Source organism: Anaeromyxobacter soli (assembly GCF_022808855.1).
Lineage (GTDB): Bacteria > Myxococcota > Myxococcia > Myxococcales > Anaeromyxobacteraceae > Anaeromyxobacter > Anaeromyxobacter soli.
Genome location: NZ_JAKZLF010000036.1, coordinates 1 through 51,260, shown reverse-complemented (window position 1 = coordinate 51,260; position 51,260 = coordinate 1). Strand labels below are relative to the sequence as shown.

The window sequence follows — 51,260 nt, the reverse complement described above, 5'->3', positions numbered from 1 at the left end:
CGTCGCTTCGCGACGGGGCCCCTCCCTGCTGGCGCGGTCGTTCCAGTGGCGGGTGAAGTGATTAGCGGGGGGCTGGCGAGCCGTCGAGCGGTAGGGCAGTGCACTCGCCTCCTCGCCTCCTGCGCTCGTGGCTCGCTCGGCCGCTCGGTCCAGCCCGCTCCACCTGGCGCTGGCGCGGGCCTTCCTCGGCTGCGCAGCTTGAGAGACACGAGCGCCGCGGGCGTGAGGGGGGAGCATGCGAGACCGGATCGCGTGGCCGGAGCTGCCGCTGTCGCGCTGGAGCGACACGCGCGCGACGCTGCACATGTGGACGCAGGTCATCGGCAAGGTGCGCCTCGCGTCCACGCCGCTCGTGAACCACTGGTGGAACGTGCCGCTCTATCCGACGGCGCGCGGGCTCACGACCTCGCTCATGTTCCACGGCGCGACCGGCTTCGAGATCTCGCTCGATCTCCTCGACCACCAGCTCGAGGTCGCGACGAGCGACGGGACCTTCGGCGCGATGCCGCTCGTGGCGCAGCCGGTGTCGCGCTTCCACGCGCGGCTCATGGGGATGCTCCGCGACCTCGCCATCGACGTGCCCATCCGCACGATGCCGGTGGAGGTGCCCGACCCCGTCCCGTTCGACAAGGACGACCTCCACGCCTCGTACGATCCGGAGTTTGCGCAGCGCTTCTGGCGCGTGCTCCTCGCGACGACCCGGGTCCTGTGCGACTTCCGGGCGCGCTTCCTCGGCAAGGCGAGCCCGGTGCACTTCTTCTGGGGGAGCTTCGACCTCGCGGTCACGCTCTTCTCCGGCCGGCGCGCGCCGGAGCGTCCCGGCGCGGACTGGATCACGCGCGAGGCCTACTCGCACGAGGTGATGTCGTTCGGCTTCTGGCCGGGCGGTGGCGGGTTCGAGGACGCGGCGTTCTACGCGTACGCGGCGCCGGAGCCGCCGGGCTTCGCCTCCGCGCCCGTCCGTCCGCGCGAGGCCCGCTACGACCAGGGGCTGCACGAGTTCCTGCTGCCCTACGCGGCGGTCTGCGCCGACGCCGATCCGGACGCGCGGCTCCGGGAATTCCTCGAGACCACCTACGAGGCAGGGGCGGAGCTCGGAGGCTGGGATCGCGCCGCGCTCGAGCGCGGCGCGCCCGCGGAGGCGGCCGCGCCGGCTTACGGCGAGACCTCCGGCGCCCCGCCGCCGGTCCACTGACCCCCCGGCGGGCGTTGAGGCCTGCTCGCCCGCCGGCAATGGGAGTGCCCGGATCGCGGACCGGCACGTGGAGGAGCCATGAAAGAGACGCACACCTGGAACGACCGGCTCGAGGTCGGGCACGAGGCGATGGATCACGACCACCACCTGCAGATCGGGCTGGTGAGCGCGTTCGTGGACTCCCTCGAGCAGGGCCGCCCGTGGATGGCGCGGCGCCTCGCCGATCAGCTCCTCGCTTACAGCGTGGCGCACTTCGGCAGCGAGGAGCTGCTCATGGAGGGCAGCGCGTTTCCCGAGCGCGACGCCCACGCGGGCGAGCACGGCGCGTTCCTCGAGCAGATGCGCGAGCTGCAGCGCGCGTTCGCGAGCGGGGACGAGCAGCTCGCCACGACCGCGGCGCTCGACCTCCGGACCGCCCTCGCGGCGCACATGAACGACGCCGATCGGCGGCTCGCGGCGCACGTCGCGCCGCACACGCACGGCTGACGGACCTCCGTCGCGTCCCAGCGCGGCGAGCGCTCGCCCGTCTCCCCGTGGCCCGGAAGCGTCGTTCTCGACGCAAGGAATTGCGGCTGTGCGCCGGCGGTTCGACACCTCGGTCTCTCCGGAGGTGTTCGTGGCCACGTTCCTCGCCGTGCTGATCGCCGTCTCGCTCGCCGTGCTGGTCGCTGCACTCGCCAAGCTGACCCGCCCGTCCGGGCCGGCACGGCTGCCCGCGCGCGTGACGGTGCCTGCCCGCGCCGGCCGTCTGCGCCGCCGTCGCTGACGGCGAGCCCAGCCGACGGTGCGCGCGCGACCCTCTCCCGGTCGGCGCCGCTCCGGTGAACGCGCATTCATGTCGTGGCGCGTGGTCGCTTCGCGCGCCCCGTCGCCTCTCCCGCCAGCGCGCGTCCCTCGACCGTGGGATGCCGCGGGCCCTCGGTTCACTCCCCGTCCTGTGCGCGGCGAGACCCAGGCCACCCACGTGAACGGGTTCGCAGCGGGTCCGGGGCGAACGGGGTAGACACCGTAGGTGAAGGGTGGGGCGGTGCGTCCGGCGGCGAGGCGGTGAGCCGTCCGCGCGCACGGGCGCGAGCCGCGGCATTTGGCGCGCGAGCGCTCGCCAGGCTCGGGCGGCGGCTCCGCGCGGGCGGGACGTCCGCCCTCCCGCCGCGTCTCCGTCGCGCCCATCGTTCGGCGAGGGGGACGCCACCATGACGCGTCGAGAGTTCCTGGAGCTGTCCGCGGCCATGACCCTCGCGCCGCTCGCCGCGTGCGGCGGTCGGTCGGCACAGGGCGGGACGCATGACGCCGTCCCGGCGGCCGGCGGGTCGCCGCTCCCGCAGCGGAAGCTCGGGCGCACGGGCGTGGCGGTCTCGCTCGTCGGGCTGGGCGGCTTCCACATGGGGATGCAGGCGACGGAGGAGGAGAGCCTCCGCATCGTCCGCACCGCGGTGGACGGCGGCATCACCTTCCTCGACAACTGCTGGGACTACAACGACGGCGAGAGCGAGCGGCGGATGGGGAAGGCGCTGCAGAACGGTTACCGCGAGAAGGTCTTCCTCATGTCGAAGATCGACGGCCGCGACGCGGCGACGGCGGCGCGGCAGATCGACGAGTCGCTCCAGCGCCTGCGCACGGACCACCTGGACCTCATGCAGATCCACGAGGTCATCCGCCCCACCGATCCCGCGCGCTGCTTCGCGGCGGGTGGCGCCATCGAGGCGCTCGTCGCCGCCCGGCAGGCCGGCAAGCTCCGCTACATCGGCTTCACCGGGCACAAGTCGCCTCGCTGGCACCTCGAGATGCTGCGCGAGGCGGACGCGCACGGCTTCCGGTTCGACACGGTGCAGCTGCCCCTCAACGTCCTCGACGCGCACCACGACAGCTTCGAGAAGAACGTCCTCCCGGTGCTCGTCGAGAAGGAGATCGGCGTCATCGGCATGAAGCCGCTGGCGGACGCCCGCATCGTGAAGCAGGGGATCGCCTCGCCGGAGGAGTGCCTCGGCTACGCGATGAGTCTCCCCGTGAGCGTGGTCGTCACCGGCTGCGATACCATCGAGCGTGTCGAGCAGGCGCTGCGCGTCGCGCGGGGCTTCCAGCCGCTCGCCGAGGATCGCGTGAACGCGCTGCTCGCCCGCACCGCCGCGGCGGGGCAGGACGGCGCGAACGAGCTCTACAAGACGACCGAGGAGTACGACGGGACGACTCAGAACCCGCAGTGGCTCGGGTAGGGCGACCCTCACCTCCGCCCGGCGCGAGCCTCCCGCGCGAGCGCGATCCGATCGAGCAGCGCCGCGAGCCGCACCCCGGCCTTCTGGAGCTGCGCCTCCGCCCGCGCCCGCTGCCGGTCCGGGTACGCGTCCGGCAGCACGAGGCTGCGGCCCTCTCGTGGGAGCGGCTCGAGCTCCGCGTACAGCGCCCGCGCGAGCGCGTGCGACTCGTTCGCCCACGCGGCGGGCGACGGCTCGGCCGCCGCGGGCGCCGCCTCCGGGCCGCGGACCTCGCGCGCGAGGGCGCGCCCCGCCGCCACCGCGCCGCGGCGGTACAGGATGGGTCGGAGCACGTCCTCGTCCCACACCCGGTGCAGGCTGCGCGGCCTCTTCCCGCCGCGCGTGCGGGTCTCGAGCTCGGTGCCGCCGCGATCGCGACCGTCCGCGTGCAACGGCTGGTGCACGTCCGCCGCGAGGTGGACGAGCCAGCGGAACGCGTCCGCCCTCCGGACGGCCGAGTCTCCGTCGCGGAGCTCTGCGACGGCGCGCTCCATCGCGGCGACGATGCAGGCGTCCCCCGGACAGTCGCGCTCGCGCACGTAGCCGGCGGCGCCGGGAGGGATGTTCACGTAGTGCCAGGGCCGCGTGGCGGGCTCGCGCTGGGCGTCGGCCCATCCGGCGACGCGCGCGTCGGACATGGGCGTCGCGCCGAGGAGCTCTCGCACGAGCCGCCGCGCCGCGGGCGTGAGCCGCTCCTCCGCGACCGCCGCCGCGACGCGGTGGCCCTGCGTGGACCAGGCCGCGGCCGGCGACGGCCCGGCGGCGAGCGCGGCGGCGAGGGCGAGGAGCGGGAGCGTGGCGGGGGAGCGGGTCATCTGGCCTCGGCGTCTAGGGGAGAACCTCGAGCCTACCGCTCCCCGCCGACGCGGACCTCGGCTCGCACCGGGTTCGGGGCTTCACACGCGCCCCGCAGGCGATACTAGCGCCGCGCGGAGTCGTTGGAACCGAGTGGAACCCGGCGCCGGAGGCGACGAGCGGTCCGGGCCGACCGGACCGCGCCTGCGGTATCGTGCGCGCGATGGATCGCGAGCGCGTGGCGCTGTACGTCGGGACGGTGGCGGCCTACTCGGACATGTACGTGACCCAGCCGATCCTCCCGCTGCTCTCGCGGGAGTTCGGCGTGGGTCCGGCGCGCGCGGGGCTCACCGTCTCGGCGGTCGTCCTCGCCGTCGCCGCCGCCTCGAGCGTGTACGGTCCGCTCTCCGACGCGCTCGGGCGGCGGCGCGTCATGGCGAGCGCGACGGCGCTCCTCTCCCTCGCGACCCTCGCCTGCGCCGCGGCGCCGTCGTTCGGCGCGCTCGTCGGCCTGCGCGCGCTGCAGGGCGCGTTCGTGCCGGGCATGACCGCGGTCGCGGTGGCCTACGCGGGCGACCGGTTCTCCCCCGCGGAGCTCGGACGGGTCGTCGGCGGCATCATCGCCGCGTCGGTCGTGGGCGGGCTCGTCGGGCGCGTCGGGTCGGGCGCCATCGCCGCCCACCTCGGCTGGCGCGCCGCGTTCGTGGCGTTCGCGGCGCTCACCCTCGCCGCCGCGGCGGTGCTCGCTCGCGGGCTCGTGCCGGGAGCGCGCGTCGCCGGGCGCGGGATCGTCGCGGCGTACGCCGGGATGCTGCGGCACGTCCGCGATCCGCGCCTCGTCGGGGCCTACCTCGTCGGCCTCTCGCTCTTCTTCGGCTGGATGGGGATCTTCACCTACCTGCCGTACCACCTGTCCGCCCCGCCGTACGGGCTCTCCACCGCGGCGGTCTCGAGCGTGTACGTCGTGTACGCCGCGGGCGTCGTCGCGTCGCCGCTCGCGGGCAGGCTCTCCGGCCGCGTGCCGCCCCGGCGCCTCATCGGCCTCGGCCTGGCGGGCGAGGCGCTCGGGATGGTGCTCGTGCTCGCGGGGCCCCTGCCGCTCGTGGTGATGGGGCTCGTGGTGCTCGTGCTCGGGACGTTCACCGCCCAGGCGGTCGTGCCCGCGTTCGTGAACGCCTCGGCGCGGACCGCCAAGGGCGGCGCCAGCGCGCTCTACCTCGCCTTCTACTACGCGGGCGGGACGCTCGGCTCGGCGCTCCCCGGGTTCGCCTGGCAGGCCGGGGGCTGGGGCGCGGTGGTGGCGGTCTGCGCCGCCTCGGTCGGCGTCGGGATCGCCGCGAACGCGGCGCTGTGCGGGCGCGCGCCCGCCTGATCCGCACGCCCCCGCGCCGCGCTACTTCAGTAGCTTCACGAAGCCGAGGGCGCGGGACTGGCGCCGCGGGGCGAGGGCCCATCCCCGCCAGCTGCGCGCGACGCTCCGCTCGACGAGCTCGTGGGTCGAGAAGCGACCGGGGCCGGCGGTGAGCAGCGCGGCGGCGATCCCCATGAGCGCGAGGTTGAACTCGAACCCGCCGTTCACGTTGGAGAAGCCCTTCGGCGCGTGCACCTTCGCGACGGCGACCGCCTGCGTGGCGAGGATCGCGAGCGCGCCGAGGCGGGTGCCGATCCCGAGGATCGCGGTCGCGCCGCCGAACACCTCCGCGACGCCGGTGAGCGTCGCCCAGGTGACCCCCGGCTTGATCCCGAGCCCCTCGAACATCTCCCCGGTCTGCTTCGGACCCTCACCTCGCAGCTTCTGCAGGCCGTGGTACAGCATCGTCGCGCCGAGCGTGGCGCGCACCGGGACGAACGCAGCGTCCTTCGCGACAGCGGTCATCGAGCTCACGAGATCTCCCCCCGGGGAAATCTGGTGCCCTGAGCCGGCGCGACAAGGAGCGCGCCGCCTCACGAGCGCCGCCACGCACGGCGGCGCGGCGAGGGCGCGCGGGGCGAGCGCTGGAGGGGCAACGTCACCGGGGCCGGTAGGTCCCGACGCGGACGGCCGCGCGGACTCGCACCGGCTCCGGCAGCGCGGCGATCCGGGCGGCGAGCGCGGCGGCGTCGGCGTGCCACGCGCTCGGGCCCATGCCGACGAGCGTCCGCACCTCCGCATGCTCGAGGGCGAGCTCGCGCGAGGCGAGCACCTCGCCCTGGAGCACGAAGCGCTCCCCCAGGCTCGCCTCGACGCGCTCGGCCTTCTCGGGGTCCACCGCGAGGAGCCCGAGCGCGTCCACGAGCGCGGCGAGGTGCTCGGGCGCGGGCGTGACGACGACGAGCGCGCCGCCCTCGCCGAGCACGCGCCGGAACTCGGGACCGTTGCGCGGCGCGAAGACGTCGAGGACGAGCCGCGCCGCGCCGTCCGCGACGGGCAAACCGCGCCACGTGTCGCACAGCGCGGCCGCGGCCCGGGGGTGGGCGCGCGCCGCGCGGCGGAGCGCCGGCTTCGAGACGTCGAGCGCGAGCCCCGCGGCCTCGGGGAGGGCGTCGAGCACCGCCGCGAGGTGGTGCCCGGTGCCCGCGCCCGCGTCCACCACGAGCCGCGCGGGCCCGGCGCCGCCGGACCACGCCTCGCGCGCCGCCGCGACGAGCGCGTCCGTCACGAACGCGTAGTGTCCCGCGGCGAGGAACGCCGCGCGGGCGGCGATCATCTCGCCCGAGTCGCCTGCGTGCGGGCGGCTGCCGGTGTCGAGGCTCACGTAGCCCTGCCGGGCGAGGTCGAAGCTGTGCCCGGCGGGGCAGCGCAGCGCGCGGCCGCTCCCGGCGGCGACCTCGGCGAGCGGCCCCGCGCAGAGCGGGCAGCGCAGGGCGTTCAGGATCTCGGGGAGCATCGGAGCCCGGCTTAGCACGAACCGGGACCGCGGGTGCCCCGACTCGCCAGCAGGCACGCATCGCGCCGGCCCGCGCGAGCGAGCGACGCCCTCACCCCCCGAGCTCCTCGACCAGGCGCCGGACGAGCTCGCGCGCGGGCAGCGCGCGCGCCCGCGCGACGCCCTGCCCGGCCCAGAGCGACAGGTGCTCCGGGTCGCCCTGCTGCGCCGCCGCGGCGCGCATCGGACGGGTGAGGGCGTTCTGGAGCGGGTAGGGGAGGATCGCGCCCGGCTCTGCGTCGACGAGGCGCATGAAGGCGTTCTCGAGCCCGCGCGCCGGCCGCCCCGAGAACGCGCGCGTGAGCGCGGTGGTGTCGGCGCGCGCGGCGAGGATCGCCCGCTTGTAGGCGGCCGACGCGCCGCACTCCGGCGTCACGAGGAACGCGGTGCCGAGCTGCGCCGCGGCGGCGCCGAGGCGCAGCATCGCCGCGACGTCGCGCCCGTCCATGAGGCCCCCCGAGGCGATCACCGGGACGCGCACGGCGGAGACGCTCTCGGCCACGAGCCGCGCGGTGGGGACGAGCGCCGCCTCGAACGGCCCGGCGAAGGTGCCCCGATGGCCGCCGGCCTCGGCCCCCTGCGCGACGACGGCGTCCACGCCGGCCCGCTCGAGCAGCCGCGCCTCCTCCACCGTGGTGGCGGTCCCCATGGTGAAGACGTCGCGCTCCCGGAGACGCCCGAGGACCTCCGCGGACGGGACGCCGAACGTGAAGCTGAACGCCGCGGGGCGCGCGTCGAGCACCACCGCGAGCTGCGCCTCGAACGCGTCCGCGGCGAGCGTGGGGACCGTGGGCGGCGGGAGGCCGAGGCGCTCGTGGACGCCCGCGAGGAGCTCGAGCATCCGCCGCGCGTCGCCCCCGGCGCTCGCGTCCCACCCGCCGGCGAACAGGTTCACCGCGAAGGGCGTGGACGTCCGCGAGCGAATCTCGCCGATCGCGTCCTCGAGCTGCTCCGGAGAGAGGTACGCCGCGCCGAGGCTCCCGAGCGCGCCGGCCTCCGAGACCTCCGCCACGAGGGTGGTCGTGGGGATGCCTCCGAGCGGCGCCTGGATGATGGGGTGCTCGAAGCCGAGCCGCGCGAGGAGCGCGTTCGCCTGGGCTGCCATGCGGTCTCTCCCTTGCCGAGCGGCGGCCGCCCCTCCGGGCGCGAGCCGAGGTCTCGGGAGGCTCTAGGCCGGAGGAGACGCCGCGGCACAGGCGCGAGGGGGGCGCCCCCGGCGGAGAGTCCGCCATTCATCGAAGCCCAAGTACTCGCGGGACGAGCGGTGGGTGTTTCGACCGACGTCTTCGCGCGCATGGCGGATTCAGGCATCGACGAAGTCGGCGCACGCGCTCTGAGCGGCGACCCGATGAAGGCGGCGAAGGCGGCGAGCCAGGCGGACGTCTCGTCGTGGGCGTGGAACCGGCTGGGCTCGGCGCAGGCGTGAATTCGCGCGAGCGCATGCGAACGACGCGCATCCACAGCTCGCGCCTGCGCACGGACCCGAGCGTCGCGAAAGGTCGCCGCGGTTCACCTTAAGTAACAGCTGTCGCCAGCGATAGTTCGCTACGTCGGGCAATTCGCTCGCCCAGAGCGCGGGCGTCCCAGTTGCGGTGGGTGAAACATTTCCCATTGACGCCCTCTCGCCACGAGCGCGCTCGAGCATACGGGCCGGCGCGAAAATGCCGCTCTCGCGCACGCGCCTCGCGCGTGTCACGCGTGGCGATCGCCGAAAGGCATCGACGAGGATGCGCCGAAGAACGCCGCGCAGGCGCGAGCCTGGAGCGTCTCCGGAGCTCCGAAAATCGCGTGCTACGAAGGGTGTACTGGAGGTGCACCTCATGTCTGCGCTCGCCCCTGCTTCACTCGACTCTAACGTCCTCGCCCTCCGCCTGCGCGAGCTCGCCGGAGAGGAACGAAACGTCCAGGTCGACTTCCTCCTGCACCTCGACGAATTCGATCGGCGCCGAGCCTTCGTCGCGGCGGGTCATGCGTCCCTGTGGGCCTACTGTTTGGAGGCCCTCCACCTGCGCGAGGGCGCCGCCGGCCGGCGTATCCAGGCGATGCGCGTGCTGCGCCGCTTCCCGAATCTCGAGGCTCCGCTGCGCGATGGGCGCCTGTGCTTGTCCACCGTGGCGCTCCTCGGCCAGGTGCTCACCGAGGAGAACGTGGGCGACCTCCTAGCTCGCGCCGCCTTCCGGACCCGGGCCGAGGTCGAGCAACTCGTCGTCTCCATCCAGGCGCGCACCGCGCCGCGCGCAGGCCTCCGCAAGCTGGCCGAGCGCGCGCCCGCCGCGGTGAGCGCCCCGCTGCAGCTCCCAGAAGCCGAGCTGGCCGAGACGGCGACCGCGCCCGGCCCTGCGAAGCCGACCCTCGATTCGCCCCTCGACACCGGTCCGCTCCCGGCGCCCTCACCCACTTTCGTGAAGCCGAAGCGAAGGGCCGAGACGCTCGCCGTGTCGGAGAGCCACTGGTCGCTCCGCGTCACGCTCGATCGCGCCTGCAAGGAGGACCTCGAGACGCTCCGATCGCTCCTGTCGCACAAGGTCCCGGACGGCGATCTCGCTGCGGTGCTCCACGAGGCGATCCGCTGCGCCATCGAGAAGCACGGCAAGAGGAAGGGCGCGGTCGCGCCCGAGCGCAAGACGAAGGACGAGGCCAAGGGCGCGAAGGAGCATGCGGCGAAGCCGCCGACGGCGAGGTCCACGATCCCGGCGATAGTGCGCCGCGCGGTGTGGAAGCGCGACGGCGGGCGGTGCGCCTGGGTGGGCTCGGACGGCTGCCGCTGCAACAGTCGCTGGAAGCTCGAGCTCGACCACATCCAACCCGCCGCCCTCGGTGGGCCGACGACGATCGATAATCTTCGGCTCGCCTGCCGACCCCATAATCTTCTTCACGCAGAGAACACCTTCGGGCGCGAGCACATGGATCGCTTCCGCCGCGACGCAAACGCACGGCCGACGCCGCTCTCGCGCGCTGGCGTGGCATCGCTGTATCCAGGGATGCAACTGGCCATGTGGGCGCCGTGATTCTGCGGCGGGCCACGGAGCTAGCCGAACTTCCGGCGACGGAGGACGGGTTCGCATGGTCGCGCGAACTCGACGGCGGCTCGCCGCGGTACCTTCCCCTTCCGAACCCGACCCACGTCGGTCCGTGACGGTCACCGCTCTTGCCGCCCGAGTGCTCCGAACGGAGCGTTCTCGGACCGCGCCGGGCCGACCCGTCGATGCCCAACCGGATCGCGCGGTGCGCCGCTGGTCCGTCGAGTGGCTCCGCCGGTCAGCTGCCGAAAATGTGACGAATCCCCGTTGCGGAGAGCGCGGGACCCTCGTCACGAGACACCTCGCGTGCGGGGAGAGGTAGGGCCGCGCACGCGCGCCCACCTCACAGGTCGATCCGCCGGAGCCGATAGACCGCCGCCGCGATGGGCAGGACGATCCACGCGAGGACCGAGGCGCAGAGGAGGAGCGCCGCGCCCACCGGTCCGCCGGTGAGCCGCAGGAGCGCGAGGGACGCTGCGCCGAACGCGGCGGTGCCCTGGACGGCGAGGAGCGATCCGACCCGGATCGCGCTCGCGGGGTTCACGACGACCGAGGCCACGAGGAGGCGCGACGCGGCCGTGGAGCGGAGCAGCGTCGCGACGCCGAGCGCGGCCACGTCGACGAGCACCGTCGCGGCGAACCAGACCACGAGGGCGAGCGCGAGCGCCCGCGTCCGCTTGCGCCCCACCGCGCCGGCGCCGACGAGCGCCGCGATCGCGAGGAAGACCGCGGTGAGCAGGACGGCCCCGAGCACGAGGAGGAAGTACGCGCCCGCGCCCTCCTCCCCGGCGTTCAGGAACACGACGAGCCCCGCCGCGCCGAACCCGATGAGCTCGGCGGCCGAGAGGGCGACGAAGAGGCCCGCGAGCTGCCCGAGCAGGACGACGCCGCGCCCGATGGGCTGCGAGAAGAGGAGCTCGGCGGTGCCGCGCTCCGGCGCGACGGCGAGCACGCCCATCACGAGCGCCGCGAGCGGCACCACCAGGACGACGAGCTGGACGAGCGACACGCTGGTGCGCGCGAAGTCCTCGAAGCCGCTGCCGCCCGAGAGGACGTAGCCGCTCGCCGCCACGCCCACGGCGAGCAGCGCGAACACGCCCGCGAAGATCGCCGTCCAGCGCGAGCGGACCGCGAGCGCGATCTCCTGGCGCGCGACGAGGGAGAGGGCGGCCAGCCGGGTCGGTGCGCTCATTTGCCGTCCGGTGGCCCCGCGGGGCCGAAGATCTCCGCGGCGGTCGCCGGGACGCCGCCGCGCGCGGCGGGATCCGCGTCGCGGGAGGCGGCGTCCGCGTGCGCGACGAGGTGCGAGCCCATCGGCGTCTCGAGCCTGGGATTCCGCGTGTACGTGGCGCGCGCGGTCCGGACCCACTCGCCGGTCCGGTGATCGGCGACCCAGGCCACCGCGCCCGCGTGAGGGCGGGACGCGGCCAGGTGGCGGGCGAGGCAGCCGAGGTCGTCGAAGAACAGCGGCTCCTCGCCCGGCGCCACGAGCTGCGCGGCGAAGTGGCGGTCCGAGACGGCCATCCGGCAGAACGCGCAGGCGTCGTTCCGGGTGTCGAGGGGCGCCGGCGCGGGCGACCGGGTCCGGCAGGCGAGCGCGGCGAGGAGCGCCAGCGCGCCGAGCGCGCGCGATAGGGAAGACGTCATGCCCGCACCTCCGTTCCGGAGCGCCCGGCGGCGCCGACGAGCTCGTCGTAGAGGAGGTCGAGCCGCCCCTCCTCCGAGGAGAGGCCGCGCAGCTCGGCGCCGCTCGCGCGCACCGCCTCCAGCGCGGCGGCGCGGACCGCGGCGGGCCCGATCACCACGATCTCCTCTCCGTGGAGCTCGGCGCCGGGCGCCAGCCGCTCGAGCTCGGCCGGGAGCGCGGCCGGCGCGCGCGCGACGCGCAGGCGCAGGACCCCGCGCCGGGCGAGGCGCTCCGCGAGCTCGGCGCGATCGAGGTTCCCGACGAGCGCCCCGTCCACGAGCACGGCGACGCGGTCCGCGAGACGCTCGACGTCGGCGAGCTGGTGCGTGCTGAAGAGCACCGCGCGTCCCTCGCTGCGGCCGCGATCGGCGAGCGCGTGGGCGGCGGCGAGGCCGGCCCGGTCGAGGGAGGAGGTGGGCTCGTCGAGCAGGAGGATGGGCGCGTCGGCCAGCGCCACCACGGCGAGCCCGAGCCGCTGGACCATGCCGCCCGAGTAGGTCCCGACCGGACGGTCCGCCGCGCCCTCGAGCGCGGCCAGCCCGAGCGCGGCCTCGGTGCGCCCGCGGGCGGCGCCCCGCAGCCGGCGGTAGAACTCGACCACCTCGCGCCCGGTGAGCGCCTCGGGGAACGCCACCTTCTGCGGCAGGAACGAGACGCCCCGCCGGGCCTCGGGCAGCGCCGCGGAGCGGAGCGGCTCGCCGATCTCCACGCGGCCGTCGCTCGGCCGGACGAGCCCCGCCGCGGCCTTGAGGCACGTGCTCTTCCCGGAGCCGTTCGGGCCGAGGAGCGCCACGACCTCGCCGCGGGTCACCGCGAGGTCGACGCGCGAGACCGCGCGCTGCCGGCCGTAGCGCTTGCCGAAGGCGTCGAAGCGGATCACGGCGCCTCCGCGTGCCGCCGAGGTCGCGCGCCGGCGAGCAGCGCCCCGCCGGCGGCGAGCGCCGCGAGCGAGCCCGCGAGCCCGAGCGGATCGGGCCTCCGCGGGCGCGGCGAGGGGCGGGGTACGGCGGGGAGCGAAGGCGGGCGCGCGAGGGGCCGCCGGTCGGCGACCTCGGACGGCGCGAGCACGGGGAACGCCCGCTCGGCGACCCCCAGCGCCGCGGCGGCGAGGCTCTGGGCGAGCAGATCGGCGGCGGTGAGGTTGCCGCGCAGGTGATCGAACAGGCTCCCGAGCACGAACGGCCGATCGGAGACACCGTCGCCGTCGAGGTCGGGCTCGTCGTTGTCCGACCAGTAGTTGCCGTCGAGGACCGTGTCCGTCCGGCGGCCCACGAGCGTGAGGGAGGTCAGGTTCGCGATGAACGCGTTCCCCTCGATCCGGTTCTCGCCGCACGAGTCGTACACCACGAGGGCGGTGTCCGACTCGGCGACGACGTTCCTGCGCAGGAGGTTGCGGTAGGAGCCCTCGAGGAAGACGCCGCGCGCGTTGTCCGCGAGCAGGTTGTCCTCGGCGAGCGAGTCGTCGCAGGCCTTCAGGAGGAGGCCGACCGAGGCGAAGCCGCGATTGTGGAGGAAGCGGTTCCGCCGGAAGACGAGCCGCCGCGAGTACATGAGCACGCCGCCGGCGTCCGAGCGCTCGAAGAGGTTGTCCTCGAAGACGTTGTCGTCCGAGTACATGAAGTGGATCGCGTAGCGCAGGTCGCGGACGGAGTTGCGGAGGATCGTGCCGTGCGGCGAGGACTGGATGTAGAGCCCGTCGCGGCAGTCGGCGATGTCGTTCCCCGCGAGCGTGAACCCGTCCGTGTTCCAGACGTGGATGCCCGAGCCCTTCTCGCCCGGATCCTTCCCGCGGATGCCGCGCACCACGTTCGCCTCGACGCGCGCGCCGGGCGCCTCCCGCAGGTACACGCCGAAGAGCGCGTTCGCGATCCGGTTGTCGCGCACCACGGCTCCCGGCGCGGAGACGTGCACGCCGGAGCTGTCGCGGCCGAGGTCGCCGCCGCCGCGCCCGTCCACGTCGAACCCGGCCACCGTCACGCCGGCCGCCCGGATCCGGACCACGCTCCCCTTGCCGGAGCCGCGCAGGAGCGGCCGCCCGCGCCCGACGAGCCGCAGCGGGCGGTCGATGACGAGGTCGCCGTCGTACGTCCCCGGCCCGACCTCGACGGTCGCGCCCGCGGGCGCTGCGTCGACGCGCGCCTGGAGCGGCGAGGCCTCGCCGGGGGGCGGCCGGCCCTCGAGCTGCCCCGGCGCGACGCTCGGCATGTCGCCCCCGGCCTGCGCCGCGATGAGGGCGGCGAGGAGCCCGGCCGCGGTCATGCGGGCTCGGCGGCGAGCTCGCGCCGCGCGCCCCGGACGGCGACGGCGAGCGCGACCGCCATCGCGACCGCGGCGACGATGATCGCCCAGGTCCCGACGCCGGGGTACGAGTACACCTCGAAGTTCGCGAGCTGCTTCGAGCCGAACACCGGCGGCATGAACGGCGGGACCTTCACGGGCGCGGTCGGCGCGAGCTCGTGGCCGTACGCCCACATCGTCTTCGCGAACGACCACAGGGAGAACGCGCCGACGTACATGGACAGGACCGTCACGTCGAGCACGTTCCCGACGGTCCCGAACACGGCGGCGCGGAGGAGCAGGAGCGCGAGGGCGCCGAAGACGAACGGCATCCACAGGAACTCCTTGAAGCTCTCCTGCGCGAGGTCGTGCATGCCGATGTAGTGGTTGAGGAGGTTGATCTCCTTCAGGTCCTGGCCGCCGTTGCCACCCACGAGCTGCGAGGCGTAGATGTGCAGCCGCAGGCCGTCCTGGTACTGCGGCGCGAACATCGTCATGTCCCACAGCGGCTGCGTGAGCGCCACGACGAGCAGCACCGCCGCGAGCACGAGGAGCGCCCGCGGCGCAGCGCTGATCGGCGAGTCCAGCACCCGGTGGCTCCTCACGATGTAGCCGCGCAGCCGCCCGGCCGGCGGCGACATCGCCCGTTCCGATCGCATCACGCGCCCTCCGCCGTCAGTCGTGGCCGTTGTCGCGCTTGCGGCCCTTCTCGTCGCCGCCCGCGCGTGGCTTCACGATGAGATAACCCTGCATCTCCTGGTGGAGCGCGGAGCAGAAGTTCGTGCAGTAGTAGGGGAACACGCCCGGCTTGTCGGCCTTGATGGTGACCGTCTTCGTCTCGCCGGGATCGAGGACGAGGTTGCGGTTGTACCCGAGCAGCCCGAACCCGTGCAGCTCGTCCGTCGTCTGCTCGATGTTGGTGATGGCGAAGGTGACGGTGTCGCCCTGGTTCACCTCCACGCTCGTCGGCGTGATGGTGGAGCGGACCACCACGGTGCGCACGATCACCTTGTCGCCCTCGCGCTTCAGGCCCGCCTCCTTCACGTCCCAGGTCGCGAGGGGGTGGTGGTTCTCCTCCTTCGGGTAGACCTCGATCGGCTTCACCTTGTCCGCCTTGATGATCTGCGCGTAGTGCGGCTCGGGCTCGGTGAAGGCGTCGTAGAGCAGCTTCATCTTCTCCTCGGTGATGTCGATGAGCTGCGACGACTCGGGCTGCGACGGCCCGAGCGACAGGTGCCGCCCGTGGGAGAGCTTGTTCAGGGACACGACGTACTTGCCGTCCGGGCTCACCGTGTCGCCCTCGGCGGCCGCGAGGTGGCCGACCGAGTACGAGACCGGGATCTTGTCGACGACCTCCCAGGTCCCGAGCTTCCACTTCGCGATCGCGCTGTCGACGAACAGCGAGGTGTACGCGTAGCCGTCCGTGCCGAACTGGGTGTGCAGCGGGCCGAGTCCCACCGGCACCTCCGCGTCCTTGATCGACTCGTACTTGAGCACCGGGATCCCGTCCTCGTCGCCGGCGAAGTCCTTGTTCCGGATCGCGGTCTGCACCTTCTCGAAGTTGAACGCGGTGGTGACGCCCTGGAGCTTGCCCGAGCCGACGATCCACTTGCCGTCGGGAGAGACGTCCACGCCGTGCGGCGACTTCCCGCAGGGCATGAGGTAGATGAGGCCGGGGATCTCGCGCGGGTCGAGCACGCGCACGCCGCCGATCATCTTGCCCTTGCCTGCGGCGACGGACTTCTCGGCGAGCCGCCAGTCCACCGCGGCGATGTAGTCGCGGTCGCGCTGCGAGGCGGTCACCTCGAGCTTCCCCGTCGCGCGCTCCGAGTTGTAGCAGGTGAAGAACATCCACCCGTCGGACACGCCCTTGCCGGCGTCACCCAGGTCCCAGTCGAACGGCGGGGTCACGATCTCCCACCCGAGCGACATCTCGCCCGACTTGGGATCGATCTTCACGCCGACGACGACGCCCTTGTAGTCGGTGGCGTACTTCTCGATGGGCGCGTAGGTGCCGAGCGGGATCGGCACCGAGAAGCGCGAGGACATCATCGCGTACTCGGTGTTCGGCGTGACGAACGACGAGCCGTGGTTGCCCGAGACGTTCGGGATGGGGCCGAGGATCTGCTTCGTCTTGAAGTCGCGCAGGTCGATGCGCGCGACCCGCCCGTTCATGTCGTTGATGAAGAGCCAGCGGCCGTCGTAGTCGCCCTTCGTCTCCGAGAGGCCCGGGTGGTGAGCGTCACCCCAGGTGTACTCGCCGAGCATCTTCCGCGTGTCGTCGTCGAACCCGTAGCCCGTGCCGGGGTAGGGCGTGAACACGGGGATCGTGCCGAGGTGCCGCATCGAGGGCAGCCCGTACACGAACACCTGGCCGGAGTGACCGCCCGACGAGAACATGTAGTACTCGTCGAGATCGCCCGGGGCGATGTACGTCTTCTGCGCGGCCACCGCCGTGTCCGACGCGGCCGCCGGGGCGCGGCGTCCCCCCTTCGGCTTCGACGGCGCGCAGCCCGCGATCGAGATCATCGCCAGCGCGGCCGCCGCCATCGCGAAGCGCCTGTTTCCTTGCACCGTCATGGCGTCCTCCTGATGTTCGCGGGCTCGCCGCCCGGCTCCGTGGGCTTCGCGGCGGGCTCCGCGGCCTTCGCGCGCTCCTTCTGCCAGGCGGCGAACGCCTCGCGGAGCTTCGCGATCGCGACCTTCTTCTCCTCCGGCGTGAGGATGATCTGCCGGGAGAGCACCACCGCCATCGTGCCGGTCGGCGCCGCGAGGAAGTCGTCGAGGGTGCGGCCGAAGCGCTTCTGCACGTCCTCGACGGCGATCGACAGGTCCGGCCCGATCTGCGCGGGGCTCTTCACGCCGAGCGAGGAGATGCTGTGGCAGACGAAGCATCCGGTCTTCACGAACCAGGCGCCCGGCCCGGTGCGCATCCGCTCCTCCTCCGCCACCTCCTGCTGCGTCTGCGGCTCGCTCCGCGGCGCGCCCGGGGCGAAGGACGTCGGCAGCGACGTGCGCTGCCAGGAGGTGACGAGCATGGCGAGCGCCTGCACCTCGCGGGTCGAGAACCCGAAGTTCGGCATCACCGTCTCCGGGACGATCGCCTTCGGCTCCTTCAGGTGCGCGACGTGCCAGGCGAACGCCGTCTTCTGGCCGAGGAGGCGCGAGTAGTCGTACTGCTCGGGCGCCTTGTCCCCGACGTAGGTCAGGTCGGGGCCGATGGTGCCGCCGCGGCCGTTCACGACGTGGCATGCCCGGCAGCCCTTGTCGCGCACGAGCTTCTTCGCGAGGTTCACCGCGTCGGCCCCCTTCGTCTCGCGCTCGAAGCGGTGGCACAGGTTGCAGTTGATCTGGATGAGCGCGCCCTTGTCCTCCCAGGCGAGCGAGTACGCCTCGCCGAGGTACGGCCCGAGCACCGGCTCCTCCCAGTGCGGCGCAGGGCCGTGCGCCTCGTCGGCGTCGATCGAGTACCCCTGGCCGCCGTGGCAGGCGGTGCAGCCGAACCGCTCGACCGGGTGGGTCCGGAGGATCTCCGGCGGGTGCGTGCGGAACGGCTCCTCCGCGGCCTCGAACCCCTTCCACGGCCCGGCCTGGTGGCAGGTGATGCAGCGATCCGCGCGGCGCAGCTCGGGCACCCAGATCTGCACGAGGCCGTCGTGCACCCCTCGCGCCTTCTCCTCGCCGAACTTCTCGGCGACGCGCCCGCGGAACTCGGCCTGGTACCAGCGCCAGTCCTTCGCGCGGTCGCTCCACACGAACAGGATCGTCGAGACGACGAGCAGGACGCCGACGATCGCGAACAGGAGCCGGTCACGGGATGCGAACGGCGATGGCGTCACGGGTTCCATGGTCAGAACCGGGTCGGCATCTCGGGCCAGGCCTGCCACGGCCAGTAGAGGTGCCAGTAGGGGCCGCGAGAGAACGTGCCGACGATGGTGAGGAGGAGGACGATGGCGACGATCACGAGGAACACGGCGTTCTGGGTGCGGCGGCTCCGGGGGAACCACCGCCCCGCCGCCGCGGCCGGGCTGCGATCGAGCCACGGCCAGACGACGAGGAGCGCGACGAGCAGGCCGGGCAGGATGACGCCGCCGACGAGCGCCCCGTTCACGGTGAAGGAGCCGATGCGGATCGTCGTGTCGGTGACGATCTCCTGCAGCCAGAGGAAGTACCAGGGGGCCTTCGCAGGGTTGGGCGTCACGAGGGGGTTCGCCGGCTCCTCGAGCGGCGACGGGACGAACACCGCCAGGATCGAGATCACCGCGACGGTGCCGAGCATGACGAGGGCGACGCGGCGGGTGAGCTCCGGGACCGAGCTGACCGTGGTCTCCGGCCGCTCGACGGACGAGGCGCGGATGAGCGGTCCCTGCCCGCGCGCGACGCCGAGGAGCGAGTACGTCTTGGTCCGGGTGCGCTCCGCCGGCACCTCGGCGGGGGCGGGCAGCCGCGTCGCGTGATCGGCGCGCGCGAGCCCGCCGTCCTTGCGGATGCGCCACATGTGGTAGGCGAACAGCACCCCGAGCACGCCGGGGAGCACGATCACGTGCAGGACGTGGAAGCGCGTGAGCGTCGGCTGGTCGATGGCGCGGCCGCCGAGGAGCAGCTCTCGCATCTGCGCCCCGACGAGCGGCACCGCCGAGGCGATGTTGGTGCCGACCGTGACCGCCCAGTAGGCGAGCTGGTCCCACGGGAGCAGGTACCCCGTGAACGACAGGAACAGCGTCACGAGGAACATCACGACGCCGATGACCCAGTTCCACTCACGGTTCTGGCCGCGGCCGACCCCGTTCTTGTAGGCGCCGGTGAGGAAGACCCGCACGAGGTGCAGGAAGACGGTCGCCACCATGAGGTGCGCGCCGAGCCGGTGCACCGCGCGCATCCACGAGCCGAACGTGACGACGTTCTCGATGTCCTTCACGGACCCGTAGGCCCGCTCGACGGACGGGATGTGCAGGAACAGGAGCGGGATCCCGGACGCGACGAGGAGGGCGAGGAGCGCGGTCGAGATGGTCCCGAGCCAGAGCGAGTAGCGCCACTCCATCGACTCCTTGAGCGAGCGCGCCGGGAACCAGTGGAGGATGAAGTTCGCGACGATCGCGTCGCCCGCCTCGCGATCGGAGGCGGGGCGCACGCTCCACAGGCGGCGGAGGTGGACGCCCGGCGCGGTGCGGGGCGCTTCCGGCGGGACGGTCGGCAGGACGGCCATGGCGCCTCCTCAGGCGGTCGTGAGGCGGAAGCTGCGCTCCACCGGCTTCGCGAGGTCCACGACGAGCTGCCCGTCGTCGGGCGCGATCGAGAGCGCCCACCACTCGAGCGGCCGCGGCGCCGGTCCGGCGACGTTCTGGCCGTCGCCCGTGTACTGCGAGCCGTGGCACGGGCAGAGGAACCGGTGCGTGAGGCGGAGCTCGGTGCCGCCGACCTTCTTCACCACCGGGGAGGAGAGCGCCTCCGCGCGGACGGTGCAGCCGAGGTGGGTGCACACGGCCGAGATCGCGTGGAAGACATTGCCCTCGCGGAACACGAACAGCCGCTGCTCCGGCAGGAACTTCATCCCCTCCGGGAACTCGGCGGGGATCCCGAGCTTCACGACCGTGGGCGCGTCGTAGGAGACGTTCGGGACGAGCGAGCGGAGCGACGCGAGCCCCTGACCGGCGACGGAGGCGAGCCCCACGCCGATCCCGAGCTTCTTCAGGAACTCCCTGCGATCCGAGGTCATGGCGTCCCCTCCGGCGCGGCCGCCGCGGTCCAGCGCTCCGTGAAGGTGAAGCGCTCCATCGTCATCGCGTCCGTCGGGCAGCGGATGGCGCAGAGCCCGCAGCGGATGCAGGCGGTGTCGTCCTTCAGCATGGCGGAGAGCGGCAGCCCGCCGGCCGTGGCGCGCGCCACCACCTCGGCGCGCTCCGCCTCGGGCAGCTCCACCTCGTCGAGCGGCACGAGCGCGAGGCAGTACTCGGGGCAGACGTCCACGCAGCGGTTGCAGAGGACGCACTTCTCCGGGTCGTAGATGGTCTGGACGTGGCAGACGAGGCAGCGCGCCCCTTGCTGCCGAGCCTGGAGCTCCGAGAACCCGACCTCGACCTCGGCGATCCCGGTGCGCCGGTCCACCGGCAGCGTGGGGGGCGGCATCCGATCGAGCAGCTCGAACCCGGCGATCATGCGGTAGTCGCGGGTCGGGATCTTCTCGACGTCGAGCCGCGTCTCGAGCCGGGCGCGCTCCCCGGCGAGGTACCGGTGGATGGACCGCGCGGCGCGCTTGCCGTTCGCGATGCCCTCGATGAGGTTCCGCGGCCCGAACGCGACGTCGCCGCCGGCGAACACCCCCGGCGCGGACGTGGCGAGCGTGCCGGGGTCCACGCGGATCGTGCCGCCCGGCGTGAGCTCGACGCCGTCCTCCGGGTGGAGGAACGAGAGGTCCGCGCGCTGCCCGATGGCGAGGATGCAGCCGTCGGCCGGGAGGGTCGTCGTGTCCGCGTCGTCGTAGCGCGGCGCGAACCGTCCCGCCTCGTCGAACACCGACAGGACCTTGCGCAGCTCGACCGCGCGCAGCTTGCCGCCCTCGCCGAGGAATTGCCTGGGGCCGCGCCGCGGCAGGAAGCGGACGCCTTCGCGCTGCGCCTCCTCGAACTCCTCGTGGCCCTGCGTGGTGCGCAGGACGGGCATCTCCTCGAACGCCTCGAGGGAGACGATCGTGACCTCCGTCGCGCCGCCGCGCAGCGCCTCGCGCGCGGAGTCGAGCGCCTCCTTGAGGCGCGCGTCCGCCTCGCCGCCGGCCTCGTCCGAGAGGGCCTTCAGCTCCTCCTCGCGGCTCACGCGCAGCGCGGTGCGGGCGGCGTCGAACGCCACGAACCCGCCGCCGATCACGACCACCCGGCGGCCCAGGTCGAGCCGGTATCCCTGGTTGGCGTTGAGGAGGTAGTCGATGGCCTTCACGACCCCGTCGAGCTCCACGCCCGGCAGCTGGAGCTCGCGCCCCTTCTGCACGCCGACCGCGAGGAAGACGGCCTCGAACCCCTCGGCGCGGAGCGCCGCGAGGCCGCGCTCCGGCGTGAGCGGCGTCTCCAGCCGGAGCGTGACGCCGAGCGAGAGGATCGCGTCGATCTCCGCCTGGATCAGGCTGCGCGGGAGCCGGTACTCCGGGATCCCGTAGCGCATCATCCCGCCCGGCTCGGGCGACGCCTCGTAGACCGTGACCTCGTAGTCGAGCAGGGCGAGGTCGTGCGCTGCGGACAGCCCCGCCGCGCCCGCACCGATCACCGCGACCTTCGGCCGCCGCCGGGCCGGCGGGGCCTCGACGCGCTCGACCGGCAGGTGCCCGGCGTAGCGATTCCCCTCCCGCATCGGCTCGGTCCGGAGGCGGTTCTGCGTCTCGGGGTGCATCGACTCGACGCCGTGACGCTCGCAGACGGTCCGCTTGAGCGCGCGGATGGTGATCGGCGCGTCCACGCTCCCGCGCCGGCAGGCCTCCTCGCACGGCGCGGCGCAGACGCGGCCGCACACGGAGGCGAACGGATTCGGGGCGCGCGCGACGAGGTAACCCTCCTCGTAACGTCCCTCGGCGACGAGCTGGACGTAGCGCCCTGCGTCCGTGGCGACGGGGCAGCCCGCCTGGCACTTCACCTGCTCCTGCCAGTCGCGCAGCCCGGGTATCCGCGCAGTGATCCCCATCGGTGGGAAATTCTCCGCGCGACCCCGTGCCGGGCGGCTCATCCTGCTGGGCACTCCCCATCGTAGACGTCAGGACGCCCGGTCACTCCGGCTGGGCTCGTCGGCTCGGGTGTGGCACGACGCCGCGCAGCGCGCACTCTCGGAGCGGCACGCCGGCGTCGGCCGCCGAGGGGCCGTGCCGGGCGAGAGCGCCGCGGCGTGGGGCCGGACGGCCCCCGGCCCGATGCCAGCCGCGCCTCACGTGCCGAAGTTCGAGTCTTCCAGGAGGTCACACATGCGCGCGGTGGTGTGGAAGGGACCGGGGAAGGTGTCCGTCGAGCAGGTGGAGGATCCGCGGATCGAGAGCGCGACGGACGTGCTCGTGCGGATCAGCACCGCCGGGATCTGCGGCAGCGACCTGCACATGTACGAGGGGCGCACGGCCGCCGAGCCGGGCGTGGTGATGGGCCACGAGAACATGGGGGTCATCGAGGAGGTGGGGACCGCCGTGCAGCAGCTCCAGAAGGGCGATCGGGTGGTCCTGCCCTTCAACATCGCCTGCGGCACCTGCTTCAACTGCTCGCGCGGCTACACGAGCGCGTGCCTCGTGACGAACGACGAGGCGGCCGGGGCCGCCTACGGCTACGTGGGGATGGGCCCGTACAAGGGCGGTCAGGCGGAGCTCTTGCGCGTGCCGTGGGGCGAGGCGAACTGCATCAAGCTGCCGGGCAAGCCGGGCGACGAGCTCGAGGACGACTTCCTGCTCCTCTCGGACATCTTCCCGACCGGCTACCACGCGGCGGAGATGGCGCGGGTGCAGCCCGGCTCCACCGTCGCGATCTTCGGGGCGGGGCCGGTGGGCCTACTCGCCGCGTACAGCTCCATGCTGCGCGGCGCCGCCGAGGTGTACGTCGTGGACGCGATCCCCGAGCGGCTCGAGAAGGCGCAAAAGATCGGCGCCATCGCCATCGACTTCCGCAAGGGGCCGCCCGCCGAGCAGATCCGCAGCATGCGGCTCGCGAACCCGCTCGTGCGCGGGGCGATGCGCCGCGGCGAGGAGAAGATGGCGGGCGTGATGTGCGGCATCGACGCCGTGGGCTACCAGGCGAAGGACTTCGAGGATCCGAGCAAGGAGCACCCGACGTCGCTCACCGAGCAGCTCGTCGAGGTCGTGAACCCCACCGGCGCGCTCGGCATCATCGGCGTGTTCCTGCCCGAGGATCCCGGCGGCAAGGACAAGGCGGCGAAGCAGGGCGCCTACACGCTGCCGTGGGGCAAGCTGTGGGAGAAGGGGATCCAGCTCGGCATGGGACAGACGCCGGTGAAGAACTACAGCCTCGTGCTGCGCGATCTCATCATCGCCGGCCGGGCGAAGCCGAGCTTCATCGTGTCGCGGCGCATCCCGCTCAGCGAGGCGCCGGACGCGTACCGGAAGTTCGATCGGCGCGAGCCCGGCTACACCAAGGTCCTCATCAAGCCGGGCCAGGAGGCAGCGGCGCGCTGAACGCCACCGATCGAGGCGCGCGATCCGAAGACGCTTCGCGCGCCGTGCCCTCCGCCCGGAGGGCGGGAATCGGCGAGCCCGCGGGGCGCAGGAGCGGCGAGCCCCTCGCGCGGAGTCGTCGCGCGCGAGGGCTCCGGGCACGAACCGCCTCGAACGCCGACGACCCGGCGGATGGCCGGGTCGTCGGGGTACCGCGGGCGCTGGGCCGGGCTACGGCTTCGTCGCGGGCGGCGCCGGCGCCGGGGCAGGAGCCGGAGCAGGCGCAGCGGGGGCGGGCGCAGGCTCCGTCTCGATCCGCTCCTGCGCGGCCTTGGCCTTCTCCTCGCCCTTGGCCTTGGCCTCCGCAGCGGTCGCCTCGCCCTTCGCCTTGCCGGTCTTGGCCTTGGAGACGCCCTTGGCCTTGCCGGTCTTCGCCTTGGCCTTGGCGGTGGTGGCCGTCTCGTGGCCCTTGGCCTTCGCCTCTCCGGCCTTCTCGCCGGCCACCGCGCTCGTCTCGGCGGCCTTCTCGGTCTTCGCCGCGGCGGCCTCGCCCTTCTCCTCGGCCTTGTTCGCGGCGGCCTCGCTCTGCGCGTCGGCCTTCTTCGCGGCCGTGTCGGCCTTCTTGGCAGCGGCGTCGGCGTGCGCTGCGGCGGCGTTGGCGCGCGCCGCGGCGGCGTCGGCCTTCGCCTTGCCGGTCTCCTGGGCGCGAGCCGGGGCAGCGAAGCCGACCAGCGCTGCGAACGCGAGCGTGACTGCGATCCTCTTCGTCATCGTCTGTGTCCTCTCCGAGTGCGGGAGCGTCATCGCTCCCTGGGTGAACCAAGCACGACCGCCAGGGCGGCCCAGGTGGGGCCAAAGAGACCGCGAGTAAACCACCCTCAATCGCCTGCGCTGGATCCCGGAAAGGGCCATCCGGGGCCAGACGGATCGTCGCAGGTCGGAAGGCCTCGGGCTCCGAGAACAGACGCGCCCGTCCTTCGTCTATTCACGCGGCGCCCGGAGACCGGTGAGACGGCTCGTTCACCGCTGCGCGATCCCCTGCGGCCCAGCGTCGAGAGCGAGCGCCGATTACACCCGGTCCTGCGCTCGCCGAGCCTGCGGCTCGCTGGTGACACCGGGCACGCGCGCCGATCGGAGGAGGGGATGTATCGCCAAGGGACCGAAATGGGGCGCCTCCATCCACTCACCGCGCGCCTCTGCCTCGCGGCCCTGGCGGCGGCCGGCCTGGCGGCAGCCCTCCCCGCGCGCGCCTGCTCCGTGTGCGCCTGCGGAGATCCGCTGCTCACGTCGAGCGATCCGGCCGCCATCACCGGCCTTTTCCGGTTGCAGCTCGACTCCGAGTACCTCCGGGTCGACGCCGGCAACGAGGCAGATCCCGCCCTCACCGACGAGCTCACCCAGTGGTCCTTCCGGCTCAACGCGGTGTACCGGCCGACGGACCGCCTCTCGCTGACCGGCACGCTCCCGCTCGTCCACAAGGCCATCGAGGCGGTGGGCCGCGGCGCGTCCACGGCCACCTCCGACGCGACGGGCCTCGGCGACGCGGAGCTCGCGGCGCGCTATGCAGCCTTTCGGAGCGTGAACCTCGGCGTCGGGCGGGTGCAGGAGGTGGCGCTCACCGCGGGGACCTCGATGCCCACCGGGCCGAACCGCCTGCGCTCGGGCGGCGAGCGCATCGACGAGCACGGCCAGCCCGGCACCGGCGCCTGGGGGCCCTTCGCCGGCGCGAGCTACCGGTTCGAGCAGGGGAGCTGGCTCGCCTTCGGGAGCCTCTCCGGCCGGCTCCGCACCGAGAACGGCGCCGGCTACCGCTACGGCCGGGCGCTGCTCTGGAGCTTTCACGGTCAGTACTTTCCGGCGAGGCGGCTCGCGCTCGATCTCGGCCTCGACGGCCGCCACGCCGCGGCGGACGAGGCCGGCGGGGAGGCCGTCGTGAACACGGGCGGCACCGTGCTGTCGGCGTCGCCCGGCGTCTACCTGAAGGTGCTCGGCGAGGCCTGGCTGTTCGTGCGAGGCCAGCTCCCGTTCCTGAAGCGCTTCCGCGGGGAGCAGAACCAGCTCCCCTCGGTGGTCACCGGCGTCCAGTACCAGCTCCTCTGAGCCGCGCGGCGAGGGCTCTCGCGCGGGTTCGCCGGCGCGAGGACGCCTACGAGAGCCGGATCACGCCGAGGCTGCTCAGGAGGATGAGCAGGATGAGCCCCGGCGCGACGAACCGGATGAACGCGTAGAACGTCCGGTCGTACCAGCTCGCCGCCGAGTGGCCCTTGTTCAGCTCCTCCACGAAGGCGCTCCGCGAGACGAGCCACCCTCCCACGATCGCGATGGCGAGGCCGCCCACCGGGAGGAGCACGTTCGAGGAGAGGAAGTCGAACAGATCGAAGAAGGTCTTGCCGAAGAGCTTCACGTCCCCGAGGACGGGCCCCTGCGAGAGCGTCGCGAGGACGCCGAGCGCGAACATCGTGCCGCCGGTGATCGCGGCGGCGGCCGGGCGGCGCACGTGGCCCTTCTCGACGAAGAAGGCCACCGGGACCTCCATGAGGCTCACCATCGCGCCGATCGTGGCGATCGCCGCGAGGACGAAGAAGAGCGCCGTGAAGAGCCCGCCGAGCGGCATCCGGGCGAAGACGAGCGGGATGGTGTTGAAGAGGAGCCCGGGGCCTCCGGCCGGCGTGCCGCCGAAGGCGAACACCGCGGGGAAGATGGCGAGCCCCGCGAGCAGCGACACGAGCGTGTCGGCGAGGGCCACGCGGGTCGCGTTCGGCACGATGCGGGTCTGGTCGGGCATGTAGGACCCGTAGGTCGTCATGGTGCCCATGCCGAGCGACAGCTTGAAGAAGGCGAGGCCGAGGGCGGAGAGCAGGACGCTCGCCGTGATCTTCGAGGGGTCGGGGCTGAACAGGTAGGAGACGCCGGCGAAGGCGCCCGGGAGCGTGAGGGCGCGCAGGTCGCAGACGAGGAGGAGGCCGAAGAGGAGGGGCATGAGGGTCTTCGTGACCTTCTCGATGCCCTGCGAGACGCCGGCGGCGATGATGGCGGTCGTGACCACGAGGACGACCGCCTGCCAGGCGATGGGCTCCCAGGTCCCGCTCGCGAGTGCACCGAAGGTCTCCGGGGTGAGCGGCCTGCCGGAGACGAACGCACCCGCCGACTTGAAGACGTAGGCGAACACCCAGCCCGCGACGTCCGTGTAGAACGCCATGATGAGCAGGGCCGAGGCGAGGCCCGCCCAGCCGATCGCCGCCCAGAACCGCTGGCCGGGGACCACCCGGCCATAGGCCCGCACGGCGTCGAGCCGCATCCTCCGGCCGATGACGTGCTCCACGGCCATCACCGGGATCCCGACGAGCGCGACCGCGAGCAGGTAGGTGAGCACGAAGGCGGCGCCGCCGTTCGAGCCGGTGAGGTAGGGGAACTTCCAGATGTTGCCGAGCCCGATCGCGGAGCCCACGGTGGCGGCGAAGGCGCCGAGGGTCGAGGCGAAAGCGTCGCGGCTGGCGGTCTTCGGTGCGGACATGCGGCTCCTCGGCGGGGATGGGCCGGGCTTCGGCCCGCCCATCTAACACCGCCGGGACCCGTCGATCTTGAGCGAGGACACGGCGCAGGGCGGCGCGCGAGGAAATCGACGACGGCGCTGCTCTGCCCGGAGGACGCCCGTCGCCGCGAGCTCGAGGCCGAGGCAGGGAAGAGCGCGGCGGCGCGTGAGCCCGCCCGCGGCCGCGCCGCTCACGGCCACGTGTTCGCGTCGTCCCCGAGCGGCCCGCGCTGCGGGCGGCAGACGCAGAAGCGCTGCCCGGTGGGCGCCTCCATCACCCACCAGGTCCGGACCTGCGCGACCCGCTTCGCCCCGAGCCCCTCGAGCCGACGGACCTCGGCCTCCATGTCGTCGGTCTCGAGGTCGAGGTGAACCCTGCTCGGATGATCGACGCGCTGCAGCAGCACGATGAGCCGGTCGCGATCCTCGAGCGTCACGTAGTTCCCCTCGCGCTCGCGCTCGGGACGCCCGAGCGCCCCCGACCAGAAGCGCGAGGCCACGTCGAGATCCCCCTTCTCGCAGTCGATCGTCACCGCGCAGAGCCTGCTCTTGTGCATGTCACCTCCGGTGCGGACGATTCTAGCGAAGGCGGCGGTGCGCCGCCGCCACTCGTGGAGGCCCGCTCCCCCACCGGCGCGCCGGGGGGGAGCGCGAGCAAGAGCCTACAGGTCGAACCGCCCACGGATGCCGAACTGCAGCCACTCGTGCATCGCCTTCTGGTCGATCTCGCCGGAGATGGTCTGCGTGCCGTCGTCGATCGAGGTGTTCGAGTAGCGCGCGAGGCTGAGCCCGATGTAGGGCCCGACCGCGAGCTGCGGGCTCACCACGTAGTCCGCGCCGCCGGTGAGGTTCAGGAGCTCGAACCCGCGGAACGAGAAGGAGACCTTCTGGCCGCCGGCCTCCGCGGTCATGCTGCCCCACTCGTACCCGGCCCCCACGCCCGCGAACGGCCGGAGCTGCCCCATGGGCGCGAAGCTGTAGATGCCCTGCACGCCGGCCCGGACGACGCGCGTGGAGCAGTCGACCTGATCGCAGAGCTGGGCGAACTCGTCCCCGATCTGGCCGAAGCCGTAGGAGACGTAGCCGCCGAGGCCGAAGCTCGGGGTCAGCGCGTACGTGGCGTCGAGCTGGATCGGGATCTGGCTCTTGATGCCGTCGGACATCCTGGAGTCCTTCGCGGCGTCCCCGAGGGCGGGGCCGTAGCCCAGCCTGAGGCCGAGCGAGACCTGGGCGTGCGAGGCGAAGGGGACAGCGAGCAGCGTGAGGGCGAACAAGGCAGGGAGCAGCTTGCGCATGGATCTCTCCTCGTGAGGTGGTAACCGCTGCGGCCCCGTCATTCACCCAGCGTGCCACGGACGGATCGTGCATCGGCTCACGAGCGATCTCCGCGGCTTCGGCCGCGCGGTGTGGGCTCGCCGGCCACGTCCTCGCACGTGAGCCCGGCGCACGGGCGCGGCACCCCCGCCACGTCACGCGATCGAGCCACAGCCGCCGGCGCGTCAGCGGCCGCGCGATCCGCGCAGCGCGTCGAGCGAGACCGCCCCGGGCCCGCGCGCGGTCACGTACAGGAACAGGAAGCAGTAGAGCGCGGCGAGCTCGCCCTTGTTCACGGCGGGGAGCCAGGCGAAGTCGGAGAGGGCGAGCTTCCAGTGGAACTGGACGTAGGCGACGGCCATCGTCCCCGAGGCCAGGAACGCCGCGGCGCGCGTGAAGAGCCCGAGCGCGATGAGCGCCCCGGCGACGAGCTCGATGAGGCCGCCGAACCAGAGCTGCGTGCCGGCCGCGGGGCCGGGCCCGGCGGCGAGCCAGCCGAGGATCTTCTGGGAGCCGTGGAACATGAACATCGCGCCGGCGACGAAGCGCAGCGCGGAGTAGCTGGGGGTCTCGAGACGCGCCGCGGTCGCGGCCAGTGCACGGGTGTCCATGGCCCGATACCTAACGCCGGGCCGGCGCCTGGCGAGCCTATTCGGCGGCGACGCGGTCTCCCACACGCGCCGGCCAAGGTGCGCCTTGACTCGCGAATCATCGACGGTTATCGATACCCGCCGGGGGGGCGTCACCATGCCGGTCGGGCTCACCGACGAAGAATTCTGCAGCATCGCCAAGGCGCTCGCCGATCCGCAGCGCTGCGAGATCCTCGAGCGCGCGGCGGCGGCGGGCGGCGAGGTGCCGTGCTCGTCCGTGGTCGAGTCGGCCGCGCTCTGCCAGTCCACGGTGTCGCACCACCTGAAGGAGCTCGTGAACGCGCAGCTCCTCGAGCGGCGGCGGGACGGGCACTTCGCCTACTACCGCTTCCGGCGGGACGTGATGGAGGCGTACCTCGACGCGCTGCGCGTGCGGACCCTCTCGGGCGCGAGCCGGCCCAAGCCCGCGGAACGACGGGCGCGCGGCCGCTGAGCGGACCGGAGGTGGCCTCACGCGGCAGGCGTTTCGGTTGAAATCGACGGACGTCGATTTAAATAGAGCGGCCAGGAGCATGCGATGAACACCTGGTCCCTCGTCCCGATGCTGCTCGTCGATCCCGCCGTGCCCGCGGAGGCGCGTCGCGCGCTGCACGCCTCGCTCTACCTGAGCGACGCGGCCCGCGCCCGTGAGGCGCGCGTCTTCGCCGGCCGCGTCCTCGTCGAGCGCCGGCGGCTCTCCGCGCGCGACGCGGCGGAGCTGGTCGGGGTCGAGACGGGAGCGCTCGAGAAGAGCCTGCCGCTCGCGGCGTGAGCGGCGCCGCTCGAGGCCGCGAGCACCGCCGCCGTCCAGTACCACCGTGAGGCGGGGCATCGGCGTGTCGGCCACGAAGAGCCCGGCGAACGGCACGCGCGGCGCGCCGCCCTCGCGGCGGGTTAAGTACGACGCATGGGCAAGACCCGGCTCGAGGCGTTCAGCGACGGCGTGCTCGCCATCGTCATCACGATCATGGTGCTCGAGCTGCGCGTCCCCGAGGGAGGTCACGACCTCTCCGCGCTACGCCCGCTCGTGCCGGTGTTCCTGAGCTACGTGCTCAGCTTCGTGTACGTCGGGCTGTACTGGAACAACCACCACCACATGCTCCACGCCACGCACCAGGTGAGCGGGCGCATCCTGTGGGCAAACCTGCACCTCCTGTTCTGGCTCTCGCTCGTGCCGTTCACGACGCGCTGGGTGGGCGAGAGCCCGAGCGAGCCGTGGCCGGCGGCGGTGTACGGCTGCGTGCTGCTCTTGGCCGCCATCGCGTACTTCCTCTTGCAGGGCTCGATCGTCGCGCACGAGGGCCCCGGCTCGACGCTCGCCCGCGCCATCGGGAGCGACTGGAAGGGGAAGACCTCGCCCTTCTTCTACGCGCTCGGGATCGGGCTCGCGTTCGTCCACCCGTGGCTCTCGTACGCGCTCTACGTCCTCGTCGCGATCCTCTGGTTGATCCCGGACAGGCGGATCGAGCGGCGGCTCGACGCGCCGAGGGAGAGCGCCACCTGAGGCGTCGGCTCGAAGCGGTTGGCGTGCCCGCGGTGCGACATCCTGTCCGGAATCGTCGCGGCACGCGCTGGCTCTCAAGCTCGATCGACCGATCGCACGGTCGCGCGGCGCCGCCGCCAAAGGACCCCACCCATGAACCACCGGTTCGCTCTCGCCAGCCTGCTCCTCCTCGCCTCCCCGGCCCTCGCGGCCGACCCCACGATGAAGCCCTTCGTGCTCGCCTCGCGCGCGCCCGGAGACGTGGACGGCGCGGCGAGGACCGCCCGGCAGAAGCTCCAGGCGGCGGGGTTCGAGATCGCCGGGAGCTACGCGCCGTACCCCGGGGCCCTCGTCCTCGCGGTGACGAACGAGAGCCTGAAGTCCGAGGCTGCGAAGACGCCGTCCGGCGGCTATGCCGCCGCCCAGCGCGTCACGATCACGAAGGTCGGCGAGGAGGTCCAGGTCGCCTACACGAACCCGTCGTACATGGCGGCGGCCTATCGCCTCCCGGGCGACCTCGCTCCCGTCGCGGCCTCGCTCGAGGGCGCGCTGGGGCGGGCCGAGGAGTACGGGCCCTCCGAGGGCAAGAGCGCGAAGGACCTGCGCAAGTACCACTACATGGTCGGCATGGAGTACTTCGACGAGCCGTCCAAGCTCGGCCACTTCGCGAGCCACGACGAGGCGGTGAAGGCGATCGAGGCCGGGCTCGCCGAGCGGCGCGGCGGCGCGAGCAAGGTCTACCGCATCGACCTGCCCGGCGGCACGCAGACCGTGTTCGGCGTGGCGCTCTCCGACGGCTGCTCGGGCGACGCCCGCATCATGAACGAGATCGACTCCAAGCCGCTCCGCTCCACGGGGCACCTGCCGTACGAGCTCCTCGTCACCGGCGGTGACGTGCGCGCGCTCTACGCCCGCTTCCGGATCGCGGTGAACTTCCCTGATTTGAAGATGATGGGCTCGCACAGCTTCATGAACATCCGCTGCGCGCCCGACGCGATCGAGAAGGCGCTGAAGGCGGTGGCCGGGGCGAGGTGAGGCCGGCCGGGAGGCGAGCGCCGTCGACCGCGCAGGGGTCCGGCACCGGTCGGGCTCTGCTCCTAGCCCCTCGCCACCGCCTCGGAGGCCGCGACGGCGTGGCGATGACCCACCGTCGCCCACGCGACGATCGCGATCGCCGAGAACGCCGCCCCGGCGGCGCACACGGCGGACCAGCCGCCGGCGCTCCACGCCCACGCGCCGGCGGTCGAGCCGGCGGCGCCGCCCGCGAAGTAGGTCACCATGTAGACGGTGTTGATGCGGTTGCGCTTCTCGGCCGAGAGGCCGAGGACGATGGTCTGGTTCGAGATGTGGTTCGCCTGGGCACCGAAGTCGAGGAGCACGACGCCCGCGGCGAGCCCGGCGAGGCTCGTCCGTCCCAGCCAGAGCACGCCGAACGAGGCGAGCACCGCGAGGATCGCGCCGAGGTTCACGACCCGCGAGCCGTGGCGGTCGGCGAGGCGGCCCGCGACCGGCGCGGCGATGGCGCCCGACACCCCCACCACGCCGAAGAGCCCGGCGACGCTGGAGCCGTAGCCGAGCGGCGGGAGCGCGAGGTGGAAGGCGAGGGTGGTCCAGAACACGCTGAACGCGGCGAACGCGAGCGCGCCGAGGAGCGCGTGCCGCCGGAGCAGCGGCTCCTCGCGCACGAGGCGGGGCAGCGAGGCGAGGAGGTCCGCCCAGCGCGCGCGGGACGGCGGCTCCTGCGCCGGGAGCACGAAGCGGAGCGCGACCGCGAGGAGCAGCATCGTCCCCGCCGCGCCCGCGTACGTCGCGCGCCAGCCGAGGTGCGCGCCGAGCACACCGCTCACCGTGCGCGAGAGGAGGATGCCGACGAGGAGCCCGCTCATCACGAGCCCCACCGAGCGGCCGCGCGCGGCGGGGTCGGCGACCGCGACGGCGAACGGGACCACGAGCTGCGGCACGATCGTCGTCGCGCCGAGGAGAAAGCTCGCGGCGAGCAGCGCCCCGAGGCCCGGCGCGGCCGCGACGGCGACGAGCGCCGCGCTGACCGCGCCCGTCATCGCCACGATGAGCCGCCGCCGCTCGTGCCCGTCGCCGAGCGGGACGAGGAGCAGCATGCCCACCGCGTACCCGATCTGCGTGGCCGTCGAGACGAGGCCGGCGGTGCGGGGCGCGACGTGCAGCTCGGCCGCGATCATCGGGAGGAGCGGCTGGCTGTAGTACAGGTTCGCGACGGTGAGGCCGGCCGTGCCGGCGAGGAGCCACAGGAGTCGGCGGACGGGGGCGCTCATCGAGGCCCGCAGACATACCGCAGCGCGGCGGCGCATGTGGGTGGAGGTGACGCCCGGGCCGGCCCTGCGGAAGACCTGGCGGGGGGCCGCCTGACTTCCCGCTGCCGAATCCCTCGGCGCGACAGCATGTTCCAGGAGGGCGGGGAAGAGGCACGAGCGGCGTCGGCTCGAGGCGGATATGGTTGCGCGGCTCGCCGGGAATCCCGCGGCCAGCGGAGTGTTGAGGCGCCGTGCGCTATCGAATTCGCCACCGCTCCAACGGGATCACCGAGATCCGTCGCCGCACGGTGGCGGACGCGCTCCTCAGCCGCGAGCTCGCCGGGCTCGCGCTGCTGCTGGGCGTGTGGGCCATCTGCACCGTGGTGCTCGTCGAGGCGCTGGTCCTCCAGGCCGCCCTGACGAGCATGGTCGTCCTGCTCGGCGCCGTGTCGGTGTCGAGCGCGGTCGCGGCGACCCGGGCGAGCGACGAGGTGCCCGTCCAGCGCGGGCCGATGCCTCCCCCCGGACGCGCGGCGTGACCTGAGCGGTCGCGCACCCTTCACGGCGTCGCGCCTTCCGCCCCGGACCGCGCGCTCTCGGCGGCTGCCGCGCGCTCCGCGAGGGTCATGCGGAGGATGGTCGAGATGCTCGTGGCCGCGATGAGCGACTCGAGCACGGTGCCGCCGAGGGACCGGCTGAGGACGTTGTTCGTGAGCCACAGCGAGGTGCTCGCGAGCAGCACGAGCCGCATCGGGACGCCCCGCATCGTGAACACCGCGATCGCCCCGAGGCTCGAGCCCACGACGGGGATCCACCCGGCGCCGCGGGTCGAGAGCGCCACGGCGAGGCCCACGTTCACGGCGACGCTCGCGGCGGCCAGCCAGGCCGAGCGGAACCGCACCGAGAGGAGCGTGCGGACGCCGGAGACGAGCGCGCTCGAGGCGGCCGGCGGGCGCCCGAGCAGCGTGAAGTGGACGACGTAGACGAAGCACTCGCTCGCGACGAGGAGCTTCAGGCGGCGGTCGTCGCGCTGGAGAAAGCCGGAGACCCCCAGCACGAGAGCCACGTACCCGACCACCTGCGCCGGGGAGAACGGGTGCATGTCGCGAAGCTCCTCGACCGGACCGCGGGGCGCACGGTCGCGCGGGCATCGCGCGTGCGTCGCCCGGCCGGGCCGGGGCGCGAATGCTGCCACCGCGCCGCCGGAGGCGCAACGCGCCCGCGCGAGCACGTGACCCTCGAGATCCGCGAGCAGCTGGGCCTCGAGTCCCGCTGCTGGTTGCTTCCCGGCGAGGGCGAGCCGATCGTCTCGGCATGCCAGCGCCATCGGTGTCCGGCGTGCGAACGATCGCGCTCCCGCTCGGCGAGCGGATTCCTGTCCTGGGGCTGGGCACGTGGTTCATGGCCGAGGACCCGTCGCTCCGGGCGACGGAGCGGGCCGCGCTCGAGCTCGGGTTGGACCTCGGCCTCACCCTCATCGACACGGCGGAGCTGTACGCCGACGGACGCGCCGAGGAGCTCGTCGGGGAGGTCATCGCCGGGCGGCGCGACGAGGTCTTCCTGGTGAGCAAGGTGCTGCCGACGAACGCCTCGCGCGCCGGCACGATCGCCGCCTGCGAGCGGAGCCTGCGGCGGCTCGGGACGGACCGCATCGACCTGTACCTCCTGCACTGGCGCGGCGCGTTCCCACTCGAGGAGACCGTCCTCGCCTTCCAGGAGCTCGTCGAGGCCGGGAAGATCCGGCACTGGGGCGTCAGCAACCTCGACGTGCCGGATCTGGAGGAGCTGTCCGGCGTGCCGGGCGGGTCGCAGGTGCAGGCGGACCAGGTGCTCTACAACCTCTCTCGCCGCGGCATCGAGCTCGGCCTCTTGCCCTGGTGCCGCGCGCGGGGCATCCCGGTCATGGCGTACTCGCCCTACGAGCAGGGGCGCCTGCTCCGCGACGACGCCGCCCTCGCCGCCGTCGCCGAGCGGCACGGCGCGACGCCGGCGCAGATCGCGCTCGCCTGGATCCTCAGGCTCGACGGAGTGAACGCCATCCCCAAGGCCGGCACCCCGGCGCACGTCGAGGAGAACCGCGCCGCGCTCGACCTCCGCCTGACCCGGGAAGATCTCGCCGAGCTGGACGGCGCCTTCCCGCCGCCGGAGGAGGAGCGACCACTCGAGGTGCTGTGAAGCCTTGACGAGGCGGGCGCTCGCGAACATGTCACCGCTCCAGTCCGTCGCGCCTCGTTCCGGGCGCGCATGCGGCCCCGCGTACGCGGGCGCGCGAGGAGGGAACCGTGGATCGCGACGACGTGACCGGCAGTCTCCTGCAGGACGCAGCCACGCGTGCCTCGGCGTACCTCCGGGAGCTCCGGACGCGCCCGGTGGCGCCAGCTCCGGAGGCGGTGAAGCGGCTCGCCGCCCTGGACCGCGCGCTGCCCGCCGAGCCGAGCGACCCGAGCGCCGTGCTCGCCGAGCTGGACGCGCTCGTGTCTCCGGCCACCATGGCCATGGCCGGGCCGCGCTTCTTCGGGTTCGTGATCGGCGGGGCGCTCCCGGTAACGGTGGCCGCGAACGTGCTCGCGACGGCGTGGGACCAGAACTCGGCCCGGCGCGACGTGACGCCCGGGACGGCCGCGCTGGAGGACGTCGCGCTGAGGTGGGTCGTCGAGGCGCTCGGGTTGCCGCCCGGGACGGCCGGCGGGTTCGTGACCGGCGCGACGGTCGCGAACCTGACCGCGCTCGCCGCCGCACGGCACGCCGCGCTGGCGCGGGCGGGGTGGGACGTCGAGGCGCGGGGCCTCTTCGGCGCGCCGGAGATCGCGGTCGTCGTCGGCGCCGAGGCGCACCCGAGCGTGATGAAGGCCCTCGCGATGCTGGGCCTCGGGCGCGACCGCGTCGTGAGCGTCCCGGTGGACGGGCAGGGCCGGATGCGCCCCGACGCGCTGCCTCGCCTCTCCGGGCCGACCATCGTCTGCCTCCAGGCGGGCAACGTGAACACCGGCGGGTTCGACCCCTTCGCCGAGCTCGTGCCGCGCGCGCACGAGGCCGGCGCGTGGGTGCACGTGGACGGCGCCTTCGGCCTCTGGGCCCGGGCCGCCCCGGGCCGCGCGGCGCTCGCGAGCGGCCTCGAGGCCGCCGACTCCTGGGCGACCGACGCGCACAAGTGGCTGAACGTGCCGTACGACAGCGGGCTCGCGCTCGTCCGCGACGGCGCTCCCCTGCGCGCCGCCATGGGCATGACCGCCGCGTACCTGCCGGTAGGCACGGAGCGGGACCCGGCCGACTACACGCCGGAGCTGTCGCGCCGGGCGCGCGGCGTGGAGGTCTGGGCCGCGCTGCGCGCGCTCGGGCGTACCGGGCTCGCGGAGCTCATCGAGCGGAGCTGCCGCCACGCGCGCCGCTTCGCCGAGGGGCTCGCCGCGGCGGGATACACGGTGCTGAACGAGGTCGCGCTGAACCAGGGGCTGGTGTCCTTCGGCGAGCCGGAGCGCACGCGGCGGGTGATCGCGGCGATCCAGGCAGACGGCACCTGCTGGTGCGGTGGCACCGTGTGGCAGGGCCACACCGCCATGCGGATCAGCGTCTGCTCGTGGGCGACCACGGACGAGGACGTGGAGCGATCGCTCGAGGCGATGCGGAGGGCGGCGGGGGCAGGGGAGCGAGGGCCCACCCGCGGAGCGTGACGGCAGGGGACCGCGACGGCCATGGCCCTCGGCCATACGGGAAGCGGTCGGGTGGCCTAACGGACAGTGAAGGGCTGGGTGTCGCCGACGCCGAAGCTTCCAGGATCAGGTCGGGAGGAGAGATTTCATGGATCTCGGACTCGCCGGAAAGAGGGTGCTCGTCACCGGGTCCACCGCCGGCATCGGCCGCGCGGCGGCGCAACAGTTCGCACGCGAAGGTGCCGAGGTGATCGTGAACGGTCGCACCGAGGCCCGCGTGAAGGAAGCGGTGCAGGCCATCCTCCGCGCGGAGCCGCAGGCGCGCGTGCGCGGCGTCGCCGCGGACGTGTCGGTCGCCGCCGGGGTGGATACGCTCGTCCGCGCTGTCCCCGACGTCGACGTGCTCGTGAACAACGCGGGCGTCTTCGAGCCGGTGCCCTTCGAGCAGATCACCGACGAGGCATGGATGCGGATGTTCGAGACGAACGTGATGAGCGGCGTGCGCCTCGCGCGCCACCACTTCCCGCGGATGCTCGCGAGGGGCTGGGGCCGGATAGTCTTCGTGTCGAGCGAGTCGGCGCTCCAGATCCCGGTGGAGATGATCCACTACGGGGTCTCCAAGACCGCGCAGCTCGCGGTGGCGCGCGGGCTCGCCGAGCGCACGCGGGGCACGGGGGTGACCGTGAACGCCGTCCTCCCGGGCCCGACGAGCTCCGAGGGCGTCGTCGAGTTCGTGCGGCAGCTCGCGCAGGAGCGGAAGATCGGCGAGCAGGAGATGGAGCGGCAGTTCTTCGCGACGGCGCGGCCGACGTCGCTGCTCCAGCGCTTCGCCACCCCGGAGGAGGCCGCCCACCTCATCGTGTACGTCTCCAGCACGCAAGCCAGCGCCACCAACGGCGCGGCCCTGCGCGTGGATGGCGGCGTGGTTCGAGCGATCGTGTGAATCGGCCATTCCGGCCGTGGTGAGACGGGCCTCCCCGCGGAAGATGGGGAGCGTACGGTATACGAGAGTAATCCGCTGTCGCACGAAGCACGCGCACCGCTGTCGGCGGCCGTCGAGAATAGACGCGGCTCGCGCCTTTCGTTTACCCTGAGTCATGCGAGCTCCACGTGTACTCCTGCTTCTTGCCGTCGCCTGCGGTCGCGCCGCGACGCACACCGACGGAGGCGCGGCCGACGCGGCCTGCACGGGAGGCCCCTTCGCGGATGCCTGCGCAGCGATCGAGAGCGCCGCGTTCAGGTCGATCGAGCAGCACGAAGTCGGTCTCGGGCCGAATGGGCCGGTCCTCGGAAGCTGGGCCGTGAGCTTCGCGAGCGGGAGCTTCGTCTACGACCACTCCGACGTCAGCGAGTCCGGTACGTACACGTGCTCGGGACTGACCGTGACGGGCCGGTCGGGCGGCAGGACCTTCGCCGGAGTTTTCGACCCGGCCTGCCAGGTCCTCACCTGGGATGGCGTGACCTACGCGCGGTTTCAGGGGCATTGATCGCGACAGTCGACCTGTCGCGGAGCGGGCCAGAATCACCGAGGGCCGGGACCTTTGTTCAGGATCCCGGCCTCGTGCGCCGGTCGACCCCTGATCGCGGCCGCCTCCCGCACGTGCCCTTGACACCGCAGCGCCCCGTCCATATTCAACCGTCAGGTTGAACTACCGATCCGACATCGTCTTCGCCGCGGTCGCCGATCCGACCCGCCGGGCCATCCTGGATCAGCTGGCGCGCGGGCCGGCGCGGGTGACGGACGTGGCGGCGCCGTTCGCGATGTCGCTCAACGCGATCTCGAAGCACATCAAGGTGCTCGAGCGCGCCGGGCTGGTCCGTCGCACGCGTCGCGGCCGCGAGCACACGCTCGCGCTCGAGCCGGCGCCGCTGCGCGAGGTGGTGCGGTGGGCCTCGAAGCTCGAGCAGTTCTGGACCGAGCGCCTCGATCGCATGGAGGCGTTCTTCGCGGAGAAGAGGAAGCGATCATGAACGAGATCAAGACCACCGAGCTGACCGTGAAGCGCACCATCCCGGCGACCCCGGCGCAGGTCTACGACGTCTGGCTCGACCACCGGAGCCCGGGAAGCCCGTGGTACGGGACCGCCCGCGCGATCATCAACCCGGTCGTGGACGGCCTCTTCTACCATTCCGTCGATCACGCCGGCCGCTCCTGGGCGCACTACGGCCGGTTCGTCGCGCTCGAGCGCGCGAGGCGCATCCAGCACACCTGGATGTCGGAGGCGACGCGCGGCGTCGAGTCGGTCGTGACCGTCACGCTCGAGGCGCGGGGCAGCGACACCGAGGTGACGCTGCGGCACACGAACGTCCCGGACGACGAGATGGGCCGCATGCACGCGGAGGGCTGGAAGTACGTGCTCGGCGCGATGGCCGACCGATTCGTGAAGCGGTAGGCGGCGAGCACTTTTCTGCCGGAGGAGACCATGTCCGTTCGACGAGAGGGCAAAGGCGGCGATGCCTCGGAGCGCGAGATCGTGAGCTCGCGCACGTTCGCGGCTCCGCCCGAGCGCGTGTTCGAGGCGTTTCGTGATCCGTCGCGCCTGGCGCGCTGGTGGGGACCGCAGGGCTTCAGCAGCACCTTCGAGGTGTTCGACCTGCGCCCGGGCGGCACCTGGCGCTTCGTCATGCACGGGCCGGACGGCGTCGACCATCCGAACGAGAGCGTCTTCCTCGCGGTGGAGGAGCCGAGGCGCATCGTCTTCCGCCACCTGTCGGTAGGCCATCCCTTCGAGATGACGATCACGCTGGACGAACAGAGCGGTGGCGCGACCCGCGTCACCTGGCGCATGTGGCACGAGACCGCTGAGCACTGCGCGAGGGTGAAGCCGATCGTCGTCCCGGCCAACGAGCAGAACTTCGACCGGCTCGCGGCGGAGCTCGAGCGGACGACGTGAAGCACCGGGATGGCCAGCGCCGCGAGCCCCGAGCGTGCGCGGCGTGGAGGTTGGAGTCCCGACCCGGAGTCCCCGAGGTTTCGCTCGAGGTCCTTCCTGCGCCGCGCGCGCGGGTGAGGCTTTAGGGTCCGCGCAGGATCTCGTAGCCGCCGAGCTCGGACCGGACCTGCCACCGCTCCAGCGAGGCGGCCCGGTCGAACCCGATCCGCTCGTAGTGGGCGCGCACCGCAGTCGCGGCCCGGTCGATCGCCTCCTGGCTCTCCCAGACCGCGAGCGTCACCACATCGAAGGCGGTCTGCCCACCCCTCTTCCGGAAGACGAGGTGACCGCGGAAGCCGGGGAGGGTCGAGATGAAGTCCAGGTTGCGGCGGGTGGCCTCCTCGAACTCGGCCCGAGAGGCGGCGGGTACGCTGAAGCAGTCGATGCGGAAGCGCAGCCGGGGATCGTCGAGCGCGGTGGTCAGCAGGGTCATGGCGATGGCCTCATCGGGTGGCGCGGGGTGATGGAGCCCTCCGGTGCGAGGAGCACTCGGTGGACGTTCGCGGCACGTGACTTAGGAGCCTCGCTCGGGCGCGGCTTGTACGAACTCATTGCCTTGCGCGCAGGCCCGCGCGCCGGCAAGACGGGAGGGTGCAGGTGCGGTCCTTCCAGCCGAGCGCGCGCCTCGCGCCGTTCGTCCACGCCCTCGAGATCGTCGAGGCGCGGGAGGAGGCGACGCGCACGCTGCTCCCCGAGCCCGGGATCGTGATCGGCCTCCGCTACGCCGGCTCGGCGGCGCTGCTCGAGGGGGCGGAGGCGCGCCGTCTCCCCGACGCCACGGTCACCGGCCTGCACGGGACCAGCCGCCGCGTCCGCACGTCGGCGGGGGGCGGCGTGGTGCTCGTGAAGTTCCGCGAGGGGGGAGCCGCGTCGTTCCTCGGTGTGCCCCTGCACGAGCTCCGCGGCGAGACGCTGCCCATGGACGCGCTCGTGCCCCGCGACGCAGTGGAGCGCGCCGCGGCGCGGCTCGCCGAGGCGACCTCTGCTGCCGAGCGCCTCGCAGTCCTGGAGGCGTTCCTCGTCTCGCGCTGGAGGCCGGGCCCGCCGGATGGGGTCGTCCAGGCCGCGATCGGGGAGATCCGGGCCCGTCGCGGCCACGTGCGCGTCGGCGAGCTCGCGCGGCGCCTGGGGCTCTCCCACGACGCCCTCGAGAAACGCTTTCGGCGGGACGTCGGCGCGTCGCCCCGGCAGCTCGCCTCGCTCCTGCGCCTGCGCCACGCGGTGGAGGTCCACCGCCGGGGAGCGACGCTGTCGAGCGTGCCATACGAGGCCGGCTACTACGATCAGTCGCACTTCATCCGCGAGTTCAGGGCCGTCACCGGCCAGCCCCCGGGCCGGCTCCTCGCGGCCGGTGAGCTCTGCTGACGGGGCGAGACGGAAGCAGGGGCTATCGGCGCCGCGGCGGGCAGGCCTTGGCCCAGAAACACCAAGGCCGGGACCCTTGTTCAGGATCCCGGCCTCGAGAGGTGGCGGGGTGTAGGGGACTCGAACCCCTGGCCTCCGGCGTGACAGGCCGGCGTTATAACCGACTTAACTAACACCCCAAGTCGAACACTTGGATGGGCGGAACAGGCTTCGAACCTGTGACCCTCGCCTTGTAAGGGCGACGCTCTACCCCTGAGCTATCCGCCCAAGGCGCGAAAGCGGTCGGGTTTCTAGCTTGAGCAGACCCGCGTGTCAACGGTGTGCCACGCGCCTGGGACGGGCCGCCGCGGCGGGCCTCCGGCGGGAGGTGGTGACGCTGGACCGGCCCGGGTACGCATGGTAACGGGGGCGCCACGGATGGCCTGGAAAACGGGGACGAAGGTGATCCACCGCGCGCAGCGCGGCTGGGGCGTTGGGGTGATCGTCCAGATCGCCGACGAGGGACGGCGCCTGGCGGTTCGCTTCGCCGGCCGCGAGGGGGTGACGGTCGTCTCCGGCCGCGACCCCGCGCTCACCGAGGTCCCGGCGGACACCCCGCTCGAGAAGGCGGGGGCCGGTGGACCGCTCGACGCCCTCGCCGCCGGCGAGCAGGCCTCCGCCGCCGCGTTCGCGCTCCGCACCCGCGTGAACCGGCTCGAGGCGCTCCGCCGCGCCGACTCGCTCGGCGCGCTGCTCTCGTCGCGCGTCCACGTGCTCCCGCACCAGGTCGGCGCCGCGGGCCGCATCCTCTCGGACCGGCTGCCGCGCTTCGTGCTCGCCGACGAGGTCGGCCTCGGCAAGACCGTCGAGGCGGGGCTCGTCTTCGCCGGCATGCGCCAGCTCGGCATCGCCGAGCGCGTGCTCGTGATCGTCCCCGAGCACCTCGCCTTCCAGTGGCTCGCCGAGCTGTTCCACAAGTTCAACGCGCTCTTCTCGCTGCTCACGCCGGAGCGGATCGCCGCCCTCGGCGGCGCCGAGGCGGCGCTCGCGCGCTCGCCCCACGCGATCGTCTCGTTCGAGGCGCTCCGCGACGACCCGGAGCTCGTGGACGTCGCGGCCGAGATCCCGTTCGACCTCCTCGTCGTGGACGAGGCGCACCACCTCGCCGACGACGCGCTCCACGCCGCCGTCGCGCCGCTGTGCCGCGCCTCCTACGGCGTGCTCCTCCTCACCGCCACGCCGGTGCGCCTCGATCCGCGCGAGTACTTCCGGCTCCTCTCGCTCGTCGAGCCGGTCCCCTCGACCACGCTCGACGAGTTCCTCGTCCGCCTCGAGCAGCACGACGCGTACGCGGACGTCGCGCGGAAGCTCCTCGCGGGCGGCTCCCCCGAGGACGCGCTCGCGCGGCTGCGCGAGCTCGCCCCCGGCGACGAGGTCTTCACCCGCGAGGAGCCCGCCGACCGCCTCACGCTCCTCTCCCACCTGGCCGATCGCTACAGCCTCTCCGCGCGCCTCATCCGCAACCGGCGCGTGAAGGTCGGCGCGTTCACCGCCCGCGTGCTGCGCCGCAAGGACGTCGGGGAGGGCGAGAAGCGCGCCGCGCTCGTGGAGCTCTGCGCCCGGCTCGCGAAGGGCGGCGAGAAGGTCCTCGTCTTCGGCCACGACGTCGAGGCGCTCCGCGAGCTGCAGGCCGGCATCGGCGGCGCCGGGCTCGAGGCGCTCCTCTACGACGACGCGCCCTCGCTCGAGGGGCGCGACCGCCTCGTCGCGCGCTTCCGCGATCCCGAGGGGCCGATGGTCCTCCTCTCCGGCGAGTCCGGCGGCGAGGGGCGCAACTTCCAGTTCGCGAGCCAGCTCGTCTGCGCCGACCTCCCCGAGTCGCCGCTCGTGCTGGAGCAGCGCATCGGCCGCCTCGACCGGCTCGGGCAGCACCGCCCGGTCGAGATCCACCTCGTGGTCGAGCCGGGCGAGGAGGCGTTCCTCGCCGACCTCTACGAGAAGGAGATCGGCATCTTCGAGGAGCCGGTCGGCGGCCTCGACGCGGTGCTCGCCTCGCTCCCCGAGGAGCTCGACGCGCTCCGCCGCAAGCGCACCGAGCGCACGCGCGAGGCGTTCCGGAAGGACCTCGCCGAGCGCGTCGCCGCCGCCCGCACGGCGCAGCACGAGGGCGACCCGCTCCTCGACATCCGCTCCGCCTCCCTCCCCGAGCTGTCGCGCCTCGTCACGAACGCGTTCGAGCGCATGGGCGAGGAGGTGCCGGAGGGCATCGGCGGGGCGCAGGCCGCGGGCGAGGCCGTGGAGCAGGCGCTCGTCACGCTCTCGCGCTGGCTCGAGGAGGAGCTCGAGGACCTCGCGACGGACGTGGGCCAGCGGATCGGCATGGAGGTGGACACCGACCAGAACGTCCACCCGTTCGAGGTCGCCTTCACGCTGGGCTCCGGCATGCGCATCGAGGCGCTCCCCGGGATGGAGATGCCGGAGGAGCCGGTCACCTACCTCGGCTCGTTCTGGCGCGAGACCGCGGTCGCCCGCGACGAGCTGCAGTGGTTCGCGACCGGGCACAAGCTCGTCGAGGCGCTGGTCGGGCTCGTCCGCGACGGCGAGGCGGGCCGCTCCGCCGCCTTGAAGCGCGAGTGGGCGCCCCGCCGCGGCGGGCTCTACGCGCGCTTCGAGCCGCGCCTCGCCTCGAGCGCAGACCTCGCGCCCGGCGCGCGCGTCGCCTCCCGCCAGGCGTCGCGCTACCTCGATCTCTCCCCGGTGTCGGTGCTCGTCGACCTGGAGGGCGTCCACAAGCACGTGCCCGGCGGCGCCCAGCGGCTCGAGGACGAGATCGAGGACGTGCAGGACGCGAAGGTCGGCGCCGCGCCGGCCGCGGTCCTCGAGGCCGCGCGCGAGGCGGCCGAGCGGGAGGCGCTCGAGATCCTCGCCCGGCGCCGCGAGGAGGCCCACGAGCTGCTCGCCTTCCACGCCGACTCCGAGGAGGAGCGGCTCATCGAGTCCGCCTTCCAGGGCGGCGCGCCGCGCGCCCGCATCGAGGGCGCGCTCGCCATCCTGCGCCAGCACCGCGAGATCGTGGCGCGGGCGATCGACAAGGCGAAGCTCGAGCTCGAGGCGGCGGCGGTCGTCGTTCCGTAGCCTCGGCGCACGATCCCTGCCTGCGACGGGCGGCTCCCCTAGGCGCAGAACCGTTCGATCGCGTGCGCCAGGATCTCCGCCGCCCGCTCGAGCTGCGCGATCTCCACGTACTCGCCGGTCCGGTGCGCCACGCGGATGTCGCCCGGGCCGAAGACGCACGCCTCGGCGCCGAGCCCGATCACCTCGGGCAGCTCGGTGCCGAACGGCACCGTCGTCGGCCGGTTCCCGCTCTCCGCCTCCAGGAAGCGCACGATCTCGGCCTCCGCGGGAGTGACCGCGGCGGCGTCGGTGCGGAGCGGCGTCACCTCGATCTGCACCTTGCCGCCGTTCGACCGCGCGAGCCGCGCGCAGGCGTCCTCGACGAGGCGCAGCGCCTTGCGCGGATCCTGCCCCGGGATCGGCCGCCACTCGTAGGTGAAGCGGCACTCGCCGGCGATGATGTTCCGCGCCTTGCCGCCCTGGATGACGCCGACGTTCCAGGTGGTGTGCGGCGGCGAGAACGCGCCGTCCGCCTCGGCGCGCAGCGCCTCGCCGATCTTCTCGAGCTCGGGGAAGAGCCGCCCGGCGGCGTGGATGGCGGAGGCGCCGACCTCCGGGTAGGCGCTGTGCCCCTCCACCCCGGTGAGCACCACCTCCACCGCGCAGTAACCCTTGTGCGCGCGCACCGGCGTGAGCGAGGTGGGCTCGCCCACGATCGCGTGGCGCGGGTGCACCCGGCCCTCCGCGAGGAGGCGCTTCGCGCCGAGGCAGCCGATCTCCTCGTCGGCCGTGAAGAGTAGGGAGAGCGGGTGCCGCCCCGGCGCCGCGCGCGAGGCGGCGACGAGCGCCGCGGCGAGGAAGCCCTTCGTGTCCGCCGCCCCCCGCCCGTAGATCCGCCCGTCGCGCTCCTCGCCGAGGAGCGCCTCGCCCCAGGTCGGGTCGAACGGCACGCAGTCCGAGTGACCGACGAGCGCGAGGCCGCCGCCCGCGGCCGGCCCGCGCCGGCAGACGAGGTTGCCCTTCTCGACGCCGTTCGCGTCCACCCAGGCCTGGCGGCGCGTCTCGAAGCCGAGCGCGCGCGCCTCGCGCTCGAGCAGGTCGAGCATGGGCAGGTTCGACCGCGTGGAGGTCGAGTCGATCGCGATGAGGGAGCGGAGGAGCGGGACGAGATCCATGGCGAGGAGCCTAGACGACCTGCGGCCGGCGCGCCGGCTTCTCGTCACCGCGTCAGCCGGCGCCCCACAGCCGGCCCATCGCCGCGCGGAAATCCGCGAGGATCCGCGCGGCGGGCACCCTCCCGGGAGCCGCGTCGCCGGCCGTGATCACCGCCTCGCCCGCGACGTGCACCTCCCGGATCGCCGTCCGCGCGAGCGCGAAGACCACCGTGGGGAGGAGCGCCTCGGGCGCCGCGCCGGCGATGGACGGGTCGTCGAGATCGACCGCCACGAAGTCGGCCGGCTCGCCCGGCGCGAGCGTCCCGCCGCGGAGCCCGAGCGCGCGCATGCCACCCGTGGTGGCGGCGCCGAGGAGCCGCGCCGCGAGCGTCCCCGCGGGCTCGTCGAGCACGTTGCGCTCCCCGCGCACGAGCCGGAGCTGCAGCTCGAGCGCGCGCGCCTCGCCGAGCAGGTCGATCTCCGCGAGCGAGTCCGCACCGAGCGCGAGCCGCGCGCCCGCCGCGACGAGCCGGTCGGCGGGGACGACCCCGTCGCCCAGGTTCCGCTCGGTGAGCGGGCACGCGCACACCGTCGCGCCCGCGGCGCCGATGGCGCGCACGTCGTCGTCGTCGAGGTGGATGGCGTGCACGAGCGTCGCGCCCGGGTGGAGCGCGCCGGCGCGGGCGAGGAGGGCGATCGGAGAGAGGCCGTGCTCGGCGCGGCAGGCGAGGACCTCCGCCGGTTGCTCGGCGGCGTGCACGTGGAGCGGGAGCCGCCGCCGCCGCGCCTCGGCGGCGAGCGCCGCGAGCCACGGCTCGGGGCAGGCGCGGACGCTGTGGGGCGCGACGCCGACGGTGGCGAGGGGATCGCCCTGGAGCTCCGAGGCGAGCTCGTCGAGCCCGGCGAGGTAGGCGTCCACGCTCGGCTCGACGAAGCGGCGCTGGAGCGGATCGGCCGGGAGGTCGTGGCCGGCGCGCGCGTAGGCGGCGCGCAGGAGCACGACCCGGAGCCCGACGTCGCGGGCCGCCCGCACGACCCGCAGGGCGAGCTCGGCGGGCTCGGCGTACGGGCGGCCGTGCGGGTCGCGGTGCAGGTAGTGGAACTCGCCCACCGCGGTGACCCCGGCGCGCGCGAGCTCGTGGAACGCCATCCGCGCGACCGCCTCGAGGTCGTCCGGGCCGAGCCGGTTCGCGGCGGCGTACATGGCGGCGCGCCAGCTCCAGAAGTCCTCGCGGCCCGCGCCGCGCCGCTCGGTCCGCCCGCGGATTGCCCGCTGGAAGGAGTGGCCGTGGGCGGAGACGAGGCCGGGGAGGAGGAGCCGGCGCGGGAGCGGGACCTGCTCGGCGCCCGGCGGCGGCTCGCCGACGGCCACGACCGCCCCGTCCCGGACGGAGAGCGCCGCGCCGGCGCGCAGCTCGCCGCCGGCGAGCAGGAGATCGGGCAGGTAGGCGCGCGTTGGGCCGGGCACGGGGGAGGCGCGGAGCGGCAGGCGAGCTATGATGCGCCTCGTGCCGCTCTCCTTCGTGAAGTACCACGGGCTCGGGAACGACTTCATCGTCGTGGACGGGCCCCTGATGGACCCCGACCGCGCCCGGCGCCTCTGCGACCGGCGCCGCGGCATCGGCGCCGACGGCGTCTTGACCGTCCTGCCTCCCCGGACGCCCGGCGCCGCCGCCACGATGCACATCTTCAACTCCGACGGCTCGGTGGCGGCCATGTGCGGGAACGGGATCCGCTGCGTCGCCCGGCACCTCGCCGAGACGCGCGGCCTCTCGGGCGAGCTGGTCATCGACACCGACTCCGGCCCGAAGCGCTGCGCCGTGCACCGCGACGCGGCCGGCGTCCCGTCCAGCGTCTCGGTCGAGATGGGGCCGGCGCGGGTCCTCGGGGACGAGGAGTTCCGGGTGGAGGGCGAGACCCTCCGCGCCGCGCGCGTCTCGATGGGGAACCCGCACGCCGTCCTCTTCGACGTCCCCACCCGCGAGCGCGCGGCCGCCATCGGGCCCGCGATCGAGCGGGCCGTGGCGGGCGGCGTGAACGTCGGCTTCGCGCGGCCGGGCCACGGGGGCGGGATCGACCTCGTGGTGTGGGAGCGGGGGGCGGGGCTCACCGACGCGTGCGGGACGGGCGCCTGCGCCGCGGCGGTGGCCGCGGTGCGCGCGGGCGCGGCGCCGGTCCGGACCCCGGTGGAGGTGCGGCTCCCGGGCGGCACCCTCGAGATCACCGTCGGCGAGGACCTCACGCGCGTGACGATGCGCGGCCCGGCCGCGCGGGTGTTCGCCGGCGAGGCGGACCTCTAGGGATGGCGACCGGCAGGATCCTCGTCGTCGACGACGAGCGGCTCTTCCTCGAGCTGTTCGGCCGCGCGCTCGCGAACGCCGGGCACGCCACGCGCACGGCCTCCTCCGCCGAGGAGGCGCTGGCGCTCCTCGCCGAGGAGCGCTTCGAGCTCGTGGTCACCGACATCGTCATGCCGGGCATGGACGGCGTCGCCCTCGTGCGCGAGGCGAAGCGGCGCGACCCCGAGCTCGAGGCGGTGGCGGTGACCGGGCGCGAGGACGTGCGGATGGCGGTCGAGGCCATGAAGGCCGGCTGCGCGGACTTCCTCACGAAGCCGGTCGAGCCCGAGGAGCTCGTCGCCGTCGCGGAGCGCGCGCTCGGCCGCGTGCAGCTCCGGCGCGAGCACTCGCAGCTCGTCTCCGAGAACCTCGACCTCACCCGCGCCCAGGCGCTCTACCGGCAGGGGCTGCAGATCCTCTCGACGCTCGACGGCGAGCGGCTCCAGGACCTGGCGCTCTCCGTGCTCGCACGCGTCACCGACGCGCAGGGCGCGGCGCTCTGGACCGCCGGCGAGCGCGGCGAGCTCCTGCTCCGCGCCTACCGCGGCGTGGTGGATCGCGCGGCGCTGCCGGCGCGGATCGACCCCGCCGGCGCCGAGTGGGCGGAGCCGCTGCGCGGCGGCGCGCCGTTCGAGGCGCCCTTCGCCGGCGCGGGCGAGGCCATGCTCGTGCCGCTCGTCGCGGACGACGAGCCGGTCGGCGTGGCGCTCCTCTCCGATCGCGCCGCCGGCCCCTTCGGCGCCGAGGAGCACCAGGCCGCCGCGACCATCGCCGACTTCACCGCCATCGCGGTGAAGAACGCGCGTCGCTTCCAGGCGGTGGAGCGGGTGGGCCTGCGCGACCGCGAGACCGGCGCCTACAACCTCGCCTACTTCGTGGACTACGCGGGCAAGGAGTTCTACAAGGCCCGCCGCTACGCGCGGTCCTTCTCGCTCGTGGTCCTCTCCCTCGACAACGCCGAGCAGATGCGGAAGGAGGCGGGGCGCGAGCCGTACCGCCGCGCGGTGCGCGACCTCGTCGCGGCGGTGGCGCGCGTGGGACGGGACGCCGACATCCTCGCGAAGGTCTCGGAGAGCGAGTACTACGTGCTCCTCCCCGAGACCGACCACTTCGGCGCGCTCATGTTCCTGCGCCGCGCGGTCGAGGAGGTCCGGCGCGAGGACGCGATCCAGCGCGTCGAGGAGCGCTGCCCGGTGCTCCTCTCCATGGGCGCCGCGACGTTCCCGAAGGACGGGGAGGACTTCGACGAGCTGCTCCACTGGGCGCGCGGGCGCATCCTGGAGCAGCGCGGCTCGCTCGTCCGCCGCCTGCACCTCGACGACCTCGACCCGGCCGCGTTCTGGGAGCTCTCGGACCTGCTGCTCTCCGGCGCGGGCCCCATCCCGGAGAGCTCGCCCTCCGCGCGGGCGCGCGTCGAGGGCGACCTTCTCGCCGCCGCCCAGCGCGAGGCCGCCCGCGAGATCGCGCGCGACCCGCGGGCGCGGGGGATGCTGTACGTCGGCGGGCAGGGCGGGCGCGGGCTCGCGGCGCTCGTGCAGGCGCTCCCGCCCGGCGACGCCGCCGCGCGCGCCGGGGATCCGTCCGCGCGGGTGTACCTGCTCGGCCCCCGCGGCCGCGACGCGGCGCCGGTCGTGCACCCGCTCGTCACCGAGGTCTACCTCGACGGCGACAAGCGCTTCGCCGATCACGCCTTCGTGCTCTTCCTCTCCGAGCACTCCGCCTACGCGCTCCTCGCCGGCCCCGGGGGCCGGGTGTTCCACACCTCCGACGCGCCGCTCGTGGACGCGCTCGTCGCGAAGCTCCAGCACCTCTACGACCTGCAGCCCCTCTAGCGAGGCGAGATGGCCCCCGGTCGCAAGATCCTCATCGCAGACCCCGACGCCGCGACGGTGCGCGCCCTCGCCCCGGCGCTGCGCCAGCGCGGCTACCAGGTCCACGCCGCCCGCGACGCCTCGCGGGCGCTGCAGATCGCGATCCTCCGCTTCCCCGACCTCGTCCTCCTCGACGAGCGCGCGGGGCTCCTCGACCCGCGTACCTTCGTGCGCATCCTCCGCACGAACCCGCGCACCGAGCGGATCCCCGTCGTCCTCACCGGCGAGAACGTCGATCCGGAGCGCGCGCGCCTCGGCACGTTCCTGCGCAAGCCGTTCAACCTCGACGAGGTCCTCGCCCGCATCGAGCAGATCTTCCGCCGCGTCGACGCCGCCCGCGCGGTCTCCGGCGAGACCCGCGAGATCGAGGGGAACCTCGCGCAGATCCCCATCGCCGACCTCCTCCAGATCCTCGCCGGGAACCGCAAGACCGGCCGGCTCACCGTGGAGCGCGAGGGAGAGCGCGCCGAGATCGCGCTCTCCGATGGGCGCGTCGTGGACGCCGCGATGGGCGCGGCGGTGGGCGAGAAGGCGCTGTGGCGGCTCCTCACCCGGCGCGAGGGGCAGTTCGCGTTCGTGCCGGGCGCGCTCGCCGGGCCGCAGCGGATCGACCGGCGCGTCGAGGAGCTGGTCCTCGAGGGGCTGCGCCAGGCCGACGAGCTCGCGCGGCTCCTGCCGGCGCTCCCGCCGCCCGGCGATCTCGTCGAGCTCGCCGTCCACCCGAGCGAGATCCCCGCCGGCCTGCACCCGGTCACCGAGGAGGTGGTCGCGCTCCTCGCCGGGCCGCGCCGCTTCCAGGACGTGGTGGACCGCTGCCGCGCCTCCGACCTCGAGACCGTCCGCGCGCTCGTCGCGCTCCTCGAGCGCGGCTACGCGCGCCGCCTCGCCGGACCGGCCCCCGCGGAGGTCACGCCGCTGCTCGGCCCGGCCGAGCTCCACGCGCTGCGGGCGCGCATCGCGCGCGGCCGCTCCTCCGGCGCGCAGGCGGTGGGCAAGGTCGTCCTCGCCGGCGGCGGCCCGCTCGCGCGCCGCGCGGCGCTCCAGCGCTTCCAGACCGTCCCCGGCTTCCACGCGGAGGTCGAGGCCCCCGCCGGCTTCGGCACGCTCGGGCGCGTCACGCTCGGCGAGGGCGTACGCCTCGACCTGACCGAGCTCCCCGGCGAGCGCGCGCAGCGGCCGCTCTGGCGGCCCTTCGCGGCGGGCGCCGTCGGCGCGCTCGTCCTGCTCCCCGCCGACGACGACGCGCCGCTCCTCGCCGAGCTCGCGAACGTGCTCCGCCTCCCCGTGGTCGTCTGCGGGCCATCCGAGGCGGCGGTGCCGGAGTCGCTCCGCCAGGCGCCGGGCGGATTCGCCTTCGAGGGGAGCGACGCCGCGGAGGGGCTGCGCGCGCTCCTCGCCGGCGCGGGCGCGCGCGCCGCGATGTACTGAGCGGGCGCGGGAGGAGCTCCAGGTGCGGATCCCGATCTGGCAGGTGGACGCGTTCGCCGAGCGCGTGTTCGCCGGGAACCCGGCCGCCGTGTGCGTCCTCGACGGCTGGCTCCCGGACGACACGCTCCGCGCGATCGCCGCCGAGAACGCGCTCTCCGAGACCGCGTTCCTGGTGCGCGAGGGCGACGGGTACGCCATCCGCTGGTTCACGCCGACGGTCGAGGTGGACCTCTGCGGCCACGCGACGCTCGCCGCCGGCTTCGTCGTGCTCTCCCGGCTCGAGCCCGGCCGCGCGGCGGTGACGTTCCGCTCGCAGAGCGGCCCGCTCGCCGTCGCGCGAGGCGAGGGCGAGCGCCTCGTCATGACGTTCCCGCGCCGTCCCGCGAGGCCCGTCGAGCCGCCGGAGCCGCTCCTCCGCGCGCTCGGCCGCCGCCCGCTCGCGACGCTCCTCGCGCGCGATCTCGTCGCGGTCCTCGAGAGCGAGGAGGCGGTGCGCGCCGCGGCGCCCGACCTCGCGGCGGTCGCGGCGCTCGACGCGGCGGGGCTCGCGATCACGGCGCCGGGGAGCCGCGGCGCCGACTTCGTCTCGCGCTACTTCACGCCCCAGGCCGGCATCCCCGAGGACCCGGTGACCGGCTCGGCGCACTGCACCCTCGCGCCCTACTGGGCCGGGCGCCTGGGGCGCCGCCGGCTGCTCGCGCATCAGGTGTCGCGCCGCGGCGGCGTCGTCGAATGCGAGGACCGCGAGGACGCGGTGGTGCTCGCCGGGCGCGTCGCGCCCTACCTCACGGGCGAGCTCGAGCTGCAGGGTCGCTAGTGTCCTGAGTCGGAAGTCCGTCGGCAGAATCGTTCAATGCTGGCGAGGATCTCGTCGGCGGACTTCGTCCAGACGAAGGGCTTAGGCGCCGCGTTCGTGATCGAGATGAACCGTTCGATCGCG

General features: G+C 73.8%; 51 protein-coding genes, 2 tRNA genes and 1 pseudogene. 27 read left to right on the top strand and 27 right to left on the bottom strand.

Features of this window, described 5'->3' with window-relative positions; translation table 11 throughout:
• Positions 1 to 235 precede the first annotated feature (235 nt).
• From MLV88_RS19985 to MLV88_RS19970, 4 genes are all read left to right on the top strand, one after another.
• Positions 236 to 1,195 carry a DUF5996 family protein gene (locus MLV88_RS19985; RefSeq protein ID WP_242334746.1) on the top strand — a complete coding sequence of 320 codons (960 nt, stop codon included), beginning with the start codon at positions 236 to 238 and terminating at the stop codon, positions 1,193 to 1,195.
• Between the two features lie 78 nt (positions 1,196 to 1,273).
• Complete coding sequence (locus MLV88_RS19980) at positions 1,274 to 1,681, top strand: bacteriohemerythrin (protein WP_242334742.1); 408 nt, start codon at positions 1,274 to 1,276, stop codon at positions 1,679 to 1,681.
• A gap of 130 nt (positions 1,682 to 1,811) precedes the next feature.
• Positions 1,812 to 1,961 (top strand): hypothetical protein, encoded by a 150-nt coding sequence (locus MLV88_RS19975; RefSeq protein WP_242334739.1) that lies wholly within the window; start codon positions 1,812 to 1,814, stop codon positions 1,959 to 1,961.
• A gap of 427 nt (positions 1,962 to 2,388) precedes the next feature.
• A complete protein-coding gene (locus MLV88_RS19970; RefSeq protein WP_242360539.1) occupies positions 2,389 to 3,408 on the top strand; it encodes an aldo/keto reductase in 1,020 nt (339 codons plus the stop codon).
• 8 nt (positions 3,409 to 3,416) lie between these two features.
• Here MLV88_RS19970 and MLV88_RS19965 read toward each other — a convergent pair whose 3' ends face one another.
• Complete coding sequence (locus MLV88_RS19965) at positions 3,417 to 4,262, bottom strand: S1/P1 nuclease (RefSeq protein ID WP_243338473.1); 846 nt, start codon at positions 4,260 to 4,262, stop codon at positions 3,417 to 3,419.
• A gap of 203 nt (positions 4,263 to 4,465) precedes the next feature.
• Between MLV88_RS19965 and MLV88_RS19960 the strand changes: the two genes are divergently transcribed.
• Positions 4,466 to 5,614, top strand: a complete 1,149-nt coding sequence (locus tag MLV88_RS19960; protein WP_242360537.1) for an MFS transporter — start codon at positions 4,466 to 4,468, stop codon at positions 5,612 to 5,614.
• A 21-nt stretch (positions 5,615 to 5,635) separates the two neighbouring features.
• Here the strand turns inward: MLV88_RS19960 and MLV88_RS19955 are convergent, their stop codons facing one another.
• From MLV88_RS19955 to MLV88_RS19945, 3 genes are all read right to left on the bottom strand, one after another.
• Positions 5,636 to 6,118: a DoxX family protein gene (locus MLV88_RS19955; RefSeq protein WP_242334791.1), complete on the bottom strand. Its 483-nt coding sequence runs from the start codon at positions 6,116 to 6,118 to the stop codon at positions 5,636 to 5,638.
• Between the two features lie 133 nt (positions 6,119 to 6,251).
• Complete coding sequence (locus tag MLV88_RS19950) at positions 6,252 to 7,109, bottom strand: putative RNA methyltransferase (RefSeq protein WP_242334726.1); 858 nt, start codon at positions 7,107 to 7,109, stop codon at positions 6,252 to 6,254.
• 91 nt (positions 7,110 to 7,200) lie between these two features.
• A complete protein-coding gene (locus MLV88_RS19945) occupies positions 7,201 to 8,253 on the bottom strand; it encodes an NAD(P)H-dependent flavin oxidoreductase (protein WP_242360536.1) in 1,053 nt (350 codons plus the stop codon).
• 159 nt (positions 8,254 to 8,412) lie between these two features.
• On the opposite strand from MLV88_RS19945, the gene MLV88_RS19940 reads away from it, so the two are divergent.
• Both MLV88_RS19940 and MLV88_RS19935 read left to right on the top strand, forming a co-directional pair.
• Entirely contained in the window at positions 8,413 to 8,574 is a 162-nt protein-coding gene (locus MLV88_RS19940) for a hypothetical protein (protein ID WP_242334720.1), read from the top strand.
• Between the two features lie 394 nt (positions 8,575 to 8,968).
• Positions 8,969 to 10,156 carry an HNH endonuclease gene (locus MLV88_RS19935; protein ID WP_243338471.1) on the top strand — a complete coding sequence of 396 codons (1,188 nt, stop codon included), beginning with the start codon at positions 8,969 to 8,971 and terminating at the stop codon, positions 10,154 to 10,156.
• 355 nt (positions 10,157 to 10,511) lie between these two features.
• Here MLV88_RS19935 and MLV88_RS19930 read toward each other — a convergent pair whose 3' ends face one another.
• Genes MLV88_RS19930 through MLV88_RS19885 form a run of 10 tightly spaced genes read right to left on the bottom strand, consistent with a single transcriptional unit; the run spans position 10,512 to position 21,797 of the window.
• Positions 10,512 to 11,360: an ABC transporter permease gene (locus MLV88_RS19930; protein ID WP_243338470.1), complete on the bottom strand. Its 849-nt coding sequence runs from the start codon at positions 11,358 to 11,360 to the stop codon at positions 10,512 to 10,514.
• Positions 11,357 to 11,815, bottom strand: a complete 459-nt coding sequence (locus MLV88_RS19925; protein ID WP_243338468.1) for a nitrous oxide reductase accessory protein NosL — start codon at positions 11,813 to 11,815, stop codon at positions 11,357 to 11,359. Before MLV88_RS19925 ends, MLV88_RS19930 begins: the two co-directional genes overlap by 4 nt.
• Complete coding sequence (locus MLV88_RS19920; RefSeq protein WP_243338466.1) at positions 11,812 to 12,735, bottom strand: ABC transporter ATP-binding protein; 924 nt, start codon at positions 12,733 to 12,735, stop codon at positions 11,812 to 11,814. Before MLV88_RS19920 ends, MLV88_RS19925 begins: the two co-directional genes overlap by 4 nt.
• Positions 12,732 to 14,114, bottom strand: coding sequence for a nitrous oxide reductase family maturation protein NosD (gene nosD / locus MLV88_RS19915; RefSeq protein ID WP_243338464.1), 1,383 nt, complete (start codon positions 14,112 to 14,114; stop codon positions 12,732 to 12,734). The genes MLV88_RS19920 and nosD overlap by 4 nt, the downstream gene beginning before the upstream one ends.
• Positions 14,111 to 14,791 (bottom strand): hypothetical protein, encoded by a 681-nt coding sequence (locus tag MLV88_RS19910; RefSeq protein WP_242334701.1) that lies wholly within the window; start codon positions 14,789 to 14,791, stop codon positions 14,111 to 14,113. Before MLV88_RS19910 ends, nosD begins: the two co-directional genes overlap by 4 nt.
• 16 nt (positions 14,792 to 14,807) lie before the next feature.
• On the bottom strand, positions 14,808 to 16,712 hold the full coding sequence (nosZ, locus tag MLV88_RS19905) for a Sec-dependent nitrous-oxide reductase (RefSeq protein WP_243338463.1): 1,905 nt from the start codon (positions 16,710 to 16,712) through the stop codon (positions 14,808 to 14,810).
• Positions 16,709 to 17,980, bottom strand: a complete 1,272-nt coding sequence (locus MLV88_RS19900) for a c-type cytochrome (RefSeq protein WP_243338460.1) — start codon at positions 17,978 to 17,980, stop codon at positions 16,709 to 16,711. The genes nosZ and MLV88_RS19900 overlap by 4 nt, the downstream gene beginning before the upstream one ends.
• A 2-nt stretch (positions 17,981 to 17,982) precedes the next feature.
• The gene (locus MLV88_RS19895) at positions 17,983 to 19,338 is read right to left on the bottom strand and encodes a cytochrome b (protein ID WP_242334691.1); all 1,356 of its coding nucleotides are present in this window, start codon (positions 19,336 to 19,338) and stop codon (positions 17,983 to 17,985) included.
• A 9-nt stretch (positions 19,339 to 19,347) separates the two neighbouring features.
• The gene (locus MLV88_RS19890; protein ID WP_242334688.1) at positions 19,348 to 19,848 is read right to left on the bottom strand and encodes a QcrA and Rieske domain-containing protein; all 501 of its coding nucleotides are present in this window, start codon (positions 19,846 to 19,848) and stop codon (positions 19,348 to 19,350) included.
• Positions 19,845 to 21,797 (bottom strand): FAD-dependent oxidoreductase, encoded by a 1,953-nt coding sequence (locus MLV88_RS19885; RefSeq protein WP_243338457.1) that lies wholly within the window; start codon positions 21,795 to 21,797, stop codon positions 19,845 to 19,847. The genes MLV88_RS19890 and MLV88_RS19885 overlap by 4 nt, the downstream gene beginning before the upstream one ends.
• A gap of 274 nt (positions 21,798 to 22,071) precedes the next feature.
• On the opposite strand from MLV88_RS19885, the gene MLV88_RS19880 reads away from it, so the two are divergent.
• Positions 22,072 to 23,280 carry a glutathione-independent formaldehyde dehydrogenase gene (locus tag MLV88_RS19880; RefSeq protein WP_242353015.1) on the top strand — a complete coding sequence of 403 codons (1,209 nt, stop codon included), beginning with the start codon at positions 22,072 to 22,074 and terminating at the stop codon, positions 23,278 to 23,280.
• 210 nt (positions 23,281 to 23,490) lie between these two features.
• On the opposite strand, the gene MLV88_RS19875 is transcribed toward MLV88_RS19880, so the two are convergent.
• On the bottom strand, positions 23,491 to 24,030 hold the full coding sequence (locus MLV88_RS19875) for a hypothetical protein (RefSeq protein ID WP_243338455.1): 540 nt from the start codon (positions 24,028 to 24,030) through the stop codon (positions 23,491 to 23,493).
• Positions 24,031 to 24,423: 393 nt separating this feature from the next.
• Here MLV88_RS19875 and MLV88_RS19870 point away from each other — a divergent pair, with 393 nt between their 5' ends.
• Positions 24,424 to 25,359: a transporter family protein gene (locus tag MLV88_RS19870; protein WP_243338453.1), complete on the top strand. Its 936-nt coding sequence runs from the start codon at positions 24,424 to 24,426 to the stop codon at positions 25,357 to 25,359.
• Between the two features lie 46 nt (positions 25,360 to 25,405).
• On the opposite strand, the gene MLV88_RS19865 is transcribed toward MLV88_RS19870, so the two are convergent.
• The 4 genes from MLV88_RS19865 to MLV88_RS19850 form a co-directional block, all read right to left on the bottom strand.
• A complete protein-coding gene (locus tag MLV88_RS19865) occupies positions 25,406 to 26,773 on the bottom strand; it encodes a sodium-dependent transporter (RefSeq protein ID WP_243338449.1) in 1,368 nt (455 codons plus the stop codon).
• 209 nt (positions 26,774 to 26,982) lie between these two features.
• On the bottom strand, positions 26,983 to 27,348 hold the full coding sequence (locus MLV88_RS19860; RefSeq protein WP_243338447.1) for a VOC family protein: 366 nt from the start codon (positions 27,346 to 27,348) through the stop codon (positions 26,983 to 26,985).
• A 105-nt stretch (positions 27,349 to 27,453) separates the two neighbouring features.
• On the bottom strand, positions 27,454 to 28,086 hold the full coding sequence (locus tag MLV88_RS19855) for an outer membrane beta-barrel protein (RefSeq protein WP_243338444.1): 633 nt from the start codon (positions 28,084 to 28,086) through the stop codon (positions 27,454 to 27,456).
• A 204-nt stretch (positions 28,087 to 28,290) separates the two neighbouring features.
• Complete coding sequence (locus MLV88_RS19850) at positions 28,291 to 28,716, bottom strand: DoxX family protein (RefSeq protein WP_243338442.1); 426 nt, start codon at positions 28,714 to 28,716, stop codon at positions 28,291 to 28,293.
• 136 nt (positions 28,717 to 28,852) lie between these two features.
• Between MLV88_RS19850 and MLV88_RS19845 the strand changes: the two genes are divergently transcribed.
• The 4 genes from MLV88_RS19845 (at position 28,853) to MLV88_RS19830 (ending at position 31,252) form a co-directional block, all read left to right on the top strand.
• Positions 28,853 to 29,188: an ArsR/SmtB family transcription factor gene (locus MLV88_RS19845; protein ID WP_242334661.1), complete on the top strand. Its 336-nt coding sequence runs from the start codon at positions 28,853 to 28,855 to the stop codon at positions 29,186 to 29,188.
• 84 nt (positions 29,189 to 29,272) lie between these two features.
• On the top strand, positions 29,273 to 29,506 hold the full coding sequence (locus MLV88_RS19840) for a hypothetical protein (protein ID WP_242360522.1): 234 nt from the start codon (positions 29,273 to 29,275) through the stop codon (positions 29,504 to 29,506).
• 135 nt (positions 29,507 to 29,641) lie between these two features.
• Positions 29,642 to 30,238 carry a TMEM175 family protein gene (locus tag MLV88_RS19835; protein ID WP_243338440.1) on the top strand — a complete coding sequence of 199 codons (597 nt, stop codon included), beginning with the start codon at positions 29,642 to 29,644 and terminating at the stop codon, positions 30,236 to 30,238.
• Positions 30,239 to 30,370: 132 nt separating this feature from the next.
• On the top strand, positions 30,371 to 31,252 hold the full coding sequence (locus tag MLV88_RS19830) for a hypothetical protein (RefSeq protein WP_242334654.1): 882 nt from the start codon (positions 30,371 to 30,373) through the stop codon (positions 31,250 to 31,252).
• 62 nt (positions 31,253 to 31,314) lie between these two features.
• Here the strand turns inward: MLV88_RS19830 and MLV88_RS19825 are convergent, their stop codons facing one another.
• A complete protein-coding gene (locus tag MLV88_RS19825; RefSeq protein WP_242360519.1) occupies positions 31,315 to 32,508 on the bottom strand; it encodes an MFS transporter in 1,194 nt (397 codons plus the stop codon).
• A gap of 230 nt (positions 32,509 to 32,738) precedes the next feature.
• Here MLV88_RS19825 and MLV88_RS19820 point away from each other — a divergent pair, with 230 nt between their 5' ends.
• The gene (locus MLV88_RS19820) at positions 32,739 to 33,026 is read left to right on the top strand and encodes a hypothetical protein (RefSeq protein WP_242334648.1); all 288 of its coding nucleotides are present in this window, start codon (positions 32,739 to 32,741) and stop codon (positions 33,024 to 33,026) included.
• Between the two features lie 20 nt (positions 33,027 to 33,046).
• Here MLV88_RS19820 and MLV88_RS19815 read toward each other — a convergent pair whose 3' ends face one another.
• The gene (locus MLV88_RS19815) at positions 33,047 to 33,589 is read right to left on the bottom strand and encodes a YgjV family protein (protein WP_243338438.1); all 543 of its coding nucleotides are present in this window, start codon (positions 33,587 to 33,589) and stop codon (positions 33,047 to 33,049) included.
• A 212-nt stretch (positions 33,590 to 33,801) separates the two neighbouring features.
• Here MLV88_RS19815 and MLV88_RS19810 point away from each other — a divergent pair, with 212 nt between their 5' ends.
• From MLV88_RS19810 to MLV88_RS19780, 7 genes are all read left to right on the top strand, one after another.
• Positions 33,802 to 34,662 carry an aldo/keto reductase gene (locus tag MLV88_RS19810; protein WP_243338436.1) on the top strand — a complete coding sequence of 287 codons (861 nt, stop codon included), beginning with the start codon at positions 33,802 to 33,804 and terminating at the stop codon, positions 34,660 to 34,662.
• 107 nt (positions 34,663 to 34,769) lie between these two features.
• Positions 34,770 to 36,158: a pyridoxal phosphate-dependent decarboxylase family protein gene (locus MLV88_RS19805; protein WP_243338433.1), complete on the top strand. Its 1,389-nt coding sequence runs from the start codon at positions 34,770 to 34,772 to the stop codon at positions 36,156 to 36,158.
• Between the two features lie 127 nt (positions 36,159 to 36,285).
• A complete protein-coding gene (locus MLV88_RS19800) occupies positions 36,286 to 37,080 on the top strand; it encodes an SDR family NAD(P)-dependent oxidoreductase (RefSeq protein ID WP_243338430.1) in 795 nt (264 codons plus the stop codon).
• 358 nt (positions 37,081 to 37,438) lie between these two features.
• Positions 37,439 to 37,624: a hypothetical protein gene (locus tag MLV88_RS19795; RefSeq protein WP_242334634.1), complete on the top strand. Its 186-nt coding sequence runs from the start codon at positions 37,439 to 37,441 to the stop codon at positions 37,622 to 37,624.
• Positions 37,625 to 37,781: 157 nt separating this feature from the next.
• A complete protein-coding gene (locus MLV88_RS19790; protein WP_242334631.1) occupies positions 37,782 to 38,108 on the top strand; it encodes an ArsR/SmtB family transcription factor in 327 nt (108 codons plus the stop codon).
• On the top strand, positions 38,105 to 38,530 hold the full coding sequence (locus tag MLV88_RS19785) for an SRPBCC family protein (protein ID WP_242334628.1): 426 nt from the start codon (positions 38,105 to 38,107) through the stop codon (positions 38,528 to 38,530). The genes MLV88_RS19790 and MLV88_RS19785 overlap by 4 nt, the downstream gene beginning before the upstream one ends.
• 30 nt (positions 38,531 to 38,560) lie before the next feature.
• Complete coding sequence (locus tag MLV88_RS19780; RefSeq protein ID WP_242334625.1) at positions 38,561 to 39,031, top strand: SRPBCC family protein; 471 nt, start codon at positions 38,561 to 38,563, stop codon at positions 39,029 to 39,031.
• Between the two features lie 121 nt (positions 39,032 to 39,152).
• On the opposite strand, the gene MLV88_RS19775 is transcribed toward MLV88_RS19780, so the two are convergent.
• Entirely contained in the window at positions 39,153 to 39,503 is a 351-nt protein-coding gene (locus MLV88_RS19775; RefSeq protein ID WP_242334622.1) for an antibiotic biosynthesis monooxygenase family protein, read from the bottom strand.
• A gap of 158 nt (positions 39,504 to 39,661) precedes the next feature.
• On the opposite strand from MLV88_RS19775, the gene MLV88_RS24710 reads away from it, so the two are divergent.
• Positions 39,662 to 40,435, top strand: coding sequence for a helix-turn-helix domain-containing protein (locus MLV88_RS24710; RefSeq protein WP_243338428.1), 774 nt, complete (start codon positions 39,662 to 39,664; stop codon positions 40,433 to 40,435).
• Positions 40,436 to 40,537: 102 nt separating this feature from the next.
• Here the strand turns inward: MLV88_RS24710 and MLV88_RS19765 are convergent.
• Both MLV88_RS19765 and MLV88_RS19760 read right to left on the bottom strand, forming a co-directional pair.
• A tRNA-Asp gene (locus tag MLV88_RS19765) sits at positions 40,538 to 40,614 on the bottom strand.
• Between the two features lie 16 nt (positions 40,615 to 40,630).
• Positions 40,631 to 40,702, bottom strand: a tRNA-Val gene (locus MLV88_RS19760).
• A gap of 150 nt (positions 40,703 to 40,852) precedes the next feature.
• On the opposite strand from MLV88_RS19760, the gene MLV88_RS19755 reads away from it, so the two are divergent.
• Positions 40,853 to 43,549 carry an SNF2-related protein gene (locus MLV88_RS19755; protein WP_242360515.1) on the top strand — a complete coding sequence of 899 codons (2,697 nt, stop codon included), beginning with the start codon at positions 40,853 to 40,855 and terminating at the stop codon, positions 43,547 to 43,549.
• Positions 43,550 to 43,587: 38 nt separating this feature from the next.
• Here the strand turns inward: MLV88_RS19755 and argE are convergent, their stop codons facing one another.
• Together argE and MLV88_RS19745 are read right to left on the bottom strand one after the other, a co-directional pair.
• The gene (argE, locus tag MLV88_RS19750) at positions 43,588 to 44,703 is read right to left on the bottom strand and encodes an acetylornithine deacetylase (RefSeq protein WP_242360514.1); all 1,116 of its coding nucleotides are present in this window, start codon (positions 44,701 to 44,703) and stop codon (positions 43,588 to 43,590) included.
• A gap of 52 nt (positions 44,704 to 44,755) precedes the next feature.
• Entirely contained in the window at positions 44,756 to 46,150 is a 1,395-nt protein-coding gene (locus MLV88_RS19745; protein ID WP_242353041.1) for a formimidoylglutamate deiminase, read from the bottom strand.
• 31 nt (positions 46,151 to 46,181) lie between these two features.
• Here MLV88_RS19745 and dapF point away from each other — a divergent pair, with 31 nt between their 5' ends.
• The 4 genes from dapF to MLV88_RS19725 are packed head-to-tail and all read left to right on the top strand — an operon-like array spanning position 46,182 to position 51,137.
• Positions 46,182 to 46,982 carry a diaminopimelate epimerase gene (gene dapF, locus MLV88_RS19740; RefSeq protein ID WP_242353043.1) on the top strand — a complete coding sequence of 267 codons (801 nt, stop codon included), beginning with the start codon at positions 46,182 to 46,184 and terminating at the stop codon, positions 46,980 to 46,982.
• 2 nt (positions 46,983 to 46,984) lie between these two features.
• Entirely contained in the window at positions 46,985 to 48,853 is a 1,869-nt protein-coding gene (locus MLV88_RS19735) for a GGDEF domain-containing response regulator (protein WP_242353045.1), read from the top strand.
• A gap of 9 nt (positions 48,854 to 48,862) precedes the next feature.
• On the top strand, positions 48,863 to 50,320 hold the full coding sequence (locus MLV88_RS19730; protein ID WP_242353047.1) for a DUF4388 domain-containing protein: 1,458 nt from the start codon (positions 48,863 to 48,865) through the stop codon (positions 50,318 to 50,320).
• A gap of 22 nt (positions 50,321 to 50,342) precedes the next feature.
• Positions 50,343 to 51,137, top strand: coding sequence for a PhzF family phenazine biosynthesis protein (locus MLV88_RS19725; RefSeq protein ID WP_242353049.1), 795 nt, complete (start codon positions 50,343 to 50,345; stop codon positions 51,135 to 51,137).
• Here the strand turns inward: MLV88_RS19725 and MLV88_RS19720 are convergent.
• A pseudogene (locus MLV88_RS19720) lies at positions 51,134 to 51,260 on the bottom strand (IS630 family transposase); the annotation flags it as partial. The gene MLV88_RS19725 and the pseudogene MLV88_RS19720 sit on opposite strands and share 4 nt — an antisense overlap.

Excerpts from the sequence above, each read along its gene's own strand:
- MLV88_RS19985 (WP_242334746.1), top strand. The coding sequence starts at position 236 with ATGCGAGACCGGATCGCGTGGCCGGAGCTGCCGCTGTCGCGCTGGAGC.
- MLV88_RS19980 (WP_242334742.1), top strand. The coding sequence starts at position 1,274 with ATGAAAGAGACGCACACCTGGAACGACCGGCTCGAGGTCGGGCACGAG.
- MLV88_RS19970 (WP_242360539.1), top strand. The coding sequence starts at position 2,389 with ATGACGCGTCGAGAGTTCCTGGAGCTGTCCGCGGCCATGACCCTCGCG.
- MLV88_RS19965 (WP_243338473.1), bottom strand. The coding sequence starts at position 4,262 with ATGACCCGCTCCCCCGCCACGCTCCCGCTCCTCGCCCTCGCCGCCGCG.
- MLV88_RS19960 (WP_242360537.1), top strand. The coding sequence starts at position 4,466 with ATGGATCGCGAGCGCGTGGCGCTGTACGTCGGGACGGTGGCGGCCTAC.
- MLV88_RS19955 (WP_242334791.1), bottom strand. The coding sequence starts at position 6,118 with ATGACCGCTGTCGCGAAGGACGCTGCGTTCGTCCCGGTGCGCGCCACG.
- MLV88_RS19950 (WP_242334726.1), bottom strand. The coding sequence starts at position 7,109 with ATGCTCCCCGAGATCCTGAACGCCCTGCGCTGCCCGCTCTGCGCGGGG.
- MLV88_RS19945 (WP_242360536.1), bottom strand. The coding sequence starts at position 8,253 with ATGGCAGCCCAGGCGAACGCGCTCCTCGCGCGGCTCGGCTTCGAGCAC.
- MLV88_RS19935 (WP_243338471.1), top strand. The coding sequence starts at position 8,969 with ATGTCTGCGCTCGCCCCTGCTTCACTCGACTCTAACGTCCTCGCCCTC.
- MLV88_RS19930 (WP_243338470.1), bottom strand. The coding sequence starts at position 11,360 with ATGAGCGCACCGACCCGGCTGGCCGCCCTCTCCCTCGTCGCGCGCCAG.
- MLV88_RS19925 (WP_243338468.1), bottom strand. The coding sequence starts at position 11,815 with ATGACGTCTTCCCTATCGCGCGCGCTCGGCGCGCTGGCGCTCCTCGCC.
- nosD (WP_243338464.1), bottom strand. The coding sequence starts at position 14,114 with ATGACCGCGGCCGGGCTCCTCGCCGCCCTCATCGCGGCGCAGGCCGGG.
- MLV88_RS19910 (WP_242334701.1), bottom strand. The coding sequence starts at position 14,791 with ATGCGATCGGAACGGGCGATGTCGCCGCCGGCCGGGCGGCTGCGCGGC.
- nosZ (WP_243338463.1), bottom strand. The coding sequence starts at position 16,712 with ATGACGGTGCAAGGAAACAGGCGCTTCGCGATGGCGGCGGCCGCGCTG.
- MLV88_RS19900 (WP_243338460.1), bottom strand. The coding sequence starts at position 17,980 with ATGGAACCCGTGACGCCATCGCCGTTCGCATCCCGTGACCGGCTCCTG.
- MLV88_RS19895 (WP_242334691.1), bottom strand. The coding sequence starts at position 19,338 with ATGGCCGTCCTGCCGACCGTCCCGCCGGAAGCGCCCCGCACCGCGCCG.
- MLV88_RS19890 (WP_242334688.1), bottom strand. The coding sequence starts at position 19,848 with ATGACCTCGGATCGCAGGGAGTTCCTGAAGAAGCTCGGGATCGGCGTG.
- MLV88_RS19885 (WP_243338457.1), bottom strand. The coding sequence starts at position 21,797 with ATGGGGATCACTGCGCGGATACCCGGGCTGCGCGACTGGCAGGAGCAG.
- MLV88_RS19880 (WP_242353015.1), top strand. The coding sequence starts at position 22,072 with ATGCGCGCGGTGGTGTGGAAGGGACCGGGGAAGGTGTCCGTCGAGCAG.
- MLV88_RS19875 (WP_243338455.1), bottom strand. The coding sequence starts at position 24,030 with ATGACGAAGAGGATCGCAGTCACGCTCGCGTTCGCAGCGCTGGTCGGC.
- MLV88_RS19870 (WP_243338453.1), top strand. The coding sequence starts at position 24,424 with ATGGGGCGCCTCCATCCACTCACCGCGCGCCTCTGCCTCGCGGCCCTG.
- MLV88_RS19865 (WP_243338449.1), bottom strand. The coding sequence starts at position 26,773 with ATGTCCGCACCGAAGACCGCCAGCCGCGACGCTTTCGCCTCGACCCTC.
- MLV88_RS19860 (WP_243338447.1), bottom strand. The coding sequence starts at position 27,348 with ATGCACAAGAGCAGGCTCTGCGCGGTGACGATCGACTGCGAGAAGGGG.
- MLV88_RS19855 (WP_243338444.1), bottom strand. The coding sequence starts at position 28,086 with ATGCGCAAGCTGCTCCCTGCCTTGTTCGCCCTCACGCTGCTCGCTGTC.
- MLV88_RS19850 (WP_243338442.1), bottom strand. The coding sequence starts at position 28,716 with ATGGACACCCGTGCACTGGCCGCGACCGCGGCGCGTCTCGAGACCCCC.
- MLV88_RS19845 (WP_242334661.1), top strand. The coding sequence starts at position 28,853 with ATGCCGGTCGGGCTCACCGACGAAGAATTCTGCAGCATCGCCAAGGCG.
- MLV88_RS19840 (WP_242360522.1), top strand. The coding sequence starts at position 29,273 with ATGAACACCTGGTCCCTCGTCCCGATGCTGCTCGTCGATCCCGCCGTG.
- MLV88_RS19835 (WP_243338440.1), top strand. The coding sequence starts at position 29,642 with ATGGGCAAGACCCGGCTCGAGGCGTTCAGCGACGGCGTGCTCGCCATC.
- MLV88_RS19830 (WP_242334654.1), top strand. The coding sequence starts at position 30,371 with ATGAACCACCGGTTCGCTCTCGCCAGCCTGCTCCTCCTCGCCTCCCCG.
- MLV88_RS19825 (WP_242360519.1), bottom strand. The coding sequence starts at position 32,508 with ATGAGCGCCCCCGTCCGCCGACTCCTGTGGCTCCTCGCCGGCACGGCC.
- MLV88_RS19815 (WP_243338438.1), bottom strand. The coding sequence starts at position 33,589 with ATGCACCCGTTCTCCCCGGCGCAGGTGGTCGGGTACGTGGCTCTCGTG.
- MLV88_RS19810 (WP_243338436.1), top strand. The coding sequence starts at position 33,802 with ATGCCAGCGCCATCGGTGTCCGGCGTGCGAACGATCGCGCTCCCGCTC.
- MLV88_RS19800 (WP_243338430.1), top strand. The coding sequence starts at position 36,286 with ATGGATCTCGGACTCGCCGGAAAGAGGGTGCTCGTCACCGGGTCCACC.
- MLV88_RS19785 (WP_242334628.1), top strand. The coding sequence starts at position 38,105 with ATGAACGAGATCAAGACCACCGAGCTGACCGTGAAGCGCACCATCCCG.
- MLV88_RS19780 (WP_242334625.1), top strand. The coding sequence starts at position 38,561 with ATGTCCGTTCGACGAGAGGGCAAAGGCGGCGATGCCTCGGAGCGCGAG.
- MLV88_RS19775 (WP_242334622.1), bottom strand. The coding sequence starts at position 39,503 with ATGACCCTGCTGACCACCGCGCTCGACGATCCCCGGCTGCGCTTCCGC.
- MLV88_RS19755 (WP_242360515.1), top strand. The coding sequence starts at position 40,853 with ATGGCCTGGAAAACGGGGACGAAGGTGATCCACCGCGCGCAGCGCGGC.
- argE (WP_242360514.1), bottom strand. The coding sequence starts at position 44,703 with ATGGATCTCGTCCCGCTCCTCCGCTCCCTCATCGCGATCGACTCGACC.
- dapF (WP_242353043.1), top strand. The coding sequence starts at position 46,182 with ATGCGCCTCGTGCCGCTCTCCTTCGTGAAGTACCACGGGCTCGGGAAC.
- MLV88_RS19735 (WP_242353045.1), top strand. The coding sequence starts at position 46,985 with ATGGCGACCGGCAGGATCCTCGTCGTCGACGACGAGCGGCTCTTCCTC.
- MLV88_RS19730 (WP_242353047.1), top strand. The coding sequence starts at position 48,863 with ATGGCCCCCGGTCGCAAGATCCTCATCGCAGACCCCGACGCCGCGACG.